Genomic DNA, 57,671 nt, shown 5'->3' with positions numbered 1-57,671 from the left:
GGCTCGTCCTCGCCCTGCTCGACCGGGGCCGCGGCGTACGGCGGCACCTGGTTGTCCCACTCGGTCTCGATCCAGCGGGTGTGCACCGTGAACGGCTCGGTGGTGAACGCCTCGTCGCGCACCACGGCCCGGTGGAACGGGATCACCGTCGGCATGCCCTCGACCACGAGCTCGTCGAGCGCGCGGCGGGCCCGCTGCAGGGCCTCGGTGCGGCTGGCGCCGGTGACGATGAGCTTGGCCAGCATCGAGTCGAACGCGCCGGCCACCTCGCCGCCGGTCTCGACGCCGGAGTCCCACCGCACGCCGGGGCCCTGCGGGATCTCCAGGCGGGTCACCGGGCCGGGGGCGGGCATGAAGTTGCGGCCGGCGTCCTCGGCGTTGATGCGGAACTCGATGCTGTGCCCGCGCGGGGTCGGGTCCTCGGTGACCTCCAGCGGCAGGCCGTCGGCGATGCGGAACTGCTGGCGGACCAGGTCCAGGCCGCTGGTCTCCTCGCTGACCGGGTGCTCGACCTGCAGGCGGGTGTTGACCTCGAGGAAGGAGATCGACCCGTCGGTGCCGACGAGGTACTCGACGGTGCCGGCGCCGTGGTAGCCGGCCTCCCGGCAGATGGCCTTGGCCGACTCGTGGATCCGCGCCCGCTGCTCGTCGGTGAGGAAGGGTGCGGGGGCCTCCTCGACGAGCTTCTGGTTGCGCCGCTGCAGCGAGCAGTCGCGGGTGCCGACGACGATGACGTTGCCGTGGGTGTCGGCCAGGACCTGCGCCTCGACGTGGCGCGGCTTGTCGAGGAACCGCTCGACGAAGCACTCGCCGCGGCCGAAGGCGGACACCGCCTCGCGGACGGCGGAGTCGAACAGCTCGGGGATCTCCTCGATGGTGCGGGCCACCTTCAGGCCGCGCCCGCCACCGCCGAACGCGGCCTTGATGGCCACCGGCAGACCGTGCTCCTCGGCGAAGGCGACCACCTCGTCGGCGCCGCCCACCGGGTCCCTGGTGCCGGGCACGAGGGGAGCGCCGGCGCGGGTGGCGATGTGCCGCGCGGCCACCTTGTCGCCGAGGTCGACGATCGCCTGCGGCGAGGGGCCGATCCAAGTGAGCCCGGCGTCGATGACGGCCTGGGCGAAGCCGGCGTTCTCCGAGAGGAACCCGTAGCCGGGATGGACCGCGTCGGCGCCGGAACGCCGCGCGGCGTCGATGACCTTGTCGATCACCAGATAGGAGTCCCCCGGCGTCGTCCCGCCGAGGGCGAAGGCCTCGTCGGCCACCCGCACGTGCAGGGCGTCGCGGTCGGGCTCGGCGTAGACCGCGACGCTGGCGAGCCCGGCGTCCTTGCACGCGCGCGCCACGCGGACCGCGATCTCCCCGCGGTTGGCGATCAGGACCTTCTGCACCGACGACTCCCTCGCTCGTGGACCGGTCGGACTGTAGCCAGCCGACGGCGCCAGGCCCGCGGCAGGGCCGGACGCGCGCCGGCGCCCGCCTCCGGGGAGGGGCGAGCGCCGGTCAGACGGGGACGGTCTCGCCGTCCGGGGCGGGGCGCGGCGGCAGGGCGCGGGGGGCGACGACCCGCCGCCACAGCCGGCCACCGCGGCCGCGGCCGGCCGCAGCGGCCAGGTGCACCGCTGGCACTCGCGGCCCGGGCAGGACGGGCGGCTCGGCGGCCGGCTCGGCCACGGGCTCCTCGACCGGCGCGGGCTCCGGCGCGAGCTCGGAGGCGGGCGGCGGCCCCACAGGGAGCAGCGCGGCCATCGCGTCGAGGGCGGCGTCGAACAGCTCCTCCACGGTGGGGGTCCGGTCGTCGTCGTCGGCGGGCGCGGCCGGGACGCGGAGGTCCTCGAGGTCGCCGGTGACGGTGCACCCGAGCGCGGCCAGGGCCTCGATGCCGGCGTCGGCGACGGCCGACACCCACGCGTGGTCGGCGGCCGGGAGCGTCAGCCGCGCGGACGCCGGCCGCCCGGCGAGGGCCCCGGCGGCGAGGCCGTGGGTGATCCGCGAGGCGTACAGCGGCCACTCGACGCCGTAGTCGAGCCGCTCGTTGAGCCGCCGCAGCAGCTCGCTCTCGGCGCGGCCCAGGGACTGGTTGCGCCGCCCGTCGGGCAGGCTGGCCACGGCCGGGTCGACACCGACGACGGACGCGAAGCGTTCCCACAGCAGGGTCGGGTCGGCGCCCTGCGGGGGCACGGTCACCACGTGCACGCGGTCGGCGGGCAGGCCGGCGGCCCAGCGGCGCAGCACCGCCGGGACGTCGTGGCGCAGCCAGAAGGCCTCCGCGTGGCCCTCGGTGCTGTCGGCGGCCGGGCGCTGCTCGTCGGGGCGGCCCGAACCGGGGCGCACCATCTCGAGGAAGTCGCCGAAGGGTAGGGAGTGCCGGTTCTTCACGTCCTCCTGCCACACGGCGGGCAGCTGCCGGGCCAGGTCCCGGACGGTGACGACGACGTGCACCTCGGCGAAGTCGAGGTCGGCCACGGCGCGGGCGGCCTCCTCTGCGCTGAGGTCGCCGAAGAGCTCGTGGGAGACGACCGTCGTCCCCTGGTGGTCGCGGGCGGCCGCGACGAGGCGCTCCCACGCGCCGGCGACGCCGGGGTCGACGTGGCCGTGGAAGCTGCGCTGCCGTACGTCGAGCACGGCGTGGAAGTGCGCCCCCGGGTGCTCACCGGGGTAGAGGACGCCAGCCGCGGCGAGCGCGGGGCGCGACTCCCACAGCAGCTCCTGCAGGAAGGTCGTCCCAGACTTTGGTGTCCCGATGTGCACGACGACTCGCTGCGCGTTCATGAACACGGATCGTGACGGGTCGGTCCGTACTACTGAGCGCACCACGGCCCCGCCCGGCCGTGTCGCACCCCGCGCGTCCCGGTCGTCACATCCGTCCCACCGGTGGCCGAGGGGGTGCGGGGTCAGCGCCGCCAGAGGTCGGTGACCGCGAGGCCGCGCCGGCCCAGCTGCTCGCGCAGTGCCGCCAGGGACAGCCCGACGACGGCCGCCGGGTCGCCCTCGACCCGGCGCACGAAGGGGGCGCCGAGGCCGTCGAGGGTGAAGGCGCCGGCCACCGCCAGCGGCTCGCCGGTGGAGACGTAGGCCTCGACCTCGGCGGCGCTCGGGCTGGCGAAGTGCACGACGGTCGAGGTGACGACGACGTCGCGCGCCTGGACGGCGCCGTCGCGCACGTCGAACAGCGCCTGACCGGTGTGCAGCACCCCGGAGCGGCCCGACATCCGCCGCCAGCGCTCGCGCGCCTCGGCGGCGTCGGCCGGCTTGCCCATGGCCTGCCCGCGGAACTCCAGCAGCGAGTCAGCGCCGACGACCAGGGCGTCGGTCTCGCGGCCGGCCACGGCGCTGGCCTTGGCCGCGGCCAGCAGCGCCACCCGCTCGGCCACCCGCGGTGCCCGCACCGCCGACTCGTCCACGTCGCTCACCACGACCTCGGGGGCCAGGCCGGCCTGGCGCAGCAGCGCCAGCCGGGCCGGCGAGGCCGACGCCAGCACGAGCCTGCGGTCGACGCTCACACCGGCCTCCCGGAGGCGCGCCAGCCGCCGGGCCCGGGCTGCAGCGGCCGGCGGTGGGCGTCGGCGTACGAGGCCCACGCGCCGACCGGCACCGGACGGCGGCGCGGCCGGCGCCGGGACAGTGCGGCCACGACGACGGTCAGCGCGGCCAGCTCCTCCGCCGTCGGCTCACCCTTGACGACCCGCAGCAGCGGTCGCTCCTGTCCGGTCACAGCGGGATGTTCCCGTGCTTCTTGGACGGCAGCGTCTGGCGCTTGTTGGCCAGCAGGCGCAGCGCCTTGGTGATCTCGACGCGGGTCTCCGACGGGCGGATCACCTGGTCGACGTACCCGCGGTCGGCGGCGATGTAGGGCGACAGGAGCGCGTCCTCGTACTCGGTGATGAGCTCCGCGCGGCGGGCATCGGCGTCGTCGGCGTCGGCGAGCTCGCGCCGGTAGAGGATGTTCACCGCGCCCTGGGCGCCCATGACGGCGATCTGCGCCGTCGGCCACGCCAGGTTGAGGTCGGCGCCGAGGTGCTTGGACCCCATGACGTCGTAGGCGCCGCCGTAGGCCTTGCGGGTGATCACGGTGATCTTCGGGACGGTCGCCTCGGCGTAGGCGTAGATCAGCTTCGCGCCGCGGCGGATGATCCCCTCCCACTCCTGCGAGGTGCCGGGCAGGAACCCGGGGACGTCGACGAAGGTCAGCACCGGGACGTTGAAGGCGTCGCAGGTGCGCACGAAGCGGGCCGCCTTCTCGCTGGCGTCGATGTTCAGCGTGCCGGCGAACTGGGTGGGCTGGTTGGCCACGACGCCGACCGGCCGCCCCTCGACCCGGCCGAAGCCGACGACGATGTTGGGCGCGAACAGCGACTGCACCTCGAGGAACTCGCCGTCGTCGAGCACGTGCTCGACGACGGTGTGCATGTCGTAGGGGGTGTTGGCCGAGTCCGGGACGAACACGTCGAGCTCGCGGTCGTCGTCGGTGACGCCGTCCCGCGTGGTGTCGGCCGGGGCGACCTCGATCGCCGGCAGCGGGTCGAGGTTGTTGCTCGGCAGGTAGGACAGCAGCGCCTTGACGTAGTCGAGCGCGTCGGCCTCGTCCTCGGCCAGGTAGTGCGCGACGCCGGACTTGGTGTTGTGCGTGCGGGCGCCGCCGAGCTCCTCGAGGCTGACGTCCTCGCCGGTCACGGTCTTCACGACGTCGGGACCGGTGATGAACATCTGGCTGGTCTGGTCGACCATCACGACGAAGTCGGTGAGCGCGGGGGAGTAGACGTGGCCGCCGGCCGCGGCGCCCATGACCAGCGAGATCTGCGGGATCACGCCCGAGGCGTGCACGTTGCGGCGGAAGATCTCGCCGTAGAGGCCGAGGGAGACCACGCCCTCCTGGATCCGCGCGCCGCCGCCCTCGTTGATGCCGATGATCGGGCAGCCGTTGCGCACGGCCAGGTCCAGGACCTTGACGATCTTCTCGCCGTAGACCTCGCCGAGGCTGCCGCCGAACACCGTGACGTCCTGGGAGAAGACGCAGACCGGGCGGCCGTCGACGGTGCCGTACCCGGTGACGACGCCGTCGCCGAAGGGCCGCTTGGACTCCATGCCGAAGTTGCTGGAGCGGTGGCGGGCGAACTCGTCGAGCTCGGTGAACGAGCCCGGGTCCAGCAGCGCCTCGATGCGCTCCCGGGCGGTCATCTTGCCGGCGGCGTGCTGCTTGTCCACCGCCCGCTCGGAGCCCGCGTGCGTGGCCTCCTGGACCCGCCGCTCGAAGTCCGCCAGCTTGCCGGCGGTCGTGTGGACGTCGACGTCGCCGGACGGGGTCTCCCCGGCGCTCTCCAGTTCAGCCGCACTCACGGGTTCTCCTCGCTGGCGCTCGTCGGCCCGGCTCGTGCGGGCACTGCTCTGCTCGCCGTGCCCTCGCGGGCCCGGTCACCGGCCGTAGCGTAGGGGAGTGACCGACGCGCCCTCCGCCCGCTGGTCGGAGCTCGACCGCCCGCCCCTCGACGGCCCCGCGCTGCAGGCGGCGCTCACCCGCGACAGCCGGCTGTGGCGCGCGCTCGAGGTCGTCGAGGAGGTCGGCTCGACCAACGCCGTCCTCGCCGAGCGGGCCGCCGACGAGGACGGGACCGAGGGCCTCGTCCTCGTCGCCGAGCACCAGGCCGCCGGGCGCGGCCGGCTGACCCGCACCTGGACCTCCCCGCCGCGGGCGGGGCTGACCGTGTCGGTGCTGCTGCGCCCGGACGTCCCCGCCGCCCGCCGCGGCTGGCTGCCCCTGCTCGCCGGCATCGCGCTGGGCGAGGCCGTGGGGGAGGTCACGGGCGTGCGCACCTCGCTCAAGTGGCCCAACGACCTGCTGGCCGCCGACGGCGCCAAGCTCGCCGGCATCCTGGCCGAGGTGAGCGGCACCGCGGTCGTCGTCGGCACCGGGCTCAACGTGTCCACCCGCGCCGGGGAGCTCCCGCCCACCGGGACCTCGCTGGCGCAGGTGACCGGCGCGGAGGTCGACCGGACGCCGGTGCTGCTGGCCTACCTGCGGGCGCTCGAGCGGCGCTACCTCGCCTGGACCGCCGCGCTCGGCGACCCCGTGGTCACGGGCCTGGCCGGCGACTACCTCGCCTGGTGCTCCACCGTCGGCGCGGAGGTCGCCGTCAGCCTGCCCGACGGCTCGACGCTGTCGGGCACGGCCACCTCCGTCGACTGGGACGGCCGGCTGGTCGTCCGCACCGGCGCCGGCACCGTCGAGCTCGCCAGCGGCGACGTCCAGCACGTGCGGACACGCCCGCGCGGAGCCTGACCGGCGGGCCCGCGCTCGGTCATCCTGGCGGGGTGCCCTACCCCGACAAGCTCCTCGTCGACGACGAGGAGGTCGTCGTCCACCTGCACCCGCACTGGACGACGCTGTTCTGGCCGGTCGTCCGGTCCCTCGTCGTCGTCGGCGCCGGCTCCCACCTCGCCGCGCTGGTCCCGCCCGGACCTCAGCAGGGTGCACTGCGCCTCACGCTGCTCGCCGTCGCGCTGGGCGCCCTGGCGGTCCTCCTCGCCGGGCCGCTGCTGCGCTGGCGCACGACCCACCACGTGCTCACCACGCGCCGACTGCTCTCCCGCGAGGGGGTCCGCTCCCGGCGCGGGCGCGACGTCGCGCTGTCCCGCGTCACCGACGTCTCGTTCCGGCAGACGCTGCGGCAGCGGCTCACCCGCTCCGGGACGCTGACCGTCGAGTCGGTGGGCGACGGCGGTGCCCTCGTCCTCGAGCGGGTGCCCGACGTCGAGGGGACCGCGGCGCTGCTGCACCACCTGATCGAGGAGGACGACGAGCGGCGGGCGCACGAGGCCGGCCGGTCCGCCGATCCCCACGACGACCCGTACGGCGGGTGGGCCTCCGGCTGGCACCGGGCGTCGGGTCACTCCACCGCCCCGTTCTGACCCGGGCCGGCGGGGCGGGGTGTGACCGACCGGTCACGGCGAGCCTGGCCGGTTCTGTCGGCCCCCCGACCTACCTTGCGCACCCATGCGGCTGCTGCACACATCCGACTGGCACATCGGGCGGTCGCTGCACGGTGCCGACCTGCTCGCCGAGCAGGAGGCGGTGCTGTCGGGGCTGGCCGGGGTCGTCACCGCCGAGGGTGTGGACGCCGTCGTCGTCGCCGGCGACGTCTACGACCGGGCGGTCCCGTCGGCCGACGCCCAGGCCGTCCTCGACCGCGTCGTCGAGCGGCTGCTCGGCGCCGGGGCCACCGTCGTCCTCACCCCGGGCAACCACGACTCCGCCCGCCGGCTGGGCACTTTCTCCGGGCTGCTGACCAAGGCCGGCCTGCACGTGCGCGCCGCCACCTCCCGGCTCGACGAGCCCGTGCTGCTCGCCGACGCGCACGGCGAGGTCGCCGTCTACGGGCTGCCCTACCTGGAGCCGGAGATCGCCCGCCATGAGCTGGGCCTCGGAGGGCGGGGTGACGACGCGGCGCGCAGCCACGAGGCGGTGCTGCGGGCGGCGATGGACCGGGTGCGGGCCGACCTCTTCCTGCGCTCCGGCGCGCGCTCGGTGGTGCTCGCGCACGCCTTCGTCGGCGGGGGCGTGGCCAGCGACAGCGAGCGTGACATCTGCGTCGGCGGGGTCGAGGTGGTGCCGGCGGCGGTGTTCGACGGCGTCGACTACGTGGCACTGGGCCACCTGCACCGGCCGCAGTCGCTCACCGACCGGCTGCGCTACAGCGGCTCGCCGATGGCCTACTCCTTCGGCGAGGCCGGGCAGGGCAAGCAGGTGTGGCTGGTCGACCTCGACACCGCCGGGCTGGCCGGCGTCCGCCCGGTGCACCTGCCTGCGCCCCGGCCGCTCGCCGTCCTCACCGGCACCCTCGACGACCTGCTCGCCGACCCCGCGCACGCCTCCGCCGAGGACGCCTTCGTGTCCGTGCGGCTCACCGACGACGTCCGCCCGGCCGACCCGATGCGCAAGCTGCGCGCCCGCTTCGCGCACTGCGTCCACCTGGAGTGGACCGGTGGCGGAGGCGCCGGCGACGGCCGCAGCTACCAGGAGCGCCTGCGCGGCCGCGACGACCTCGACGTGGTCGGGGAGTTCGTCGCGCACGTGCGCGGCGGGGTGGGCGCCACCGAGGCCGAGCGCGACCTGCTGGCCCGGGCGCTGGGCGCGGCGGCCCGCGAGGAGCTGACGCGGTGAGGCTGCACTCCCTGTCCCTCACCGCGTTCGGCCCGTTCGCCGGCACCGAGACCGTCGACGTCGACGAGGTCGCCCGCGACGGGCTGTTCCTGCTGTGGGGCCCCACCGGGGCGGGCAAGACGACGCTGCTCGACGCCGTGGTCTTCGCCCTCTACGGCACCGTGCCCGGCGCTCGCGGCGAGGCCCGGCGGCTGCGCAGCGACCACGCCGACGCCGGCACCCGCACCGAGGTCTCCTGCGAGCTCACCCTCGCCGGCGAGCGGCTGCTGGTCGCCCGCCGGCCCGAGCAGACCCGCCCCAAGAAGCGCGGCGCCGGCGAGACCACCGAGCAGGCGCGGCTGGTCGTGCAGCGGTGGCGCGAGGGCACCTGGGAGCCGGTCAGCACCCGCATCGACGAGGGCTCGGAGTACCTGCGCGTGCGGCTGGGCCTGTCGGCCGAGCAGTTCTGCCAGGTGGTGCTGCTGCCCCAGGGCGACTTCGCCCGGTTCCTCCGCGCCGAGCCCGAGGACCGCGGGAGGCTGCTGCGCACGCTGTTCGACGTCGACCGGTTCGCCCGCGCGGAGGACTGGCTGGCCGGCGAGCGCCGGGCCGCCGAGGAGGCGCTGCGGGCCGACCGGCACCGGGTGAGCACGCTGCTGCACCGGGTCGCCCAGATCGCCGACGTCGAGGTGCCCGAGGAGCTCGCGCCGGAGCTGGTGGGTGCCCACCCCGGCGCCTCGGTGCAGGCCTGGGTGCGCGGCGTGCGCGCCCGGGCGGCCGAGCGGCAGGCCGACGCCGCGGCCCGGGCCGACGACGCCGCCGCCGCGAGCGCCCGCGTCGACGTCGAGCTGGCCGCCGCGCGGGCGCTGGCCGACCGGCACACCCGCCGCGATCGCGCCCGCGCCGAGCGGGAGCGGCTCACCGCCCGCGAGCCCGAGCTGGCGCCGCTGCGGGCCCGCGCCGACGCCGGCCGCCGCGCCGAGGCGCTGCGCGACGTGCTGGAGGCGGCCGGCCGCACCGCCCTGGCCGCGGAGCGGGCCACCGCCCGCCGGGGAGCCGCCGCGGCCGCCTGGGCGGCGGTCTCCGGCGGCCGCGACGCCGACGCGGCGCTCGCCCGGGAGCTGCGCGACGCCGCCGCGGCGGCCCGGGTCCTGCTGCCCGAGGCCGGCCGGGCCGCGGCGCTCACCACCGAGGTCGCCCGGCTGGCCGGTGCCGCCGAACGGCTCGCCGCCCGCTGCGCCGACGGCGCCCGGGCCGTGGAGGAGCAGCCGGCCCGCGTGGCCGCCGCGCAGGCCGCGCTGGACACCGCGCAGGCCGCCACGGCGCGGCTGCCCGGCCTGGCCGCGGCCGAGGAGGCCGCCCGCGCCGCGCTGGACGCCGCGACCCGCGCCGCCACGGTCGCCGGCCGGCTCGAGCGGGCCCGCGCCGACGCCGACGCCACGCGGCTGACCTGGCTGGCGGCACGCGAGCGGCTGGTCGAGGTCCGCACCGCCCGGCTCGAGGGGATGGCCGCCGAGCTGGCCGCCGGGCTCCGCGCGGGCGCCGACTGTCCGGTCTGCGGCTCGACCGAGCACCCGCGCCCCGCCGTGCCCGCCGCCGCGTCGGTCACCGCCGAGCACGAGGAGCGCGCCCGTACCGCCGTCGACACCGCCGACGAGCGGCGCACCGCGGCCGGTCGTGCCGTCGAGGAGCTCGAGCGGGAGCTCGCCGTCCTGCGGGAGCGCTCCGGGCACCGGCCGGCCGCGGAGCTCGCCGAGCACGCGGCCCGTGCCCGCGCGGAGCGGGCGGCGGTCGCCGGGCTGGCCGGGGGTGCCGAGGAGGCGCGCCGGGCGCTGGCCGCCGCCGAGGGCCGGCGCGACGCCGCCGTCGCCGCGCTGGCCGCCGACCGCGAGGCGCTGCAGCGGTGCACCGCCGAGCGCGCCGCCCGCGCCGACGCGCTGTCGGAGCTCTCCGCCCGGCTCGACGCCGCCCGCGGGGAGGACGCCGACCTGCGCGCACGGGTCGACCGGCTGGCCGGGGAGGCCGAGCGGTGCGAGGCCGCCGTCGCCGCGGCCGACGAGGAGCAGCGTGCGCTGGCCGCCGCCGGCGAGGCCCGGACCGCCGCGCGGGCGCGCGCCGCGGCGGCCGGGTTCGACGACGTCCCGGACGCGGCCGGTGCCCTGCTGGCCGATGGCGAGCTGGCCGGGCTCGACCGGCGTCTGCGCGAGCACGATGAGGCCCGCTCGGTGCTGGCCGCCACCCTCGCCGATCCCGACCTCGCCGACCTGGGCGAGCGGCCCGACGTCGCGGCGCTGCAGGCGCGCTGCGCCGAGCTGACCGCCCGCCGCGAGGAGGCGGTGACCGCCCTGGACCAGGCCCGCCGCTGCGCCGGCGCCCTCGACGGGCTCGCCGGCGACGTGGTCGCCGCCGAGGTCGAGCTCGCCGAGCGCCGCGCCCGCGCCGAGCAGGTGGGCGGGCTCGCCGACCTCGTGGGCGGCCGCGGCGCCAACACGCTGCGCATGCGGCTGCAGTCCTTCGTCCTCGCCGCCCGCCTCGAGCAGGTGGCCGAGGTGGCCAGCCGGCGGCTGCAGGAGATGTCGCGCGGGCGCTACACGTTCCTGCACAGCGACGCGATGGGCCGCCACGGCGCCCGGGGCGGCCTCGGGCTCGACGTCCTCGACGAGTACACCGGCACCCGGCGGCCCACCAAGACCCTCTCCGGCGGGGAGAGCTTCATGGCCTCCCTCGCGCTGGCCCTCGGGCTCGCCGACGTCGTCACCGCCGAGGCCGGCGGGGTGCAGATGGACACGCTCTTCGTCGACGAGGGCTTCGGCACGCTCGACGCCCAGGCGCTCGACGCGGTGATGACCGTGCTCGACGAGCTGCGCCGCGGCGGCCGGACGGTCGGCGTCATCAGCCACCTCGAGGAGCTGCGCACCCGCGTCCCGACCCGCCTGGAGGTGGTCGCCGGGCGGTCGGGCTCACGCCTGGCCGGCTGAGGAGGCGGCGGCTCAGAGCCCGGGCAGCGCCCGACCGGGGACGCCGGCCTGGTGCCCGCCCCGCCGTTCGCCGGCCCGCTCGGCCGGCCCGGCTCCGGCGTCCGCCGGAGCGGGGGACGGGGTGGCGGACAGGGCCGCCGGGTGGTCCGCGGCGACGAAGACCCACCGCCGGTAGGACAGGAAGCGGATCAGCGTCCCGAGCGCCGTCGAGGCGACGTTGGTGACCTGCAGGACCAGCGCGCTCTCCTGGCCCAGCGGGTAGCGCACCAGGGCCACCAGGGCCAGCCCGAGCGCCAGCGTCAGGCCGTTGACCACGACGAAGAGGGAGTACTCCCGGCGCAGGCCGGTCCGCGCCCGGTGGGAGAACGACCAGTGCCGGTGCGCGAAGTAGGCGACGGTCATCGACACGACCGTCGAGGAGAACTTGGCGGTGACCGCGCCGACGCCGAGGTGGGCGTAGAGCAGCTGGAACAGCCCGAGGTCGAGGACGAAGCACGCGCTCCCGACGACCCCGAAGGCGGAGAGCTCCTTGAGCAGCAGTCGCCAGGTGGTCCCGGCGCGACGGCGGACGGCCGGCAGGAGGGGCACGCCCGACGACTGTACGGACCCGCGGCCGGTCCTCCCGCGAGACGCGGCGGGCGGTCCCCGGGTCGGCCGTGGTCCGGGGACGGCGGCGGGAATACTGGGCGCATGGGGGGAGCGGGCCGTCGGGGGAGGGCGGCCCTGATGGCGGCGGTGGTCCTCGCGGTGGCCCTGTCGGCCGGCTGCACCCGGTCCCACGCCGACGAGGGCACCGGCCCGGCCGGCAGCGCGTCCTCCTCGGCGACCCCGAGCCCGTCCACCGGCGCGACGGCCGACCCCGGCCCGGCGGAGGCTCCCGCCACCGTCGACACGCCCCTCACCTTCACGGTCGTCGGCGACTCGATCACCGCCGGCTCGCTGCCGATCGAGGGGACGGCGGTCCCGGGGACCCGCTCGTGGCTGCCCGCCGCGCTCGGTCCGCCGCTGGAGTTCCAGGGCGGCTGGGCGGTCCCGGGCGCCACGACGCAGGACATGCGCGCCGGCGTCGTCCCCTCGTCCGCGGACGTCGTGGTGGTCCTGGCCGGCACCAACGACCTCTTCCGCCTGCCCTGGGAGGTCACCGCCGACGACCTGCGGGCGATCGTGGCCACGGTGGGCGTCCCGCGGGTCCTGCTCTCGGCGATCCCGCCCTTCGACGTGGACCCGGCCCAGGCGCTGGAGCTCAACCGCCGGCTCGAGGACCTGGCCGCGGCGCAGGGGTGGCGTTTCATCGACCCGTGGCAGGGGATCTCGGTCGACGGCGCCTACGCGCCCGGCACCTCGGCGGACGGGGTCCACCCGACCCAGGAGGTCGCCGACGTCGTCGGCCGGCGCCTGCGCGCGGAGCTGGTCGGCCTGCGCTGAGCGCGGGGGTCGGACCTGGTCGGCGCGGAACGCCGCCGGAGCCGGTGCCGAACACGGACGCCGACCGCCGGAGGCGGACCGAGCAACCAGCCGCAGGGCACCGGCGAGATCGCTCGGCGCTGCGGTGCGCACCGGTCCGGACACGCGAGTGACCGGGGCCCTCCTGATGACGCCCGTCCTCGGGTCGGCGTGACCTGTGCGGCGACCACGACGACGCGCTCCGCCGGCTCACCCCGTCGGGGGCCATCGACTCCGAACGGCGGGTCACCCGGCGCGATCGAGTCGTCGTGCACGACGAGATACAGGACCGGTGCCGGCACTCGGAGTCCCCGATGGTGCTGCACGACGGCCCGGATAACCTCTCGGTGTGTTGGCGCCCGCACCGACTGACCCCCGGACCGGCCTGCCCGTGGTCGCCATGGTCGGGGGTGGGCAGCTCGCCCGGATGACCCACCAGGCCGCCATCGCGCTCGGCCAGTCGCTGCGGGTGCTGGCCACCGACCCCGCCGAGTCCGCCGCGCTGGTCGCCGCCGACGTCCGCCTCGGTGACCACCGCGACCTCGACGCGCTGCGCGCCCTGGCCGAGGGCGCCACCGTGGTCACCTTCGACCACGAGCACGTGCTGACCGAGCACCTGCGGGCGCTGGCCGCCGACGGCGTGCGGATGGCCCCGGGCCCCGACGCCCTCGTGCACGCCCAGGACAAGCTCGTCCTGCGCCGGGCGCTGGCCGCGGCCGGCGAGCCGCAGCCGGTCTGGGCCGAGGTGCGGTCGCAGGAGGAGCTGGCGCGGTTCGCCGCGACCACCGGCTGGCCGGTCGTCGTCAAGACCCCGCGGGGCGGCTACGACGGCCGGGGCGTGTTCGTCCTCGACGCCGCCGAGGAGGCCGCCGACCTGCTCGCCGCGCACGGCAGCCTGCTCGCCGAGCAGCGGGTGGAGCTGGTGCGCGAGCTGGCCGTGCTGGTGGCCCGCTCCCCGTTCGGCCAGGTCGCCGTCTGGCCGGTGGTGGAGACGGTGCAGCGCGACGGCATCAACACCGAGGTGCTCGCGCCCGCCCCGGGGCTGGACGAGGACGGCGCGCTGGCCGCCCAGGAGCTGGCCGTGCGGATCGCCGACCGCGTCGGCGTCGTGGGCGTCATGGCCGTCGAGCTGTTCCAGGTCGGCGACGGCGTCCTGGTCAACGAACTGGCCATGCGCCCGCACAACTCCGGGCACTGGACCATCGAGGGCGCGCGCACCAGCCAGTTCGAGCAGCACCTGCGCGCCGTCCTGGACTACCCGCTGGGGTCGACGGCGATGGCCGCTCCGGTCGTGGTCATGGCCAACGTGCTCGGGGGCCGGGCCGCGGCCGCCGGCTGGGACGGCCCGGGCATCGACGAGCGGGTGCACCACCTCATGGCGCACTGGCCCGACGTCAAGCTGCACTGGTACGGCAAGGGCCAGCGCCCCGGCCGCAAGCTCGGGCACGTCACCGCGCTGGGGGAGGACCTCGAGGAGGTCCGCGCCCGGGCGGTCGCCGCGGCCCGCTACCTGGCCGACGGCGAGGTCGACCCCGCCTTCGCGTTCGCCGAGGAGCACTGAGGTGACCGAGCCCCTGGTCGGGATCGCCATGGGCAGCGACTCCGACTGGCCCACGATGGAGCCGGTCGCGCAGGCACTGGGGGAGTTCGGCGTCCCGTACGAGGTGCACGTCCTCTCCGCGCACCGCACCCCGCACCGGATGCTCGACTACGCCGCGGGCGCGGCCGGGCGCGGCCTGCGCGTCCTCGTGGCCGGCGCCGGCGGGGCGGCCCACCTGCCCGGCATGCTGGCCGCGGCGACACCGCTGCCGGTCATCGGCGTCCCGCGGTCGCTGGACCGGCTCGACGGCCTGGACAGCCTGCTGTCGATCGTGCAGATGCCCGCCGGCGTGCCGGTGGCGACCGTGTCGATCGGCGGCGGGCGCAACGCCGGCCTGCTGGCGGTGCGCATCCTGGCCGCGGCCGACCGGGAGCTGCGGGCGGCCGTCGAGCGGTTCCAGGCCGACCTCGCCGACTCCGTCGTCGCCCGCGACGCCGCGCTGCGCGCCCGGCTCGCCGGTGGCCCCGGCACTGTTGGGACGTCCTAGCATCCCCTCGTGAGTACGACGAGTGGGCTCTACCAGCTGACCGAGGAGCACGACGCGATCCGGGCCGCGGTCCGGGACATCGCCGAGCGCGAGATCGCGCCGTACGCCGCCGAGGTCGACGCCGACTCCCGCTACCCGATCGAGGCGCAGAAGGCGCTGACGGCGGCCGGGTTCCACGCCACGCACATCCCGGAGGCCTACGGCGGCGAGGGTGCCGACGCGATCGCGACCTGCATCGTCATCGAGGAGGTCGCCCGGGTCGACGCGTCGGCGTCGCTCATCCCGGCGGTCAACAAGCTCGGGTCGATGCCGATCATCCTGTCGGCGTCGGAGGAGCTCAAGCAGCGGGTCCTGCCCTCCATCGCCGCGGGCGACGCGATGATCAGCTACGGCCTGTCCGAGCGGGAGGCCGGCTCCGACGCCGCGGCGATGCGGACCCGCGCCCGCCGCGACGGCGACACCTGGGTGCTCAACGGCACCAAGGCCTGGATCACCAACTCCGGGGTGTCGGAGTGGTACACGGTCATGGCCGTCACCGACCCGGAGAAGCGGGCCAACGGCATCTCCGCCTTCGTCGTCCACCGCGACGACCCGGGCTTCGCCGTGGGCCCCAAGGAACGGAAGATGGGCATCAAGGGCTCGCCCACCTGCGAGCTCTACTTCACCGACTGCACCGTCCCGGCCGACCGGATGATCGGCGCCGAGGGCACCGGTTTCAAGACCGCGCTGCGGACGCTGGACTTCACCCGCCCGACCATCGGCGCGCAGGCCGTCGGCATCGCGCAGGGCGCGCTGGACGCCGCCGTCGAGTACACCCGCGAGCGCAAGCAGTTCGGCAAGGCCGTGAGCGACTTCCAGGGCGTGCAGTTCATGCTCGCCGACATGGCCGTGCAGATCGAGGCCGCCCGGCACCTGGTGTACGTCGCCGCCGCCCGAGGGGAGTCGGGCCACTCCGGCGGCAAAGTGGACCCCGACCTCGGCCGGCTGTGCGCCGCGGCCAAGGCCTTCGCCTCCGACGTCGCCATGAAGGTCACCACCGACGCCGTCCAGCTCTTCGGAGGCGCCGGCTACACGCAGGACTTCCCGGTCGAGCGCATGATGCGCGACGCCAAGATCACCCAGATCTACGAGGGCACCAACCAGATCCAGCGCATGGTGATTGCACGGAGCCTCCTGCGGTAGGGCTCCCCGGTGTGCGGGCCGCGGCGGTCATCCTGATCGGGTGACCGCCCCCATGCTCCGCCCCGCCGTGCTGCTCGTGACCTGCCTGGCCTCCTGCCTCGCGCTGGCCGCCTGCGGCGGGGCGGCCGGCGAGGCCGCGTCGACTGGCACGGCCCAGACGACCTCGGCGGCCGTCCCGGACGACGGCGGGGTTCGCGCGGTGTTCCTCGGGGACTCCTACACCGTCGGCGTCGGCGTCGGCGTCGGCGTCGGCGTCGGCGCTCGGCCGGCCCGACCTACGCGGCCCGTGCTGCCGACCGGCTCGGCTGGAGCCGGGTCGACGCCGGGCAGTCGCGCACTGGCTACGTCGCGGACGGCGGGGGTGGCAACCGGGCGCCCTTCAGTGCCCGCGTGGCCGACGTCGCCACGGTCGCCCCCGACGTCATCGTGGTGCAGGGCAGCACCAACGACGCCGGTGTCCCCCCGGCCGAGGTCGGGGCCGCGGCCGCCGCCCTCTACGCCGACCTCGCTGCCGCGGTGCCCGGTGCGCGGGTGGTCATCCTGGGGCCGCTGGCGGCACCCGGCGTGCCGCGCCGGGAGATCGAGGCGATCCGCGACGCCCTCAAGGCGGCTGCGACGCAGGCGGGGCTGCTGTTCGTCGACCCGATCGCCGGCGACTGGCTCACGCCTCCAGACGGCCTCTACGCCGACAGCACCCACCCCGACGACGAGGGCTACGCGGTGCTCGCCGACGAGCTCGTCGAGGCACTGCGGGCCGCCGGCCTCTGAGTAGCCCTGTGTCAAGCCGCGGTCGCAGTGCCCTGGCTGAGATATCGGTTGAGGGCGCCGTGGCGGGCGGGATCGTAGGGCTGGCGGTCTTGCCAGCTGCGCCAGATGACGCCGGTCCAGGCGCGGGCCAGGACCCGAACAGGGTGTGGATGGCGCATGCCGCGAGCCAGGGTGAACGGCTCGCCGCGCCGCACGACGAACTCGATGGCCATGCCGATCCGCTCCTCGGCGACGGCCAGCTCCGCGGCCAGCTCCGCGGCCAGCTCGGCGGCCAGCTCGCGCTGGGTCACCAGCTCGGAGGCGCCAGCGTCGGTCAGGTGGGCGGCGAAGGTGGACGGCGCGCCCTCGACGTAGACGGCGACCAGCCGGGCGCCCTGGCGGCGCGCCAGCCCGGCGGCGTAGGCGGCGGCCCGCATCGACCTGGGGGAGCCGTCCACGCCGACGAGCAGGACGCGCGGCCCGTCGACCGACGGGACCGGCTCGACGGACGGAGGGCGGTCACGCCCCCAGTCCAGCACGGCGGCTCAGCCGAGCAGCCGGGAGACCGCCGACAGGCGGGCGTCCCCGGCCATGGCGGCGAGCCACGCCGACCAGCCGGGACGGGCCCGCACGGCTTCGAGGGCCGCGCGCGCGGCCGCCCGGTCACCACGGCGGGACGCGGCCAGCGCGGCGTAGAGGTCACGCGCGCCCTCCGGCGCGAACAGCGCGAGGGTCTCGTAGTCGCGCTCGTCGTAGGCGCGCTGCAGGGTGCGCAGCACCCGCAGCTGGGCGACCGGGTCGCCGGAGTCGTCGACGCGCAGGTCCACCCGCACGCCGTCGTCCTCCTCGGAGGCCGGCTCGCCGCTGACCACCAGCAGCGCGGCCGACTGCCGCCCCCGCAGGTCGCCGCCGGCGTCCTGGCCGGCGGCGAGCGCGGTCAGCAGCCGGTCGGGCAGCGGGCCGCACGCGGCCTCGGCCGCCCGCGCCATCGCCGGGAGCACGTCGGGGGAGGCGAGCATGTTGCCCTGCACGCTCCAATCGGCGCCCACGAGGTGGCCGCTGACCGGGAACGAGCCCGGCCCGGTGTCGGCGGCCACCTCGCCGGAGGCGCCGAGGACGGCGAGCTGCCGGTCGGCGTCCTCGGCCGCGTGCGCGGCCCGCCGCACCAGGACCGCCGGCGCGGTGCCCTCGGCCAGCCCGCCCAGCAGCACGTTGCCGAGGCCGCGCGGGCTGCGCGCCTGCACCGCCACGACGCCCACCCCGGGCCGGGCGCTGGGCACCGCCCGGCCGACGGCCAGGATGCAGGAGGAGACCGCGATGCCCATCTCGCCGGTCAGCGGGTCGCGGGCGACGACCGAGAACGTCACCGGGGGAGCGGTGCCGTGGCCGGTGCCGCGGTCAGACGGTGGCCGGCAGCGCCATCGTCGGGACGTCGCCGGGCACGGACAGCGGGGCGCCGGTCTTCTCGACCACCTCGTCGGGCGTGACGCCGGGTGCCACCTCGCGCAGCACGAACCCCTCGCCGGTGACGTCGACGACGGCCAGGTCGGTGACCACCCTGTTCACGCAGGTCTTGCCGGTCAGCGGCAGGGTGCACTCCTCGACCAGCTTGGGCGACCCGTCGCGGGCCACGTGCTCCATCATGATGATCACCGTGCGGGCGCCGTGGACGAGGTCCATCGCGCCGCCCATGCCGTTGACCATCTTGCCGGGGATGAGCCAGTTGGCCAGGTCGCCGCGGGGGTTGACCTGCATCGCGCCGAGCACGGCCACGTCGAGGTGCTGGCCGCGGATCATGCCGAAGCTCAGCGAGGAGTCGAAGAAGCTGGCCCCGGGCAGGACCGTCACGGTCTCCTTGCCGGCGTTGATCAGGTCGGGGTCCTCCTCGCCCTCGAAGGGGTAGGGGCCCACGCCGAGGATGCCGTTCTCCGAGTGCAGCACCACGTGCACGTCGTCGGGCACGAAGTTGGGCACCAGGGTCGGCATCCCGATGCCGAGGTTGACGTACTGGCCGTCCTGGAGCTCCAGCGCCACGCGGGCGGCGAGCTGGTCGCGGGTCAGGCTCATCGGGCGTTCCCCTCGGTGGCCTCGTCGCCGGCGGCGGCCGGCGCGGCGGAGCGGTCGGTGCGCGGGCGGGTGGTGCGGCTCTCGATCCCCTTGCCCTCGGTGCCGACGACGACCACCCGGTCGACGAAGACCCCGGGCAGGTGCACGTCCTCGGGGGTGATCTCGCCGGGCTCGACGAGCTCCTCGACCTCGGCGACGGTGATCCGCGCGGCCATGCCGGCCAGCGGGTTGAAGTTCCGCGCGGACTCGTGGAACACCAGGTTGCCGTGCCGGTCACCCCTCGCGGCGCGGACCAGGCCGAAGTCGGCGGTCAGCGCGGTCTCCAGCACGTACTGCCGGCCGTCGAACTCGCGGATCTCCTTGGGCCGGGAGGTCTCCACGACGTTCCCGTCGGCGTCGTAGTGCACCGGGATGCCACCGTCGGCGACCATGGTGCCCACCCCGGTGGGGGTGTAGAAGGCCGGGATGCCGGTGCCGCCGGCGCGCAGCCGCTCCGCCAGCGTGCCCTGCGGGGTCAGCTCGACCGACAGCTGGCCGGACAGGTACAGGCGGGCCAGCTCCTTGTTGCCGCCGACGAACGAGCTGATCGTCCGCGTGATGCGCCCGGCGTAGAGGAGCACGCCCAGGGCCCGGTCGTCGACGCCGCAGTTGTTGCTGATCGTGGTCAGCCCCGAGGCGCCCTGCTCAAGCAGCGCGTCGATCAGCTTGATCGGCACACCGCACAACCCGAACCCCCCGACGGCGAGGGTCGCGCCGTCCCCGACGTCGGCCACCGCCTCCCGCGCGCTCGCGACGACCTTGTCCATCAGCTGACCACCGTCCGTCCCTGAGGCGGCCCGGCCGGTCCCTCAGGCGGGACGGCCGAGCTCGCGGAAGCCCTCGATCCGGAGGCCGAGCGTAGCGGTGACCCGCTCCGACGCCGCCCGGCTCCCCAGCGCGGTCGGATCGGCATTGCGGCACAGCACCAGGGAGGCGCCGGCCGCCAGCGGTGCCAGCAGCCAGGCGACCGGACCGGCCTCGGCCGCGGTCCGCTCGTCGACCAGCAGCCGGTCGCCGGCGGCGATGCCCAGCCGCCCGGCCAGCTCGGCGGCCGCGGCGGCCAGCCCGCCGAGGGTGAGCTCGAGCCCGCCGGCGAGCAGACCGGGCGCGGCCGGGTCCGGGGGGACGTGGGGCGTGAAGACGTCGCCGTGCGCGCGGACCTCGAGGGCGAAGTCGCGGGCCGGGCCGGAGTAGCCGGTCATGCCGAGCCCCAGGGGGTGCAGCGACAGGCCCAGCAGCTCGGGCACGTCCTGGTCGTCGAGCGGGGCGAGGCGGTCCTGCGCGGCGAGGACGACGTCGGCTGAGTCCAGGCTGCCGTCGTCCTCGGCCGCGGTGTCGAGGACGGCGGCCCCGCAGCTCCACACCCCGAGCAGCACCGCGGCGGTCTGCCAGTGCACCGGCAGCGCGACGGCGACGGTGCTGCCGGTGCCGACGTCGAACTCGTCCTGCAGCAGGTTGGCGGTCTTCGCCACCCAGTTGGCCAGCGTCGTGCCCGACAGCTCGACCCGCTCACCGGTCGCGTCGTCGTAGGAGGTGATCAGGGGCGCGGCCGGTTCGCGGCGCAGCGCCGCGGCCAGCAGGTCCGCGGGCGTCCGCGGGGAGGCAGGCATGCCCCCAGCCTCCCAGCAGGTGAGCGCCGTGCAGGGACCGCCGCAGCCGTCGACCGGCCTCCCTGCGGGGTCCCGCCGCGAGCCTGCGAGCGGCGGGGGTGGTGACGTGCTGGAACGGCCCCCTCGCAGGGGCCCGCGCGGAGCGGAGCGAGGTGTGGGGGGCGAGGGGGTCCTTCCTCAGTTGATGCAGGAGGTGTCGGCCGCCGTCCGCGGGGTCTCCTCGGCCGCGCCGCTGGGGGCCGGGGCCTGCTGGGTGGTCTGCTGGCCGACGCCGTTGAAGTCCTCGCCCAGCACCAGCTGCACGGTCCCCGAGCTCGCGTCGCTGCTCTCCTCGGTGGCCGCGCCGGGGATGGCGGCGGCCACGGCGGCGGCCAGCGCGTCGTCACCGGAGGCGTGACGGACCGTCGTCCGCGCGTAGTCGTTGCTGTCGGCGTTGCCGGTGCTGGTCACGGTGAAGCCGGCGTCCTCCAGGGACGCCGCGGCCTCGGCGGCCAGGCCGGAGACCCCCGAGCCGTTGTAGACCTCGACCGACACGTCCGAGGGCGCCACGGCCGCGGGTGCCTCCGTCGTGCTGGGCGCGGCCTCCTCGGGCTCGGCCGACAGCTCGGCGAAGAAGGCCTGCAGGGTGTCCTCGTCGGCCAGCCGGAGGATGGAGCGGCCCTGGTCGTCGCGGTCGTCGCCGACGATCGGCACGGTCTGGAACTTGATGCTGCCCGCCGTCACCGCCTGCATCTGCTGGGCCAGGTCGAGCAGCACGAGGTCGCGGTCGATGGTCAGCGACTGCGAGGCGGCCTCGACCAGCTCCCGCTGCGTGCCCAGGTCGAGCAGCACGTCGTCGGAGAGCATCTTGCGCAGCACGCCGGCGAGGAACACCTGCTGGCGGACGATCCGGTCGAGGTCGCCGCGGGGCAGGCCGTGGCGCTGCCGCACGAAGCGCAGCGCGTCGGCGCCCTCGATGACCTGCTGGCCGGCGGGGAAGACCGCGCCGGAGTAGGCGGAGTCGTCGACGGCCTCGCAGAGGTTGACCTCCACGCCGCCGACGACGCTGCTGAGCTCGAAGAAGCCGAGCAGGTCGACCTCGGCGTAGTGGTCGATCTGCAGGCCGGTGAGCTGGCTGATCGTCTGCACCAGCAGCTGGGCACCGCCGGCCTGGCGCTGGTCCTCGGTCGCCGAGTCGTCGACCTCGGAGTAGCCGTAGGCGTAGGCGGCGTTGAGCTTGTCCCTGCCGTGGCCGGGGATCTCCACGTAGGAGTCGCGCGGGAACGAGACGAAGGAGGCGCGCGACCCGTCGGCCGGGACGTGCACCAGGATCATCGTGTCGGTGTTGATCCCGGAGTCCTCGCCGGCGTCGAGCTCGGCGAGCTGCTCGGGGGTGAGCTCGGCGCGGCTGTCGTTGCCGACCAGCAGCATGTTGATCGCCTCGGGGGCGTCCCCGGCGTCGGAGTTGCCCGCCGTCGGGATGGCGTCGGTGCGGTTGACCGTGGCCTCGGCGACCCGCCCGAGGTACCAGCCCCAGCCGCTGCCGGCCAGCAGCACGACCGACAGGACGGCGGCCGCGGCCCGCGCGACGACGACGGGGCGGCGGCCCGGCGCACGGTCGGCGCGCTCCCGGGGGGCACGGCGCCCGGCACCGTCGGCCGGGGCGTCCTGGCTGCGGTCGGAGCGGGGGGCACGGCCGGCGCGCGGGTCGAGCCGGGCCGGGAGCGGCCGGCCCGGGGCGCCGCCGTGCTCGTTGCGGTCTCGGCTCACGGGACCGAGGTTAGGGGCGAGCGGCGGGCGCGCCGGGCCCGCGACACGGCGGAACGCTCCGTCTCGCCGGCGGCGGTGCCCGTCTGGCACCGGCCGCCCGCCCAGTCGCGCCCGACCCCACCCGGCACAGACGTCACACCGGCGGAGGATGCCCGGCGTGCCGGCCGGCGGCAGGATGCGGCCATGCGCGTGCTCGTGACCGGAGGAGCGGGTTTCATCGGCTCCCACTACGTCCGGACGATGCTCACCGGGGGCTACGCCGGTTACGAGGACGCCGAGGTGACCGTCTTCGACAAGCTCACCTACGCCGGCAACCCCGCCAACCTCGCGCCCGTGGCCGACAGCCCGCGCTACCGCTTCGTCCGGGGCGACATCTGCAGCCCGGCCGATCTCGACGCCGCCCTGCCGGGCCACGACGTCGTCGTCAACTTCGCCGCCGAGTCCCACGTCGACCGGTCGATCACCGGCGCCTCGGCGTTCGTCCTCACCAACGTGCTCGGCGCCCAGCAGGTGTTCGAGGCCGCGGTGCGCCACGGCGTGCGCCGAGTGCTGCACGTGTCCACCGACGAGGTCTACGGCTCGATCGACGAGGGCTCCTGGACCGAGGACACCCTGCTCGAGCCGAACTCGCCCTACTCGGCGGCCAAGGCCGGCGGCGACCTGCTCGCCCGCGCGTACGCGCGGACCTACGGCCTGGACGTCTCGGTGACCAGGTGCAGCAACAACTACGGGCCCTACCACTTCCCCGAGAAGGTCATCCCGCTGTTCGTCACCAACCTGCTCGACGGGCTCCCCGTCCCGCTCTACGGCGAGGGGGTCAACGTCCGCGACTGGCTCTACGTCGACGACCACTGCCGCGGCATCCAGCTCGTGCTCGAGCGGGGGGAGGCCGGCGGGTTCTACAACATCGGCGGCGGCCGGGAGCTGTCCAACCGCGAGCTCACCGCGAAGCTGCTGGAGGCGACCGGCCGGGACTGGAGCTACGTCGAGCCGATCGTCGACCCGCGCGGCGGCGGGCACGACCTGCGCTACTCGGTCGACTACTCCAGGACCGCCGCGCTCGGCTACGCGCCCCGGATGCCCTTCGAGGAGGGGCTGGCCCTGACCGTGCAGTGGTACCGCGACAACCGCGCCTGGTGGGAGCCGCTCAAGGCCGCCGCGGCCACGGCCCGCGCGTGAGCGTCCCCACCGCGTGGCTGGTCACCGGCGCGCACGGCCAGCTCGGCCGGGAGCTGACGGCGCTGCTGGCCGGCCGGCCGGACGACGCGCTCACCGCGCTGGGCCGCGACCGGCTCGACCTCACCGACGAGGCCGGCGTCCGCCGGGTCGTCCGCGACTGGCTGGGCGGTGCGCGGGCGGCGGGGCGGCGGGCGGTCCTGGTCAACGCCGCCGCCTACACCGCCGTCGACGCCGCCGAGACCGACGAGGACACCGCCACCGTGGTCAACGGGCACGCGCCCGGCTGGCTGGCCCAGGAGCTGGCCGGCGCCGGGCGGCTGGTGCACGTCTCCACCGACTACGTCTTCGACGGCTCCGCCACCGAGCCCTACCCCGTCGACGCCCCGCTGGCGCCGCGCTCGGCGTACGGACGCAGCAAGGCGGCCGGCGAGCGCGCGGTCGCCGCGGCCGGCGGGGAGGCCACCGTCGTCCGCACCGCCTGGGTCTACGGCCGGCACGGGGCCAACTTCGTGCGCACGATGGCCGGCCGCGCCGCCGCCGGCGCCCCGGTGTCGGTCGTCGACGACCAGGTCGGCTCGCCCACGTGGGCGGCCGGCCTCGCCGCCGGGCTGGTCGCGGTGGGGGAGCGGGACGAGCCGGCCCCGGCGGTGCTGCACCGGACCGACGCCGGCGCGGTCAGCTGGTTCGGCCTGGCCTGCGCCGTCTACGAGGAGCTCGGCGCGGATCCCGCGCTGGTGTCCCCGACGACGACCGAGCACTTCCCGCGGCCGGCGCCGCGGCCGGCGTACTCCGTCCTCGACGGCGGCGCCTGGCTGGCCGCCGGCCTCCCGGCGCCCCGGCCGTGGCGCGCCGCCCTGTCCCTGGCGGTGCCCGGCCTCGGCTGAGCCCCGTCCGGTCCCCCCCGGCCGTCGCGGCGGCGCCCGCCCGGCCGTGACCGACCGGTCCGCCTCCGCCGGGGTGGCTGCGGTGGGTGTGACGGGTGGGACGTGCTCACAGGCGCGCACCCGTGTCGGAGCACCGGGCCCCGCCGCCGGGACGTCGATCCTCCGGGGGAAAGCCGGTCGTCCCCGCGGGGCGGCCGGGCGCCGGTACCCCGGAGGACTCACCCCTTGCGCCGCCTGATCACGGGATCCACCGCCTTCGTCGCGTTCACCGGGACCTTCCTGGTGCTGCCCGTCTACGCCGAGCCGGCACCCGAGCCCGTCCCGGTGGAGGTCACCGCGGAGGAGGTCACGCTCGGCTCGGTCGACGCACCGGCGCCCGAGGCCGACGTCCAGCAGGGGACGACCGACCCCGTCGCGGGCGTCGGCGCCACCGCGCCGACGCTGACGGTCCGGCAGACCGACCTCGACGAGTTCTCGATGGTCAGCGTCAACTGGGCCTACGACCCCGCGGTGACGGACACGGTGGTCAACGTCCGCGTCCAGGACGAGGACGGCGACTGGGGGGAGTGGACCGAGACCGGGACGGAGGACGCCACGCCCGATCCCGGCAGCGACCGGTCCGGGTGGCGCGGCGGCACCTCCCCGCTGTGGACCGGCCCGAGCCGTGGTGTGGAGGCCGAGCTGGTGACCCGCTCGGGAGCCCAGCCCACCGACGTCCAGCTCAGCCTGGTGGACCCGGGGGAGAGCGAGGCCGACTCGGGCCCGCAGGTCCCGGAGATCACCGACACGGCCGAGGCCGCGCTGGCCATGCCGCCGGTGTACTCACGCGCCCAGTGGGGCGCCGACGAGGACCTGATGACGTGGGCGCCGCAGTACGCGTCGACGATCAAGGCCGCGACCCTGCACCACACGGCCTCGGGCAACGGTTACAGCGCCGACGAGGTGCCGGCCATCCTGCGCGGCATCTACTACACGCACGCCGTCACCAACGACTGGGGCGACATCGGCTACAACGTCCTGGTCGACCGGTTCGGCCGGTTGTGGGAGGGCCGCAAGGGCGGCCTGGCGAGCACGGTCGTGGGCGCGCACGCCGGCGGGTGGAACACCGGCACCTTCGGCGTCTCCATGATCGGCAACTACGACGTCGTCGACACCCCCCAGGCGATGGTCGACTCGGTCGCCGCCGTCATCGCGTGGAAGTTCTCGCTGTACGGCGTGAACCCGACCGGCACGACGCAGCTGACCGGTGGCGGGTCCGGGACCTCCCGGTATCCCGCCGGGACGACGATCACGCTCCCGACCGTCTTCGGTCACCGCGACGTCGGCAACACCGCCTGCCCGGGGCGGTACGGCTACTCCCGGCTGCCCGAGATCCGCACCAAGGTCGCCGCGGCGCTGACCGCGACCACACCGCAGATCACCGAGCGCTACGACTCCGACCCCGCACTGCGCGCGCTGCTGGGCGCCAAGACCGGCCCGGAGCAGCAGTCGGCCGGTGTCATCTGGCAGACCTACCAGGGCGGCAACCTCTACTACACCCCGGACACCGGCGTGAAGCTGGTCCGCGGCGGCATCCTGGGCGGCTACCTCCGCGCCGGCGGGCCGGCCTCGCTGGGCGCGCCCACGGTCGAGGAGCGGGGGGTCGGTGACGGCCGCGGCGCCGTCGCCGAGTTCCAGCGCGGCGCCGTCTACTGGACGGCGAGCACGGACGCGCACGTCGTCCGCGGGGCCATCCGGGCGTACTGGCTGTCGACCGGCGGGCCCACCGGGAGCCTCGGCTACCAGGTCGAGGACGAGCGCGGCGCCGCCGACGGGTCGGGGGCCTGGTCGGCGTTCGAGCGCGGCACCGTCTACTGGTCGGCCGCGAGCGGCCCGGTCGTGGCCGGCGGCGGCATCCGCGCCGTTTACGAGGGCTCCGGCGGGCCGACCGGCCCGCTGGGCTACCCGACGGCGGCGGAGGACGACGTCTCCGGGGGCCGCGGCCGCATGCAGGCCTTCCAGCGCGGCGCCCTCTACTGGACGCCGGCCGCCTACGGCGCGCTGGTCTACGGCGCCATCAGGTCGGCCTGGGGTGCCACCGACGGCCCCGACGGGCCGCTGGGCCTGCCCACCGGCAGCGAGCGCGCCGCCGCCGACGGTTTCGGCCGCGTGCAGACCTTCCAGGGCGGCTCGGTGTACTGGTCGCCGGCCTCGGGTGCCCATCCTGTCCGCGGCGGGGTCCTCGCCACCTGGCTAGGCAGCGGAGGCGAGACCGGCCCCACCGGCTACCCGACCAGCGCCGAGGCCGCCGCCGGTGACGGCCGCGGCCAAGTGCAGCGCTTCCAGAGCGGCTCGATCTACTGGACGGCGACTACCGGCGCGCACATCGTGCGCGGCGCGGTCGGCGCCATCTGGCTGGCCTCCGGCGGCCCCGGCGGACCACTGGGCTACCCGGCGGGCGGCGAGCGGGACACCGCGGACGGCCGCGGGCGGGTGCAGTCCTTCGAGCGCGGCGAGGTCTACTGGTCGGCCACGACCGGCGCGCGGATCGTGCGCGGGGACATCGCCGACGCGTACGCGGCCGCCGGTGGGGTGACCGGGGTGCTGGGCCTGCCCACGGCCGAGGCCACCGCCACCGGTCCCGGGGGGACCGGGCGGGTGCAGACCTTTCAGGGCGGCGGCATCTGGTGGACCGCCGACCACGGCGCGCACGTCGTCCGCGGCGGCATCGGCGCCACCTGGGCGGCCTCCGGCGGCGTCACCGGGCGACTGGGCTTCCCGGTCGGCGACGAGACGGCCACCGCCGCCGGCGCGCAGCAGCGCTTCCAGGGCGGCACCGTCACGTGGACCACCGCCACCGGCCGGGCCACGGTGAGCTACGCGTGAGCGCGCGCACCCGACCGCGGCGCACGGCCGCCACCCGCGCGGCGTGGGCGGTCGCCGCCGCGGTCGTCCTGGCCGGCTGCTCCTCGTCCTCGGACGCTCCGGACCCGGCCGCGGTTACCACTACCGTCACGACCACCCCGGGTGTCAGCCCGGAGGCATCCCCGTCGGCCGGGGACCCGACCGGCGTGTCCACCGGGGCGGGGGACACCGCGGCGGGGGACACCGCCGAGCCCACCGACGTCGCTACCGACCCGCCGCTCACCACCGGCGGGCCGCGGTCCGACGACCTCGAGGTCGTCGTCTCCTACGCCGGCGTCGCACCGGACGGCGGCAGTGTCGAGGTGGCCGGCTTTGTGCCGGGCGTCGTCGAGGACGGCGGCCGCTGCAAGTTGGTGCTCGCCCGCTCCAGAAAGGACGACGTCAGCGTGGACGGCGAGGCGTTCGCCGACGCCCAGTCAACCTCGTGCGCACTGCTGTCCGTGCCGGTCGGCCGGCTCGCCCCGGGCGACTGGACCGCCCGACTGGAGTACCGCTCCGGCCGCTCCTCCGGGACCAGTTCCCCCATGACCATCGCCGTCCCGTGAGGCCTCCCCGCATGTGTAGCCGACTGCTTCCCCTGACCGGCGTGCTGGCGCTGCTCGCCGTCCTGCTCGTGGGCACCCTGTCCGGGGACCAGGACCGCTTGGAGGAGGCGGCTGACCTCTCCCAGTTCCAGCCCGGCGACATCATCAGCGACGGGATCTTCTTCGACGGCTGGTCGATGGCGGCCGCCGACGTCCAGCGCTTCCTCGACCTGAAGGGCGCCAACTGCCGTACCGGCGCGGACGGCAGCCCGTGCCTGCGGGTCTACGCGCAGGACACCCCCGACCGCGCCGCCGACGCGTCCTGCGCGTTCTACGACGGGCTCCCGGGGGAGACGGCGGCGGAGATCATCGCCAAGGTCGGCCAGGCCTGCGGCATCAACCCCCGCGTGCTGCTGGTGCTGCTGCAGAAGGAGCAGTCGCTGGTGACCGTCTCGGCACCGAAGGCGAGCCAGTACCAGAAGGCGACGGGCTACGCTTGCCCCGACACCGCGCCGTGCGACAGCCTGTACTTCGGTTTCTTCAACCAGGTCTACAGCGCCGCCCACCGGTTCAAGGAGTACGCGGCCCGGCCGCGCAACTACTTCCCCGGCCGGTGGAACACCATCTTGTACCACCCGAACAGCGCCTGCGGCAGCTCGTCGGTGTTCGTCCTCAACCAGGCCACGGCGGGGCTCTACACCTACACGCCCTACCAGCCCAACGCCGCCGCTCTGCGGGCCGGCTACGGCAGCGGCGACGGCTGCTCGGCCTACGGCAACCGGAACTTCTTCAATTACTACACCGACTGGTTCGGCTCCACCCACGAGCCCGGGGCGGCGGCGATCTCGTCCCTCTATAACGCCTCGGCCATCTCCTGGATCGGCGCGCCCACCGAGGCGGTCCGCTGCGGCCTGCCCCGCGGGGGCTGCCACCAGTTCTTCGCCAACGGGGCCATCTACTGGTCCCCGGGCACCGGGGCGCACGCCCTCGGCGGCGCGATCCTGAACGCCTGGAGCTCCCGGCGCTACGAGAACGGGTTCCTGGGCTACCCGGTCGGCGAGGAGCTGCCCACCGCCGACGGCGCCGGCCGGATGCAGAACTTCGAGGGCGGCGCGGTCTTCTGGTCGGCCTCCACCGGGGCCTGGCCGGTGGCCGGCGGCGTCCGCGCAGCCTGGGCGGGTGCCGGGGCCGACGCCGGCCCGCTGGGCTACCCGATCGGCGCTGAGGTGCCCACCGCCGACGGGGTCGGCGTCCTGCAGCTGTTCCGGGGCGGCGCGGTGTTCTACTCGCCGTCCACCGGCGCGCAGCCGGTCCGAGGTGCGGTGCGGGCGGTTTGGGGCGGTCTCGGAGCCGAGACCGGCGTCCTGGGCTACCCGACCAGCCCCGAGCTGCCGACCGCCGACCGCAGCGGCGTCCTGCAGCTGTTCCAGTATGGCGCCGTCTTCTACTCCGACGCCACCGGCGCGCAGCCGGTGTGGGGTGCGATCCGCGTGGCCTGGGGCCGCAGCGGTGCCGAGACCGGCCCGCTGGGCTACCCGCTAGCCGCTGAGCACCCCGGTCCCGACGGCATGGGGACCGCGCAGGACTTCCAGCACGGCTCGGTGTGGTACACCGCCGCCACCGGCGCGCACGCCGTGTCGGGCACGCTCGCCGACGCGTGGGCCGTCCGGGGCGGGGTCACCGGCAGTCTCGGCTGGCCGGTCACCGACGCCCGCCGGGTGAGCGGGGGCGGCGGCACGACGCAGACCTTCCAGAGCGGCGCGCTGTATTCCCTGACCGGCGCCGAGACCGTGCTGGTCCGCGGCGCGGTCCTGGCCGAGTACCTCTCCGAGGACGCCGACGCGGGCGTGCTCGGCCTGCCGCTGGGCGAGGAGACCACCGAGCCAACGGGTCAGGTCCAGCGCTTCCAGCGCGGCATCGTGCACTGGACCGCGTCCACCGGCGCTATCGCGGTGCGCGGCGGCGTCTTGGACGCCTGGACGGCGTCCGGTGGCCTGGCCGGCCCGCTGGGCGCGCCGGTCGCCCGCGAGGCCGACGCCGGCAGCGGCCGCGTGCAGCGCTTCGCCGGCGGCAACGTCTACTGGTCGGGCGCGACCGGCGCCCACACGGTGCGCAGCGCCCTCGTCGCGGGCCTTGAGGAGGCCGGCGGCGTGCTAAGCGCGCTCGGCTTCCCGGTGGCCGAGGAGCGCAGCAGCGGCGCGGCCCGCGTGCAGGACTTCCAGAGCGGCAGCGTCTACGCCACCACCGCCGGCGGTGCCCACGCGGTGCGCGGCGCGGTCGCCACCACCTGGGCGAACGCCGGCGGACTGACGGGCACGCTGGGGGCGCCGACGACAGGGGAGCAGGCCGCCGGCACCGGCGTCGTGCAGCGGTTCACCGGCGGGTCGGTGCACTGGTCGGCCGCTACCGGCGGCCAGGTGGTCAGCGGCCCGGTGGCGACGGCCTACCAGGCCGCTGGCGGCCCGGCCGGCCCCCTCGGGCTGCCGACCGGCCCGCAGGCGGCCTCCGGCGACGCGACGGTGCAGTCCTTCCAGAGCGGCAGCATCTGGTGGACCGCGGCCGGCGGCGCCCACGCAGTTCGCGGCGCGGTCGCGGCGGCCTGGCAGGCCGGCGGCGGCCTCACCGGCCCGCTCGCTGCCCCGACCGGGGACGAGACCGCCGTCGCTGGCGGCGTGGGCCAGGCCTTCGCGGGCGGGACGATCTACTGGTCGACCGCCACGCGGGTGCAGGTCGTCCGCGGCGCGATCGCCGCCGCCTACACCGCGGCGGGCGGGCCCACCGGCCCGCTAGGCTTTCCGACCGCCGGCGAGACGGCGTCCGGGTCCGGCCGGGCCCAGCCGTTCCAGAGCGGCGGCATCTACTGGACGTCGGCCGGCGGCGCCCACCCGGTCCGCGGTGCCATCGGCAGCGTGTGGCTCGCCGGCGGGGGCATCGACGGGCCGCTGGGGGCGCCCACCGGCAACGAGATCGCCGCCGGCCCGGACAGCGCCCAGGCGTTCCGCAACGGCGTCCTGCACTGGTCGGCGGCGTCCTCCGTGCACCGCATGACCCAGCAGGTCCTCGACGCCTACGTCGCCACCGGCGCGTCCGCCGGCTCGCTGGGCGTCCCGGTGAGCGACCTGTACGTCCGCGACGGCCGGCAGCGGGTGGACTTCGCCCACGGGGCCATCGTCGTGCGCAACGGCGTCGCCGAGGTGCAGCAGGGCTGAGCGGGGCTGCTGGGCCGGGCGTGACGGCCGGGTCCGGCAGCACCGGCGGGGGAGGGGAGCGCCCGTTAGAGTCGGGGCGCTCCCCGGGGGTGCGCGACCGTGCCCCGGCTCCCGTGCGGGAGCCGACAGGTCCCGGGGCAGACCCCCGCGCCGCGTGGCCGACGAGCCCGGGCGGGGTCCGGGAACCGGCCCGCAGCCGGGGAGGGGGAAGGTGCGAGATGGGGTGCTCCACGCGGTGAGCGACTCCCGCGGCGGCGCCCCGGTGCGCTCCCGCCCCCGGCTGCCCGCCGTGCTGACGTCGGCGGGCGCGCGCTCGGGGCTGGTCCTGCTGGTCTGCTCGCTGGCCGGGCACGTCGGCAACTACCTCTACTACGTCCTGGCCGCCCGCCTGCTGACGCCGGCGGAGTTCGCCGAGGTCAGTGCCATCACCGGGCTGGCCACCATCGCCTTCATGCCCGCGACCGGGGTGCAGGCCGCGCTGGCCCGCGACACCGCCGCCCTCGAGGCGCGGGGGCTCGACGACCAGGCACGGGCCCTCGGCCGCGCCGTCGCCCGCCGGATGGCCGTCGTGCAGGCCGCCGTCCTGGCGGTGCTGGTGCTCGCCACCCCGGCCGCGGTCGCCGTCCTCGACCTCGGCTCCGCGTGGGTGTGGCTGGTCGGCGCCGCGTGGCTGGTCCTCGGCATGGGCCTCTACGTCGGGCTGGGCAGCCGCCAGGGCCGTGAGCAGTTCGGCCGGGTCGCCGCCGTCCTCGGTGGGCCCATGGGCGTGTTCCGGCCGCTGTTCCTCGTCCCGCTGGCGCTGGTCGCCGGGGTGGTGGGCGCGCTCGGCGCCATGGTCGCGGCCACCGTCGTCGGCCTCGCCGTCCTCGCCGAGCGCCGGCGTGACCGCCCGGTGGACACCGTCGTCCCGCCGCTGCCCGACGTGCGGACGGCGCTGGTGGCCCTGGGAGCCTTCGCCTCGCTGACCAACATCGACCTGCTCGTGGGCAAGGTGACCCTGGGCCCCACCGAGGCCGGCCTCTACGCCTCGGCCGCGCTGCTGGGCAAGGTCGCGCTCTACGGCCCCTCGGCGCTGGCCCTGCTGCTCCTGCCCAAGGTCACCGCGCGGCTGGAGTCCGGGCTCAGCGTCCGCCGCCCAGCGCTGCTGGTCATGGCGGCCACCGTGCTCACCGGCGGCGTCGTCGCCGCGGCGATCGCGCTGGCCCCGGCGTCGCTGGTCACCGGCGTCTTCGGCGCGGCCTACGCCGGCGCCTACTCACTGGCCGCGCCGCTGGCCGTGGCGATGACGCTGCTGGCGCTGGTGCACGTCCACATCATGGTGAGCCTGGCCCGGCGTGACCGGGTGCTCATCGGCGTGGTCGCCCTCGCCGCCGCGGCGCAGGCCGCCGGCCTGCTGCTCCTGGGCAGCTCACCGGGCCGCATCGTGCTCGTCACCACCGTGGTGGCCGCCACGACGCTGGCCGTCCACGAGCTGACCTCGCCCTACGGCCTCGTGCGCCTGGCGCTGCGCGAGCCGGCCGCCCGGCGCCCCACCCCCGTCCCCGACCGCGTCCCGTCCGAGGAGACCCGTTGACGCTCGACATCATGATCCCGTTCTACGGAGACCCGGACATGCTCCGGGCGACCGTCCGGAGCGTCCAGGCGCAGACCGACCCGGACTGGCGGCTGACCGTCGTCGACGACGGCTACCCCGACCCCACCGTGGCCGAGTGGTTCGGCGCGCTGGGCGACCAACGGGTGAGCTACCTGCGCAACGAGGTCAACCTGGGGGCGAACAAGAACTACGAGAAGTGCATCGCCATCGCCCAGCAGCGCGACGTGGTGATCCTCGGCGCCGACGACCTGATGCTGCCCGAGTACGTGGCGGTCGTCTCGGCCGCGCGGGCGGCGCACCCGGAGGCGGCGGTCATCCAGCCGGGCGTGAAGGTCATCGACGAGCACGGCACCGAGGTGCGCACGCTGGTCGACGAGACCAAGAAGCGGCTCTACCAGCCCCGCCTCAGCGGGCGCACGGCGATGGGCGGCGAGGACCTCGCCCGCAGCCTGCTGCGCGGCAACTGGCTGTACTTCCCGGCGCTGTGCTTCGACGTCGCCAAGATCCGCGAGATCGGCTTCCGGCCGGGGCTGCACGTGGTGCAGGACCTGCAGCTGGTGCTCGACCTGCTGATGCGCGGCGAGACGCTGGTGTACGACCCCACCGTCTGCTTCGCCTACCGCCGGCACTCCGGCAGCGACTCGTCCTGGCGGGCCCTCGACGGCACCCGCTTCGACGAGGAGCGCCGGTTCTTCCTCACCGCCGCCGACGAGCTCGAGGCGCTCGGCTGGTCGCGCGCCGCCCGGGCGGCGCGGGTGCACGCCTCCTCGCGGCTGCACGCGCTCACCTACCTGCCGGCGGCGGTGAGGCGGCGCCGTCCCGACGCCGTCCGCACGCTACTGCGGCACGGCCTTGGTGGGCTGCCCGGCTCCCTGGTGCCGCGCCACCGCGCCTCCTGACGCTCGCCGCACGGCGAAGGGCCGGCGCCTCACCCGCGGGGAGGCGCCGGCCCTTCGTCGTCGTGCGGTCAGCCCTCAGCGTCGTCGGTGCCGTTGTCGTCCCCGGGCGGGAGGCAGGCCGGCACAGGCGCGCTCGGGCTGTCGGTGAGGTGCACGGCGAACACCCGGACACCGGGCTCCCGGTGGACCAGCTCGAGCGACGGCGAGCCGTCGATCCCGCGCAGGCCCGGCAGGCGGGTGTAGTCCGGCCGGATGTACCCGCTGCCGAGGAACACGTAGCGGATGTCGAGGTCCTCGATGGCCCGGCGCACGGCGGGGTCGGAGTCCAGGCAGTTGAAGTGTTCGACGAGCAGCTGCTGGGTCGGGCCCATCCGCGGGATCAGCCGCGGCTCGACGATGTGCCCGAACAGCGGGTGCAGCCCGGTGACCGCCGATAGGTAGGCCGACCCGTCGTTGGCGTCGTTCATCACCGAGCCGCCCGTGGAGTGGTCGGCCAACCACCGCATCGCCGTGATCTCGTCGTGGTCGAGCATGTCGTCGCGCTGGTAGTTCCCGGCGACCCGCGTGCTGTTGAGCGGCGCGTACAGCCCCTCGGTGAGCACCACCAGCAGCAGCAGGCCAGCGAGGACCAGGACACAGGCCGGCGCCGGGCCGCGGACCGCCGCCACCCGTCCGCCCAGCCGGCGACGCACCGCGAGCGCGAGCGTGCGCGCCACCGTCCACAGCGCGTGCGCCGCCAGCGGGGCCAGCCCCAGCACGACCAGCGCAGCGAACCGCCACCGGTCGTTCCACCAGGGCCGGGTGAGGTCGGCGACCAGCTGGTCGTCCGAGGACGCCGCCATGACGAACAGCACGAACGGGACGACGGCGCCGGCCAGCCAGGCCCACATGTAGCCGGCGCGGTGGACAGTCAGCAGCCCGACGAGCACCAGCACGCCGAGCCATAGCTGCGGCGCGGGCAGCTCGTGGTTGACCAGCAGCAGGTCACCCACGGCCTGGCCCGGTGACTCGATGGCCGGCCAGTCGACGTCCGCACCGGCCGAGGAGGTGGCGACGGCGCCGAGGACGGCGGGGGCGGCGATCACCAGCGCGGACACCCCGCCGGCCGCCAGGATGACGAGGTCGCCGCCGATTGACGACGGCGACCGCCACCAGCGCACGACCAGCCAGACCAGCACGAACAGCGCCGCCGAGAGCGCGGTGCTCGGGTGCAGGCCCAGCAGCCCGGCCGCGCCGAGGGCGAACAGCAGGGTGGGCGCGGTCCGGTGCAGGTCGAGGACGACATCGAGCAGCAGCACGAACGCCGGCACGACGGCCACGCCGGCGGCGTAGGGCAGCAGCGGACCGCGCCAGAGCACGTCGTAGGGGAAGGCGGCGAACCCGGCCAGCAGGACCGGCGTCACCGCGGCGACCGGCAGCGGGGCGCGCAGCCGGTGCAGCAGCCCGGCCAGGCCGAGACCGGCGACCAGGCAGACGATCATCGACTGGCTGTTGAGGACCTCGAACACCGTCCCGCCAGTGAGGTCGCGGACGACGGCGGCCACGCCGTGAAAGGTGTTCGGGTAGTAGAAGGAGGTCGACTCCCAATCGTTGATCCGCGCCATCGCCGCAGGGGCGAGGTCGCCGGAGTCGGCGATCAGCCGCACGGCGCTGGAGTGGAAGACGTAGTCCCAGTCCTGGTTCGGGGTGTCCAGCCGGCCGAAGCCGTCGCGCAGCACGGCCGCGGCGAGCACGCCCCCGGTTAGCACCCCGGCGATCACGACGAGCTCGCGCCAGCCCGGGTGGGACAGGCGCTCGACCTCGACCCGCCGGTGCCACGGCAGCCGTCGTCCGGTGAGCAGCCGCAGCCCGACGACGCCGGCGCCGACCAGCAGCGTGGCCAGTACCAGTGTCCACGGCTGCCACGGGAAGGCGACGGCGGAGGCGACCGTCGCGGCGAGGGTCACCACGCCGTAGGTGAGCACCGGGGCCACCGCCACCGCGGTGCCGGGACGCAGCTCGGCCAGCAGGGCGAGGACCAGTCCGGGGAGGACGAGGACGAGTGCGCTCACCACCGGGACGAGGACGTCGTGCAAGGTCACGGAGGAGGTCCAGACTGTGCGGTCGGCCCGCGCGGGCCGGGGGAGCGGTCGCTCGCCACCGTACGACAGCAGCGACCCGGGACCGGTCCGTCCGCCACCCCACGCGGTGCTCCCGGAACGGGTGTCCCACCGGTCCCGCCGACCCCAGCGCGGACGGCTCGGGGCAGGGGCCGCAGGTAGCGTGGACCAGCGTGGCACTCGCACAACCGGCCGGACGCACGTTCACCGCGGCCGTCGTCGACCTCCGGCGCGGCTGGGAGCAGCGGTCGCTGTGGGGACACCTGGGCTGGCAGGACATCCGCCAGCGCTACCGGCGCTCGGTCCTCGGGCCGGTGTGGATCACCATCAGCATGGCGGTCACGGCCGTCGCGCTGGGCATCCTCTACTCGGGCCTGTTCGACATCGAGCTGGCGCGGCTCCTGCCGCACGTCCTCGTCGGGTTCATCGTCTGGGCCTTCATCAGCGGCTGCATCGCCGAGGGCTCCGAGGTGTTCATCGCCAACGAGGGGCTGATCAAGCACCTGCCCTCGCCGCTGTCGGTGCACGTGTACCGGCTGGTCTGGCGGCAGACGCTGTTCTTCGCGCACAACCTGATCGTCTACCTGGTCATGCTGCTGGTCTTCCCGCAGCCGTTGAAGTGGACTGTCGTCTACGCCATCCCCGCATTCGCCCTGCTCGCTGTCAACGGCGCGTGGGTGGCCCTGGCTGTCGGCATCATCACCGCCCGTTTCCGCGACATCCTGCCGATCACCCAGAGCGTCGTGCAGCTGGCGTTCTTCCTGACGCCGATCGTCTGGATCTACGACGAGCTCATCAACAGCCCCAACCCCGCGATCGCCGAACGGGCCCGGCTGGCCGAGTTCAACCCCTTCCTGCACTTCCTGGAGATCATCCGCCGTCCGCTGCTGGGCCAGGACCAGCAGCTGCGGTACTGGGTGGTCGTCCTCGCCATCACCGTGGCCGGCTGGGCGCTGACGATGCTCGTCCTGCGCCGCTACCGGTCCCGCGTCTCCTACTGGGTGTGAGCGTGTCGAACAACTCCACGGTGAGCGCCGGTCCGGTCAGCATCACGACCAAGGACGCCTGCGTCGACTTCCCGATCTTCGACGCCAAGAGCCGCTCGCTGAAGAAGACCGTCATGGGTCTGGTCGGCGGCAACATCGACAGCGGCAGCAAGGTGCCGGTCATCGAGGCGCTGCGGAATGTCACCCTCAGCCTCGAGCACGGCGCCCGGGTCGGCCTCGTCGGCCACAACGGCGCCGGCAAGTCCACGCTGCTGCGTCTGCTGTCGGGCATCTACGAGCCCACCCGCGGGGTGGCCGAGATCCGCGGTCGGGTGGCCCCGGTGTTCGACCTCGGCGTCGGCATGGACCCCGAGATCTCCGGCCTCGAGAACATCATGATCCGCGGCCTGTTTCTCGGGATGACCCGCAGGCAGATGGAGGCGCGGGTCGATGACATCGCCGACTTCACCGAGCTCGGCGACTTCCTGCGCATGCCGCTGCGCACTTACTCCACCGGCATGCGGGTGCGCCTCGCCCTCGGTGTGGTCACCAGCATCGACCCGGAGATCCTGCTCCTCGACGAGGGCATCGGGGCGGTCGACGCCGCCTTCCTCGAGAAGAGCAAGCAGCGGCTGGTCGAGCTCGTCGAGCGCTCCGGCCTGCTGGTCTTCGCCTCGCACTCCGACGAGTTCCTCCGCGAGCTGTGCGACACCGCCATCTGGATGGAGCACGGCCAGGTCAAGCAGCAGGGCGAGCTGAACGAGGTGCTGCACGCCTACAAGGGCCTGCCCGCGTGACCTCCGCGACCGAGTCGGCGGCGGAGGAGCGCATCGTCGCCGTCGTCGTCACCCGGCACCGGCGCGAGCTGCTGACCGGGAGCCTGGCTGCGATCGCCGCGCAGACCCGTCCGGTCGACCACGTGATCGTCGTCGACAACGGCCCCGATGAGTCAGCCGCCGATGTCGTGGCGGCCAGTGGCCTGCCGACCACGCATCTGCCTAGTCAGCGCAACCTCGGCGGTGCCGGGGGGTTCGCCTACGGCATGCTGCACGCGCTGGCTACCGGCGCGGACTGGGTGTGGTGCGCCGACGACGACGGCCGACCCGCCGACGACACCGTGCTCGCGACCCTGCTCGCCGCCGCCCGCCGACACGGGCTGGCCGAGGTCAGCCCCTTGGTCACCGACATGGCCGACCCCGAGCGGCTGGCCTTTCCGCTCCGCCGCGGCCTGACCTGGCGCCGCCGCCGCAGTGACTTCGCCGGCCTGGACCTGTTACCGAACTATGCCTCGCTGTTCAACGGGGCGCTGTTCCGCGCCGACACGCTCGACGTCGTCGGGGTCCCCGACTACCGGCTGTTCTTCCGCGGCGATGAGACCGAGGTCCACCGCCGGATGCTGCGCGCCGGCCTACGCTTCGGCACTTGTCCGCAGGCGGCCTACCTCCATCCCGAGGGGACGACGGAGTTCGCGCCGATCCTCGGCGGCCGGCTGTCGGCGCAGTACCCGGCCGACGAGGTCAAGCGGTACTTCACCTATCGCAACCGCGGCTACTTGATGGCCCAGCCGGGGATGCGCTGGCTGCGGCCGCTGGAGACCGTCCGGTTCGGCTGGTTCTTCCTCGTCTCCCGCCGCGATCCCACCGGCTGGCGAGAGTGGCGACGGCTCACCCGCGCCGGCCGTCGAGAACGCCTCACCCGCCCCTGACACAGACGACGGCGACCCCACACCCGAGAGGGTGCGGGGCCGCCGTCGACCGCGGTCTCAGCGACGGGCGTCCCCGCCGGTGAAGGCGCGCTCCCAGTTCTCGGGAGAGGTGAGCTCGCCGAGGTGTGCGCGGTAGCGCTCGGCCAGCTCCGGGAACTCGCGGTAGAGCCGCGCGTGCACGCGGATCGAGTGCCGCAGCATCCGCCAGAACGTCTGCGGCTCCCGGCGCCGGAAGGTCACGCCGCGGCCGTCGGCGGTACCAACGGTGGCGCTGTCCAGACGCGACAGCAGGAACCACCGGGCGTCCTGAGCGCTGATGTTGAGCTCCGGGCGCTCCTGTGTCTCCGGCTTGGGTGGCCGCACGTTGTGCAGCAGCGCCGCGAGGAGGGTCCGGCCGATCGTCGCCGGGGTCGTCGGCGGCTTCATGAACCGCTCGGCCTTGACCGCGCCCATCGAGGGCATGGGCAGGTCAGACGACGAGGGCAGCACGCGGCCGTCGGGGTAGTCCCCCTGGTGCTCCAGCGCCGTGGGCAGCGCGGTGGGCAGCAGCGGGAACAGCCGCTCGGGGCCGGCGAGGAAGTCGTCGTACGCCCGGTGGTGCAGCGCCGCGGTCGCGTACTGCAGCATGATCAGGAACTTAAGGTCGAACTTGAAGGTGTCCCGCAGCAACGTCCCGCCCCGCTTGTACTGCGTGTGCAGTGCGGCGGCCACCAGGCGGTTGCGGGTGTGGAAGTAGGCCTGCCAACCGGCGGTGTCGTCCTTGTCGCTCCAGGACAGGTGCCAGACGGCCACGCCCGGCAGCGTCGCCACGGGGAAGCCGTTCTCTCGGGCGCGGATGCCGTACTCGGCGTCGTCCCACTTGATGAACACCGGCAGGGCCAAGCCCTGGTGCTCCATCGTCTCGCGAGGGATGAGGCACATCCACCAGCCGGTGTAGTCGACGTCGATGCGGCGGTGCAAGGCGCCGGAGTTGCGCAGGCTCTGCTTGGCGAAGTCGTGCGCGTACTCGGTGTTGGGCGCGGCCCGCCAGAAGAACTTGTCCGGGGCCACGACCTCGCCCATGGTGTGCAGCACCGAGCGGTCCTGCAGTGCCAGCATCTGGCCGCCCACGACCATCGGCTTCTTGGCGAATCGCGCGAAGGCGAAGACTCGGGCGATGCTGTCCGGCTCGATCTGCACGTCATCGTCGAGCAGCAGGTGGTGGGTGGCGTCGGTCGCTGTCAGCGACTCGTACATCGTCCGGGAGAATCCACCGCTGCCGCCGAGGTTGCCCTGCTCGACCAGCCGCAGTCGGCCGGCGAGGCCGGCCTCGGCTGCGGTGAAGCCCGCCGCGTCACGGACCTTCTTGGTGCCCTGATCGGCGACGATGACCGTGGAGATCTGGTCCCGAACGATCTCGTCGTCGGCCAGTGCCTGCAGCGCGGCCACGCAGTCGTCGGGCCGGTTGAACGTGCAGATGCCGATCGACAGGCGCGCGTCGCGCTCAGGTGCCTGCGGCGCCCACCAGGCGGCGTCCCGGACCGTCAGAGCGGCGTCGTCGGCGGTGAGGTCGAACCAGTACCAGCCGCCGTCCTCGAACGGTCTCAGGTCGAGCTCGAGCTCCAGCCGGCGGTCCTCCCCGGTGGTGGTCGCACCCGTGACGTGGATGATGCTGCCGTCGGCCTTGGACCGGTAGACGTCGATGCGGCCGGGGCCGGACAGGGTCATCCCGAGCACCACCTGGCTCAGCACCGTCCACCGCCGCCAGTAGCTGGCCGGGAAGGCGTTGAAGTAGGTGGCGAAGGAGACCTCGGCCCCAGCCGCCACGGTGGCGTCGGCGCGCGACCTCGACTTGACCCGCTTGGTGCGGTCCTCGTCGACATAGAGCGAGCGGACCTTCAGCGGGTCACCGGGGCGAGGGAGGATCACCCGCTGTAGCAGGGTGACGCCCTTGCCCGACGCCAAGTCCTCGGTCGAGAGCTCGCTGACCCGCTCCGGGGAGACGGGGGACTGCATCGTCGTCATAGTTCAGTCCTCCAGGCGGCCGTCGAGGGAACCACCCTCGTCGAAGAACGGGCGGATGCGGTTGTCGAACATGGACAGGGCCGAGCCGATGGCCATGTGCATGTCCAGGTACTTGTAGGTGCCCAGGCGGCCGCCGAAGAGCACGCGCCGCTCCGCGGCCTCCTTCTTGGCCAGCTCGCGGTAGCGCTCGAGCTTCGCGCGGTCCTCGGGCGTGTTGATCGGGTAGTACGGCTCGTCGCCGGTCTCGGCGAAGCGCGAGTACTCGCGGACCACGACCGTCTTGTCGGCCGGGTAGTCCCGCTCCGGGTGGAAGTGCCGGAACTCGTGGATGCGGGTGAAGGGCACGTCCTCGTCGGCGTAGTTCATGACCGAGGTGCCCTGGAAGTCGCCGATCGGCAGGACCTCGGTCTCGAAGTCCAGCGTGCGCCAGCCGAGCTCGCCGGCCTCGTAGTCGAAGTACTTGTCGATCGGGCCGGTGAAGACCGTCGGCACGTCGGCGGGCAGCTCGTCGCGCACGTCGAACCAGTCCGTCGACAGCCGCACCTCGATGTTGGGGTGGTCGGCCATCCTCTGCAGCCACGTGGTGTAGCCGCCGACCGGCAGGCCCTCGTAGGTGTCGTTGAAGTACCGGTTGTCGAACGTGTAGCGCACGGGCAGGCGGGCGATGACGGCGGCGGGCAGCTCGGTGGGGTCAGTCTGCCACTGCTTCTTGGTGTAGCCGCGGATGAACGCCTCGTAGAGCGGGCGGCCGATCAGCGAGATCGCCTTCTCCTCGAGGTTCTGCGCCTCGGCGGTGTCGATCTCGCCGGCCTGCTCGGCCACCAGCGTCCGCGCCTCGGAGGGCGAGAAGCTCTTGTCGAAGTACTGGCAGATGGTGGCCAGGTTGATCGGCAGCGAGTACGTCTTGCCCGCGTAGATCGAGTACACCTTGTGCTGGTACTTCGTGAACTCGGTGAACTGGTTGACGTACTGCCAGACCCGCTCGTTGGACGTGTGGAACAGGTGGGCGCCGTACCGGTGGATCTCGATCCCGGTCTCGGGCTCCGGCTCGGAGTAGGCGTTGCCCCCGATGTGGTCGCGACGGTCGAGGACGAGCACGCGCTTGTCCAGCTGGCTGGCCACCCGTTCGGCGACGGTCAGGCCGAAGAAGCCGGAACCGACGACGACGAGGTCAGGACGGGCTGAGGTCACGCCTGGCGACTGTACCGGCGCGGCTCCTCCCGCTCCGGCCCGAGCGGGGGTGTCCGGCGGCTTTCGTGACGGGCCCGTCCCCCTCGTCCCACCGGTCACACCAGCCGGTCCCGTCCCGGGCCTGCGGGGGCGGGGAGGGCGGCGCCTTCTACAGTCGCCCCGTGCCCCCCTCCGCTGCTGGCCGACCACTGCGCGTGGTGGCGGTGACCTACTCGCCCGGGGAGGCGCTCGAGGGGTTCGTGACCTCCCTGGCGCACGCGACGACGTCACCGGTCGAGGTCGTGCTCGCCGACAACGGCTCCACCGACGGCGTCCCGGAGGACGTCGCGGCCCGGTACGAGCAGGTGCGGCTGCTGCGCACCGGCGGCAACGTCGGGTACGGCGCGGCGGTCAACGCGGGCCTCGCCGGGGCGGCGGAGGGGTACGCCCTGGTGGCCAACCCCGACGTCCGCTTCGAGCCCGGCGCCGTCGACGAGCTGCTCGCCGTCGCCGCCCGCTGGCCCCGCGCGGCGACCGTCGGCCCGGCCATCCGCACCCCCGAGGGCGAGCTGTACCCGTCGGCGCGCGACCTGCCGCGGCTGTCGACCGGCGCGGGGCACGCGCTGTTGGGCTGGGCGTGGCCGGCCAACCCCTGGACGGCGCGCTACCGCCGCGAGCGGGAGGCGCCGCGCGAGCGCACCGCCGGCTGGCTGTCGGGCTCCTGCTTCCTCGTCGACCTCGCGGCGTTCTGGTCCGTCGGTGGCTTCGACCCCGGCTACTTCATGTACTTCGAGGACGTCGACCTCGCCGAGCGGCTGGGTCGGGCCGGCTACCTGCACGTCTACGCGCCGTCGGCGGTCGTCGTGCACGAGGGCGGCCACGCCACCCGGCGCGAGCCGCACCGCATGCAGCGGGTGCACCACACCAGCGCCCTGCGCTACCTGGCCGGCCAGTACCCCGGCCGGCGGCACGCGCCGCTGCGCGGCGCGCTCCGGGCCGGGCTCGGTGCCCGGATGCTGGTCTCCTACGTCAGCGGCCGCGTGGCCGCCGGCGCCCGCTTCCAGCGCCGTGCCGACGACGTCGGCCGCGGCCGACGAGGTGCCGACGACGTCGGCCGCGGCCGACGAGGTGCCGGCGACCTGGCCCGCGCCGCCCAGGTGCGCCGGAGGGCCGGCGCATGAGGCACGCCGTGATCATGGCCGGCGGCTCGGGCACCCGGCTGTGGCCGCTGTCGCGCGCCGCGCGGCCCAAGCAGCTCCTGGACGTCGTCGGGGACGCCGACGGCGGCGGAGCGCACAGCCTGCTGGCCGAGGCCTTCGCCCGGCTGGAGACCGTGCTGCCCGCCGAGCGGATCTGGGTGTGCACCGCCGCCCGGTACGGCGCGCAGGTGCAGGCCGCCCTCCCGCGGCTGCGGCCGGACCGGCTGGTGCTCGAGCCGGTGGCCCGGGACACCGCCAACGCCGTCGGGCTGGCCGCCGCGCTCGTGGCCGAGGCCGACCCCGACGCCGAGCTCGCCGTCGTCAGCGCCGACCACGTCATCCGCCCCGTCGAGCGCTTCGCCGCCGCGCTGGGCGCGGCCTACGACGCGCTGGCCGGGCGCCCGCGGGCGCTGGTCACCCTCGGCATGCGGCCCACCGCGCCGGCCACCGGCTTCGGCTACGTGCGCCGCGGCGCCCCGGCCGGCGTGCCCGGCGTCGCCGAGGCTGCCGCCTTCAAGGAGAAGCCCGACCGCGCCACCGCCGAGGCCTACCTCGCGTCGGGGGAGTACCTGTGGAACTCCGGCATGTTCGTGTGGCGGGCCCGCACCGTCCTCGAGGCGCTGGCCGAGCACCTGCCGGCCACCGCCGGGGGGCTGGCGCAGGTCCTCGCCGCCCCCGCCGGGCCGGCGCGCGACGCCGTCCTCGCCGAGGTGTTCCCGACCCTGCCGAAGACCAGCGTCGACTACGCCGTCCTCGAGCCGGCCGCCACCGAGCCCGGCCGGGTGCTCGTCGCCGACCTCGACGCCGAGTGGCTCGACGTGGGCTCGTGGCCGGCGCTCGCGCAGACCCTGGCCGGGCAGGACGGCAACGCCGTCGCCGGGCTCGCGGTGACGCTCGACAGTGCGGGCAACATCGTCTTCAGCGACGACCCGGGGCACGTGGTGGCCCTGGTCGGGGTCCGCGACAGCGTCGTCGTCGCCACCGCCGACGTGACGATGGTCTGCCCGGTGGGCGACGCCGAGCGCGTCAAGCAGCTGCTGGCCGCCGTCGAGGAGCGGTTCGGCGCCCGCTACAGCTGAGGGCGCCCGCCGTCCGTCCGGGTGCACCCGGCGCGGGTGACCCTTCCGTCACACCCACCCCGCGCACGTCCCCGCGCGCGCCGGTCGGGCCGTTACCGTGGCCGCAGCCGCGTCGCCGCGTCCACCCGACGGCGGGGCGCACCCGGACGGAGACCCCTCGTGCCCGTGAGCCACACGTGCCCGTCGCCGCCCCCGTCCGGCCACACGCTCGCGCCGCTCCTCGCCGGGGACCCGGCGCCGAGCGCCACCCGTTCCGAGGAGCAGCAGTTGGCAGCCACCCGGTCACTCCCGTCCCGCGGACCCGCGACGGCGGGGGAGCTAGCATCCCGGGCGATGGCGCACGGGCACGGTGAGCGAGGGCACGGGGACCAGGCGCAGCCCCTGGGCACCGCGCCCCAGCTGCACCTCGCTCAGGCCGGCCGGCCCGACGGGCAGCCCGCAGGCCCGTGGGACGACACGGTCGTGGTGGTCCGCGTCTACAACGAGGCGCCCGTCGTCCGCGGCGTCATCGAGCAGCTCGTGCAGGCCGGCCTGGCGGTCATCGCCGTCGACGACGCGAGCACCGACACCTCCGCCCAGGAGATCGACGCCGCCGGGGCGCTGCGGATCAGCCACCCGGTCAACCTGGGCGCCGGCGGTGCGCTGCAGACCGGTTACGAGGCGGCGCTGCGCTTCACCGACGCGCGCTACATCGCCTGCTTCGACGCCGACGGTCAGCACCAGCTCGAGGACCTGCTGTCGATGATCGAGCGGATCCGCGAGGGCTACGACGTCGTCATGGGGTCGCGGTTCCTGGACTCCAAGACCACCATGAGCCCGCTGCGCAAGCTCATCCTGCGGCTGGCCACCAAGGTCATGAACCGCCGCTCCGGCACCCAGCTCACCGACGCCCACAACGGCCTGCGGCTGATCACCCGGGACGTCGCCGCGCGGATCCGGCTCTCGCACACCGGGATGGCCTACGCCTCGGAGCTCGAGGAGCAGCTGACCGGCCCCGGCCTGCGCGTCGTCGAGCACCCGGTGCACATCCTCTACACCGACTACTCGCGGGCGAAGGGCCAGCCGCTGCTCAACAGCGTCAACATCCTGGCCGACACGATCGCCCACCGGATCAGCCACGGAGGCCGGTCGTGATCATCAAGTGGCTGCTCGTGCCGGCCCTCGTGCTGGCCGTGTACCTGTCGCTGCGCTCGCGGGCGTCGCTGCGCGGGCAGGCGCGGCGCAAGCTCTTCGCCGGCGCGACCGTCGTCGCCGGCGTGCTGGCGGTCATCTTCCCGGACGCCACCCAGTGGGCGGCCGACGCCGTGGGGGTCACCCGCGGCACCGACCTGCTCCTCTACGTCCTGGCGCTGGTGCTCATCTACCTGGTCGGCAGCACCGGCGTCCGGTTCCGCGAGCAGGAGGCCCGGCTGGTCCGGCTCGCCCGGCAGGTCGCGCTCGCCGAGGCCGAGGCGCGCATCGGGCTGGGCGTGGCGCCGGGGTTCCGCGGGCCCGCGCAGCACCGGCACGCCGCCGGGGCGACCGCGGCCGCCGCCGTCCCCGCGGTCGCCGACGTCGTCGTCCCCTCGGGTGAGGCCGGTCACCGGGTGTCCTGAGACCGTGCCGTAGAAAGACCGCCATGCAGAGCTTCGACGTCGCAGCTGTCGTGTCCGGCGGGGCCTCGGGCCTCGGGGAGGCCACCACCCGCGCGCTGGCCGCGCGCGGCGCCGCGGTGACCATCGTCGACCTCAACGAGGAGCGCGGGAAGGCGCTGGCCGCCGAGCTGGGCGGGCACACCACGTTCGTCCGCACCGACGTCACCGACGAGGGCCAGGTCGCCGCCGCGGTCGCCGACGCGACGACGAAGGACCGGCCGCTGCGCGTCGCGGTCAACTGCGCGGGCATCGGCTGGGCGCAGCGCACGGTGGGCAAGGGCAACACGCCCCACGACCTCGACCCGTTCCTGCGCACCGTCATGGTCAACCTGGTCGGCACCTTCAACGTGCTGCGCCTGGCCGCCGCCGCCATGGCCGCCACCGAGCCGGAGGAGGACGGCGAGCGCGGCGTCGTCGTCAACACCGCCTCGATCGCCGCCTACGACGGGCAGATCGGCCAGGTCGCCTACTCCGCGTCCAAGGGCGGCATCGTCGGCATGACGCTGCCGGCGGCGCGCGACCTGTCCAGCGTCGGCGTGCGGGTCTGCACCATCGCCCCGGGCCTGGTCGACACCCCGCTGCTGGGCAGCCTGCCCGAGGAGGCCCGCCAGGCCCTGGCCGCCGGCATCCCGTTCCCGAAGCGGCTGGGCCGCCCCGACGACTTCGCCCGGCTCGCGCTCGCCATCGTCGAGCACGGCTACCTCAACGGCGAGGTCATCCGGATGGACGGTGCCCTGCGCATGGCCGCCCGCTGACCCCGGCTCGTCCCCGGAGACCCGCGTGACCGCTGCACCGCCGGCCCCGACCCCGCCGGCACCCGCGCCTCCCCTCGACGGCGCGGACTTCACCGACTGCTGGCGGCCGGACTGGCGCTTCGACCTGAGGGCGGTCCTGCGTCCGCACCAGCGCAGCGCCGGCGACCCGGCGATGCAGTGGGACGGCGACGCCGTGTGGCGCACGACCACCACGCCGTGCGGGCCGGCCACGGTGCGCATCACCTGCCGCGGCGGGGAGGTGCACGTGCAGGCGTGGGGGCCGGGCGCGGAGTGGGCCGGGACGGCGGTGCCCGGCTGGCTCGGCGCGGACGACTGCCCGGACGGCTTCGACCCCGACTGCCACCGGCTGGTCCGCGAGATCGCCCGCCGCACGCCCGACCTGCGGCTGGGCCGCACCGGGCGCACCTGGGACGCCCTGGTGCCCGCGGTGCTCGAGCAGAAGGTGACCGTCGTCGAGGCGCACCGGGTGTGGCGGGCGCTGCTGCGGCTGGCCGGCGACCCCGCGCCCGGCCCCGCGCCCGAGGGCATGCGGGTGCTGCCCTCGCCGCGCCGGCTGCGTGAGATCCCCGACTGGGAGTGGCACCGCTGCGGCCTCGACGGCGCCCGGCGGCGGGCGCTGCTGCACGTCGCCTCGGTGGCGCACGCGCTCGAGCCGGACGGCGGCTGCGACTCGCCGACGCTGCAGCGCAGGCTGCGCACGGTGCCCGGCATCGGGGTGTGGACGGCGGCCGAGGTCGTCCAGCGCACCCACGGCTGCCCCGACACCGTCAGCTACGGCGACTACCACCTCAAGAACCTGGTGGGCTGGTCGCTGGCCGGCCGCAGGACCGACGACGACGGGATGATGGAGCTGCTTGAGCCCTGGCGCGGGCACCGGCAGCGGGTGGTCCGGCTGCTGCACGTCGGCGGGAGCATGCCGCCGCGGCGCGGCCCGCGGACGGCGCCCACCGACTACCGCCGCTGCTGAGGGGCCCCGGACCCCGTCCTCCCGCACCGCAGCGCGTCCTCCCTCACGGTGCACGGTGAGGGAGGACGCGCCACGATCAGGTCACCTGATCGTCGCCGCCCCTCAGCGGCCGTCGAGCAGGCCCAGCAGGTAGTCGCCGTAGCCGCTCTTGGCCAGCGGCTCGGCGGCGCGGCGCAGACCGGCGTCGTCGAGCCAGCCCTGCCGCCAGGCGACCTCCTCGATGCAGCCGATCTTGAGGCCCTGCCGCTCCTCGACCACCGAGACGAACTCCGTGGCCTGGCGCAGCGAGGCGAAGGTCCCCGTGTCCAGCCACGCGGTGCCGCGGTCGAGGACGGTGACGGTGAGCCGGCCCCGGTGCAGGTAGTGCTCGTTGACCGCGGTGATCTCCAGCTCGCCGCGCGCGCTGGGCGTGATCGCGCGGGCCACCTCGACCACCGAGGACTCGTAGAAGTACAGCCCCGGGACGGCGTAGGAGCTCTTGGGCCTCGCCGGCTTCTCCTCGATGGAGAGCACCCGGCCGTCGCGGTCGAACTCGACGACGCCGTAGTCGGCCGGGTTGGCCACGTGGTAGGCGAAGACGTGCCCGCCGTCGGGCTCGGGCAGCCGGCCCAGCGCCGTCCCGAGGCCGGCGCCGTAGAAGATGTTGTCGCCGAGCACCAGGGCCACCGCCTGGTCCCCGACGAAGTCCGCGCCGATGAGGAACGCCTGCGCCAGACCCTCGGGCCGCTCCTGCACCGCGTACTCGATGCGCATGCCGAGCCGGCCTCCGTCGCCCAGCAGCGCGCGGAAGGCGGCCTGGTCGGCGGGCGTGGTGATCACCAGCACCTCGCGGACGCCGGCCATCATCAGCGTCGAGAGCGGGTAGTACACCATCGGCTTGTCGTAGACCGGCATCAGCTGCTTGCTGACCGCCTGGGTGATCGGGAACAGCCGACTGCCCGTCCCCCCGGCCAGGATGATCCCCCGCATGCCGGCGGACGCTACCCAGTCGCGGGTGTCAGGCCCGGGGCGAGCCGAGCCACAACCTCCCGACGAGTGAGGAGCCACCGGGCGTGCCCACCGGCTCCCAGCGCGTCGCCCAGCCCTCCGCGTGCAGCTGGACGACGACCGCGCCGAGCAGCGCGCCGAGGTTGAGTGCCGCGGTCGTGGTGGCCCGCTCGGGCAGGTGCACGTCGACGGCGCCGTCGCCCTCCCCGCCGTGCCGCAGCACGACGGGGAACTCCGGCAGCGCGGCGCTGGCCACCCGGAAGGCCTCGGCCACCGCCTCGCGGTCCCCGGGCCGCGGCACCAGGTCGGCGGCCGGGGCGCGGCTGGGCAGCAGGTCGCGGCTGCCGTAGGGGAACAGGTCGCCGGCGCCCAGGCGCACCAGCGGACGGGTGCCGGTGTCGTCGTCCGGCGGGGGCAGGACCAGCCCGCGGACGACGGCCACCGGCACGCCGTCGAGCTTGCCCTTCACCAGGTCGGCGGCCGAGGCGAGCTCGTCGACGACGGCGACCTGCGTGGTCTCCAGCCGGTTGCCGTGCGCGTCGACGGCGCCGCGGTGGTCGACCAGCGCGGGGATGCCGGCCGAGCCGACCGCGACGTCGGTGAGCCCCTCGCGCCAGGTCCGGCCGAAGGTGTCGCTGACGACGACGGCCACCTCGACACCCAGGAGGGCGCGCAGCCGCTCGCGCAGGGCGCGGGCCGAGGCGTCGGCGTCCTCGGGCAGCAGCACCAGCGCGTCGCCGGACACGTTGGAGGCGTCGATCCCGGCGGCGGCCACGACCCACCCATGCCGCGTCTCGACGATCTTCAGCGGGCCGCGGCGGGCCACCACCCGCACCGTCTCCTCGTCGATGGCCCGCTGCCGCACGGCCTCCCGGTCGGCGCCCGGCGGCACCGGCACCAGCCGGCCCTCGACCTTGGAGACCACCTTGGACGTCACCACGACGACGTCGCCGTCGGCCAGCCAGGGGGCGGCGCCGGCGATCGCGGCGGCGAGGTCGTCGCCGGGGGAGAACTCCGGCAGCCCGCGGACGGGCCACACCCGCAGCCCGCCCTCGGGGTCAGCGGACACGAGCGGCGTCCAGCGCGGCGCGGGCCATCTCCGCGGTGGCCTCGGGTGAGCTCATGAGCAGCGGCACGGCGCGGACGTCGACCCCGGGCAGCTGCGCGCGGTCGCCGGTGTGCACGAGCCAGGCGTCGAGCAGCCCGCCGTCGGACCGGGCGCCGTAGTGGCGGCCGACGCCCTCGGCGCTGACCTCGACGCCGAGCACCGGCAGGCAGCGGTCGGCCATGCCGCGCACGACCTCGCCGCCGACGATCGGGGAGACGCCCACGACCCGTCCGGGGGTGGCGCGCAGCGCGTCGCGCAGGCCGGGCACGCCGAGGATCGTGCCGATCGACACGACCGGGTTCGACGGCGCGAGCACGACGGCGTCGGCGCGGGCCAGCGCCTCCGCCACGCCGGGCGCCGGGCGGGCGCGCTCGGCGCCCACCTGCACGAAGGCGTGCGGCTGCGGCTCGGCCCGGTGGCGCACCCACCACTCCTGGAAGTGGATGGCGCCGCGGCGGCCGGTGTCGGGGTCGTCGACCACGACGTGGGTCTCCACCCGCTGGTCGCTCATCGGCAGCACGGTCACCCCGGGCTGCCAGCGGTCGGCCAGCGCGGCGGTGACGTCGGAGAGCGGGTAGCCGGCGTCGAGCATCCGCGTGCGGATCAGGTGGGTGGCCAGGTCGCGGTCGCCCAGGCCGAACCAGGCCGGGTCGGCGCCGTAGGCGGCCAGCTCCTCCTTGACCGTCCAGGACTCCCCGGCCCGCCCCCACCCGCGGACGGGGTCGATGCCGCCGCCGAGGGTGTAGACGACCGTGTCCAGGTCGGGGCAGATGCGCAGGCCGTGCAGGGTCACGTCGTCGCCGGTGTTGACCACCGCGGTGATCGACGACGGCGGGGCGACGGCCCGCAGGCCGGTGAGGAAACGGGCGCCCCCGACACCTCCGGCGAGGACGACGATCTCCACGAAAGTCATCGTGCCCGATGGGCAGTTGTCCACTGTTCGCCGGGCGTGTCGGGTGGGGGCACGAGATGTGACGAAGGAGCCGTGACGGGTGGGGCTGCTGTGGCCCGGCGCTTACACCGGGCTGAGTTGACGCTCGGGCAACGACACGCGTGTAATTCCGACCGGTGTGAGGCGCGGGAGCGCCCGGGGTGGACCCGGGGACCCGCGCCGGGGACGACAGCGAGAGGGGACGCATCGTCATGGCAGAGGTCTCGTGGCTGAGCGACTACGTCAGCGCGACGGATCGGGCTCCCCGGAGTGCCGGGATGCCCGACCAGGGGCTGACGGGGATGCTCGGTGCGGTCCTGGCCGACGACGCGCAGGCGTGGCAGGAGCAGGCGCTGTGCGCCGAGACCGACCCCGAGGCGTTCTTCCCCGAGAAGGGCGGCTCGACCCGCGAGGCGAAGAAGATCTGCACCGGCTGCGAGGTCAAGGCCGAGTGCCTCGAGTACGCGCTGGCCAACGACGAGCGGTTCGGCATCTGGGGCGGGCTCTCCGAGCGGGAGCGCCGCCGCCTGCGCCGCCGCGCCATCTGAAGAAGGACCCCCTGCCCCCCACCCTCGGCAGGCTCAGGGTGGGCCCCTGCAGGGGGGCCGCCCGGCCTCCCCTGCAGGGAGGCGACGGGCGAGGTCCGACACACCGACGTGCGACCGCCCCCACGAGTCCACTCCCCGCAGCCCCCGACGGCCCCGCCGTCGGGGGCTGCGGCGTCCTCCGGCCTCGGCCGGACGACGGGGAGCGTGTGGTCGGATGACCCGGTGACCGACGGGGGCAGGCGCACGCGGGTCGCGGTGGGCCGGGCGCGCGCCGCCGCCGAGGTCCGGGCCGCCGTGCCGCTCGCGCGCACCCTCGCCGCCCCGGTCACCGCCACCGCCCCGTGGCTGACCACCGTGCTGTCGGTGCAGTCGGCGCACCGCCGGCCGCGCCTGCTGCCGGTGGCGGTGGTCGTGGAGCCGCGCGGGTCCGGGCGGCCCGACGCGCTCGCCCTGCTGGCGCTGGCCACGGCCGGCCCGGTGGTGACCGCCACCCTGCCCGGCGACGGCCTGCCCGTGCCCGGTGGGCGGCCCCCCGCGCGGCTGCTGGCCCGCGACGAGGACGCCGCCCAGCGGCTCGCCGCCGGGGTCCTCGGCGTGCTCACCGCGCTGCGCCGGCCCTGGCGACTGCGGCTGGCCGGCCTGCCCATGGGCGACCCGACCGTGCGGGCGCTGGTCCGGCTGCGGCCCGACGCGCGGCTGGCGACCGCCCGCAGCACCCGCCTGGTCGACGGCCTGGACGACGGCCTGGACGACGCCAGGGACGACGGCGCGCCGGACGGCGGGCGGGTCGTGCGCAGCCGCGACGCCCGCGACGTCGACCGGGTGCTGCCCGCGCTGCTGGCCGGCGAGCGCGACCGCCGGGCACGGGACCTCGTCCGCGCCGCCGCCCGCCTGCACGCCGCGCTGGGCCGGGTCGAGGTGGCCGCCGTCCACGAGGACGGCCGGCTGCGCGCGGGGCTGCTGACGCTGCTCGACGGGGACGACCGGCTGCCGTGGTGGGGCTGGTCGGCGGTCGGCGGGCTGGGGACCGAGCCGGGCGCGCCGTCGGTCGGGCTGGCGGTCGACGGCCGCGGCCGGGTCCTGCGCGGGGTCCTCGACCGCGTGGCCGGTCTCCTGCCGGAGCCGCCGCTCAGCCGGCGTCGCGGATCCGGCTGAGGGTGCGGTCGGGCAGGGCCTGCGCCCGCTCGGTCCCCAGGAACAGCGCGCCCTCGGCCGGCGCCTCGCCGTGCTCCGGTGCCGTCGCGGGGGCCACGGTCACGGTCAGCGGGTAGACCCGCCCGGTGTAGGCCGCCGGCGTCCCGGCCGGGCGCGTGTAGGTGGGGAAGCGCCCGGTCAGCTGCAGCGCGTCGCCGTCCCGGGTCACGCCCAGCGCCGGCGTGGGCAGGTCGGCGTACTCCACACCGGTCGGGGTGCAGCCGGCCGCCGGCGGGTCGGGCGGCGCGGTCGTGCCCAGGCAGTTCCAGGTGGGCAGCCGCACGTGCGCCAGCGCCGTCCCGTCCGGGCCCACGGTGACGCTCACCGACGGGTGGGTGACGGTCACGCCGACCGACCGGTGCTCGAGCACCAGACCGCCCAGGGCCAGCCGGGCGGTGACGCCGTCGTCGCCCAGCGGCACTGAGCGCGCCGCGAGCGCTCCGGCGCCCTGCTCGCCGGGCAGCGGGTCGGCCGGGACGGCGGGCAGGTCGGGGGGCGCGGGCGCCGGTGGGGGTGGGCGCGGGGCCGGTGCGGACGCCGTCGCAGCCGGTGCGGGCCGCCCCGCCGGGTCGTCCCCGGCGGCGAGGGTGAGCCCGGCCAGCCCGGCCACCAGCGCCAGCGCCGCGGCGGCCAGGCCGGCCACCGCCCGGCCCGCGGGGTCCGGCGTCGCCGGCCCGGCCGCGACCGGCGGCTCCGGCGGGCCGGGCGCCTCCGCCTCCGGGACGGCCGGGGTGCCCGGTGGTGCCGCGGCGAACGACGGCAGGTCGTCGTGCGCCCAGCGCGCGCGGGCGGGGGGCCCGGGCGGCCCGGGCGGCTCCGGGCGGTCGCCGACCACTTCGCCCACCGGCCGCCGCGGGCGGGTCAGCAGCAGTCCCGCGGCCACGGCGGCCAGCGCCAGCAACGCCGCGCCGAGCACGACCCAGGCGGCGACCGGCGCGGGGGAGTCCATCCCCGCCAGCATCCCAGGGCCGGCGTCCCGGCCCTGCCGGAGGCGGGAGGTGCGTGCGGGCGCCCGGGGCTCCTGCCACCATCCCGGGGTGGCCGGGAGCGCAGCGGGAGGAGCACCGGGGCCGTCGGGCCCGGCGGCGGGGATGCGCGAGCGGGTGACCTCGCTACTGGCCGAGCTCGGCGTCGACCAGCCGGTGGTGGCCGTCGCCGACCACACCGCGCGGCTCGGCGTCGTCCACGGGGTGCTCGCCGACCGGGTCCTCGACCTCGCCGTCACCGAGAGCGGCCGCCGGCGGCTGCGCGCGGAGCTACGCGGCCGGCGCTGGGCCGAGGAGCGGCAGGTCGGCGTCCCCGAGGTGCTGGCCGCCGCCGACGACGGCCGCTGGCTGCTGTCCCGGCGGGTGCACCCGGGTCCCTCGGGCGGGCCGCGGTGGACGGCCGCCGCGGTCGAGGCGGCGGTGCGGATCGCGCCGCTGCCGGTCCCGCCCGGGCAGCCGTGGGCGCCGCCCGCCGGCCCGGCGCTGCGCCGGGCGCGGGCCACGGTGGGCGACACCGGCCGGCTGCTGCGCGGCGGCGTGCGCCTGGGCGAGCTGCGGGCGGTGCGCGCCGCCGCGGCGCAGCTGCCGCTGTCGGAGGCCGGCCACGGCGACCTCCGGGCGGCCAACGCCGTGATCGACGTCCCGGCGCCCGACCCGGCCGGTGCCGAGGGGGAGGACCGGCTGGTGGTCCTCGAGTGGTCCGGCGTGCGCCCCGCGCCCCGGCACCGCGACCTGCTGACCCTGTGGGCCACCACCCCCGACGCGCAGGACCGCGCCCAGGTCGGCGAGGTCGTGCTCGCCCGCACCGCCGGGTGGGAGGAGCCCGACGTCGGGCTGCTCTGGCACGCCGTGGCCCTCGAGCAGCTCGTCGCCCGGCTGACCCGGTCCGACCGCGGCGACGGCCTCGACGCCGCCTTCGCCCGCGCGCGCCTCGAGGAGGCTCGCGCGATGGCCGCCGAGCTCGGCAGCCCGGTGGCGAGGTGAGGGAACGGCCCGCTCGCAGGGGCCCGCCGCGAGCGGAGCGAGCGGTGGGGCGCGAGGGGGTCCTTCGTCACGCGGTGGGGTCGATCTCCTCCGGGTCACGGCCCAGCAGCACCGCGACCTGGTCGACGACGACGTCGCGGACCAGGTCGGCGAGGTCGTCGCGGTCGTGCGCCCGGATCTCCAGCGGCCGCCGGTAGACCACGATCCGCGCCGGCACGTCCCGGCCGTCCTCGCGGTGCGCCGGCAGCACCCGGGCCAGCGGCACCGTGCCGTCGTCGAGGACGTCGGGGTCGAGCACCACCTCGTCGGGGTCGGTGTGGTCGACCCACGGCACGTCCTCGACGGCGAACTCGACGCCGGCCAGCTCCCGCTCCCAGCGGCGCTCGAGGTCCTCGACGGCGTCGAGCACGAGGTCGTCGAACTGCTCGGCGCGGCTGCGCGAGAGCGGCACGTCACCGGGCACGAGGCGCCCGCGCAGGCCCCGGCCGTGCCGGTCGCGGCGGAAGCGGGAGGAGCGGCGGTCGGGTCGGCTCATGGCGGGGCGAGCGTACGGCCCACCGGCGGCGAGGGCAGCCGGTCCGCCGCCCGGCCGGCCGCGCCCCCGGTGCCGGAGTGCCCGGGGGCGTCGGGTTGGATGGGTGGTGAGGATGGGGTCGGAGGGACGACCGGCCGGTGCGCCTGTCGCCGACACCCGGGGGACGCGGCTACTGTGCCCTGCGTGAGGAACCGGTGGTGAGGCAGTCACGTCGCTGCTCGCGCAGCGGCTGCGCGCAACCGGCGGCGGCGACCCTGACCTACGTCTACGCCGAGTCGACCGCCGTCGTCGGCCCGCTCGCGACGTTCTCGGAGCCGCACAGCTACGACCTCTGCGAGTTCCACGCCGGGCGGCTGACCGTGCCGCGCGGCTGGGAGGTCGTCCGGCACGAGATCGACGTCGAGGACTCCGGCCCGACCGGGGACGACCTGCTCGCGCTGGCCGACGCCGTCCGCGAGGCCGCCCGTCCCGAGCCCCCGCGGCCGCCGGCCGACGACGGCCGCGGCACCCGCCGCGGCCACCTGCGGGTCCTGCCCGACATCACCTGACGAAGGACCCCGCTGCCCCCCTCGGGGGAGCCGCTGTCCGCGCCGCCGTGTCACCTCCGCGCCTCCGCCGTTAGGGTCGTCCGGCACCGGGCGCCGTGGAGCGGCCGGGCAGTCCAGGCGAGGGTGAGCAGTGACGGACCTGTCGGCGATCATCAAGGCCTACGACGTGCGGGGCGTCGTCCCCGACCAGTGGGACGAGGACGACGCACGGCGCATCGGCGCCGCGTTCGCCGAGCTGGTGGCCACCGAGAGCGGCGCCACCGCCGTCGTCACCGCCCACGACATGCGCCCCTCGTCCGTCCCGCTGTCGCGCGCCTTCGCCGAGGGCGTCCTCTCCCGCGGGGTCGACGTCGTCGAGGCGGGGCTGGGGTCCACCGACCTGCTCTACTTCGCCGCGGGCCGCCTCGACGTGCCCGGCGCGATGTTCACCGCCAGCCACAACCCGGCGCAGTACAACGGCATCAAGCTCTGCCGCGCCGGCGCCGCCCCTGTCGGCCAGGAGTCGGGCCTGGGCACCGTCCGCGAGTGGGCCGAGCGCGACTCCTACGACCGGGTGCCCGCGCGCACCGCCGAGATCACCCAGCGCGACCTGCTGCCGGCCTACGCCGAGCACCTGCGCTCCCTGGTGGACCTCTCGCGCAGCCGGCCGCTGCGGGTCGTCGTCGACGCGGGCAACGGCATGGGCGGGCACACCGTGCCGGTGGTGCTGGCCGGCCTGCCGCTCGACGTCGTCCCGCTGTACTTCGAGCTGGACGGCACCTTCCCCAACCACGAGGCCAACCCGCTCGACCCGGCCAACCTGGTCGACCTGCAGGAGGCCGTCGTCCGCGAGCGCGCCGACATCGGCCTGGCCTTCGACGGCGACGCCGACCGGGTGTTCGTCGTCGACGAGCGCGGCGAGCCGGTGAGCCCCTCGGCGATCACCGCGCTGGTCGCCGTCCGCGAGCTGGCCAAGGGCCGCGGGACGACGGTCATCCACAACCTGATCACCTCCCGCGCGGTGCCCGAGATCGTCCGCGAGCACGGCGGCACGCCGGTGCGCACGCGGGTCGGTCACTCCTTCATCAAGGCGGAGATGGCCCGCACCGACGCCGTCTTCGGCGGCGAGCACTCGGCGCACTACTACTTCCGCGACTTCTGGCGCGCCGACACCGGCATGCTCGCCGCGATGCACGTGCTCGCCGCGCTCGGCGAGCAGAGCGCCCCGCTGTCGGAGCTGACCGCCGCCTACGGCCGCTACGCCGCCTCCGGCGAGATCAACTCGACCGTCGACGACGCCGCCGGTCGCACCGCCGCCGTCCGGGAGGCGTTCGAGGCCGAGGACGCGACCGTCGACGAGCTGGACGGGCTGACCGTCGACCTGCCCGACGGCTCGTGGTTCAACCTGCGGGCCAGCAACACCGAGCCGCTGCTGCGGCTCAACGTGGAGGCGCCCGACCGGGCGCGGATGGAACGGCTGAGGGACCGGGTGCTGGAGATGGTGCGCGCATGAGCACGCCGCAGGAGCCGACGACCCGGGGGCCGCTGGGCCTGGACCCGGCGCTGCTGGAGATCCTCGCCTGCCCCGACACCCACCACAGCCCGCTGACCGTCGACGAGGCGGCGGGCGAGCTGCTGTGCACGACGTGCGACCGGGCCTTCCCGGTCCGCGACGGCATCCCGGTGCTGCTGCTGGACGAGGCGCGGCACCGCGACGGCGGGGGGACGGCGGCGCCGTGACCTCGCCCGAGCTGGCCGAGGAGGTCCTCGACGACCTCGACGCGCTGCGCACCCGCGACCCGCGCGGCCTGCTGCCGGCCGTCGCCGGGGCGGGCGCCCAGGTGCGCGAGACCGCGCGGCTCACCGACGAGGCCGGTCTGGACCGGATCACCTCCGCGGGGCGTCCGCGCGGGCTGGTCATCGTGGCCCGGCGCGAGGGCGCGGTGGCCGCCTCGGTGCTGCGCGCGCTGCTCGGCCCGTCCAGCCCGGTCACCGTCGACGTCGTCCCCGGCCCGGACCTGCCCGTGTGGACCGGCCCGACCGACATCGCCGTCGTCGCCACCCGGACCGGCGCGGGCCGGTACGCGGTGACACCCGCCTACGAGGCGGCCCGCCGCGGCGTGTCGCTGCTGGGCATCGGCGCCGACGACGCCCCCCTGCGGGCGGCCTGCTCGACGGCGCGGATGCCCTACGTCCCGCTGCCGCGCTCGCGGGTCCGGCAGACCACGCTGTGGTCGCTGCTGACCCCGCTGCTGCGCCTGGCCACCGACCTCGGCCTGGTCGGACACAGCGCCGCCGACTGCGAGGCGGTCGCTGCGGCGCTCGACGAGGTGGCCGCCGAGTGCGGGCCCGCGCGGGAGTCGTTCGTCAACCCCGCCAAGACCCTGGCGCTGGAGCTGCTCGACGCCCTCCCCGTCATCGTGGCGGAGGGGCCGCTGGCCGACACCGCGGCCACCCGGTTCGCCGACCAGCTGGCCACCCTGGCGGGCCTGCCCACCAGCTGCTTCCGGCTCCCCGACCAGCGGGTGGCCGCCCGCGCCGTGCTCGGCGGACCGCTGGCCCCGCACGGCGAGGACGACTTCTTCCGTGACCGCACCGACGACGCGGGGCGCCGGCTGCGGCTGATCACCATCCGCGACACCGACGCCGCGCACCACGACGGCGGGGGTGAGCGCGAGCCCCGGTCGGCCGCCGAGGCGATGGCCGAGGTCCTGCGCACCGCCGCGGCGGGCAACGTCCCGGTCAGCGGGCTGGCCGAGCACGGGGACCCCGAGCGCCACGGACGGCTGCCGCGCCTGGCGCGCCAGCTGGCCGTGGCCGACTTCGGCGCCGTCTACCTGGCGCTGGCACTCGACCAGGAGAGGGCCCTGAACAGATGAGCGCCGACCGAGCGGACGCGGGACCCGCCACGACGTCCCCGGCCGCCCTCGGCGGGCACGGGGCGGACCACGGCGGAGGACACAGCGGGGGACACGACGGGGGACACGGCGGGGGACACGGCGGCAAGGCGATCATCGCCG

The 57,671-nt window shown here is 75.7% G+C and carries 53 protein-coding genes (2 of these 53 only partly in view); 33 read left to right on the top strand and 20 right to left on the bottom strand.

The window, feature by feature from the left end:
- The 5 genes from ACU616_RS04345 to ACU616_RS04325 all read right to left on the bottom strand — a co-directional run.
- Positions 1-1,391 carry the 5' portion of an acetyl/propionyl/methylcrotonyl-CoA carboxylase subunit alpha gene (locus ACU616_RS04345; protein ID WP_446757265.1) on the bottom strand. 370 nt of this gene lie to the left of the window's left edge, so only the first 1,391 of its 1,761 coding nucleotides appear in the window; its start codon is at positions 1,389-1,391; the stop codon falls past the left edge of the window.
- A 112-nt stretch (positions 1,392-1,503) separates the two neighbouring features.
- A complete protein-coding gene (locus ACU616_RS04340) occupies positions 1,504-2,772 on the bottom strand; it encodes a hypothetical protein (RefSeq protein WP_446757264.1) in 1,269 nt (422 codons plus the stop codon).
- Between the two features lie 122 nt (positions 2,773-2,894).
- A complete protein-coding gene (locus ACU616_RS04335; RefSeq protein WP_446757263.1) occupies positions 2,895-3,503 on the bottom strand; it encodes a Maf family protein in 609 nt (202 codons plus the stop codon).
- The gene (locus ACU616_RS04330; protein WP_446757262.1) at positions 3,500-3,715 is read right to left on the bottom strand and encodes an acyl-CoA carboxylase subunit epsilon; all 216 of its coding nucleotides are present in this window, start codon (positions 3,713-3,715) and stop codon (positions 3,500-3,502) included. Before ACU616_RS04330 ends, ACU616_RS04335 begins: the two co-directional genes overlap by 4 nt.
- Positions 3,712-5,337 (bottom strand): acyl-CoA carboxylase subunit beta, encoded by a 1,626-nt coding sequence (locus tag ACU616_RS04325; protein ID WP_446757261.1) that lies wholly within the window; start codon positions 5,335-5,337, stop codon positions 3,712-3,714. Before ACU616_RS04325 ends, ACU616_RS04330 begins: the two co-directional genes overlap by 4 nt.
- Positions 5,338-5,434: 97 nt before the next feature.
- Here ACU616_RS04325 and ACU616_RS04320 point away from each other — a divergent pair, with 97 nt between their 5' ends.
- The 4 genes from ACU616_RS04320 to ACU616_RS04305 all read left to right on the top strand — a co-directional run bounded on the left by ACU616_RS04320 (position 5,435) and on the right by ACU616_RS04305 (position 11,115).
- Positions 5,435-6,277 (top strand): biotin--[acetyl-CoA-carboxylase] ligase, encoded by an 843-nt coding sequence (locus ACU616_RS04320; RefSeq protein WP_446757260.1) that lies wholly within the window; start codon positions 5,435-5,437, stop codon positions 6,275-6,277.
- Positions 6,278-6,309: 32 nt separating this feature from the next.
- Positions 6,310-6,906 (top strand): PH domain-containing protein, encoded by a 597-nt coding sequence (locus ACU616_RS04315; RefSeq protein WP_446757259.1) that lies wholly within the window; start codon positions 6,310-6,312, stop codon positions 6,904-6,906.
- An 85-nt stretch (positions 6,907-6,991) separates the two neighbouring features.
- Positions 6,992-8,158: an exonuclease SbcCD subunit D gene (locus ACU616_RS04310; protein ID WP_446757258.1), complete on the top strand. Its 1,167-nt coding sequence runs from the start codon at positions 6,992-6,994 to the stop codon at positions 8,156-8,158.
- The gene (locus ACU616_RS04305) at positions 8,155-11,115 is read left to right on the top strand and encodes an AAA family ATPase (protein ID WP_446757257.1); all 2,961 of its coding nucleotides are present in this window, start codon (positions 8,155-8,157) and stop codon (positions 11,113-11,115) included. The genes ACU616_RS04310 and ACU616_RS04305 overlap by 4 nt, the downstream gene beginning before the upstream one ends.
- 12 nt (positions 11,116-11,127) lie before the next feature.
- Here ACU616_RS04305 and ACU616_RS04300 read toward each other — a convergent pair whose 3' ends face one another.
- On the bottom strand, positions 11,128-11,703 hold the full coding sequence (locus ACU616_RS04300; RefSeq protein WP_446757256.1) for a GtrA family protein: 576 nt from the start codon (positions 11,701-11,703) through the stop codon (positions 11,128-11,130).
- Positions 11,704-11,841: 138 nt separating this feature from the next.
- Here ACU616_RS04300 and ACU616_RS04295 point away from each other — a divergent pair, with 138 nt between their 5' ends.
- The 5 genes from ACU616_RS04295 to ACU616_RS04275 all read left to right on the top strand — a co-directional run bounded on the left by ACU616_RS04295 (position 11,842) and on the right by ACU616_RS04275 (position 16,595).
- Positions 11,842-12,540 (top strand): SGNH/GDSL hydrolase family protein, encoded by a 699-nt coding sequence (locus ACU616_RS04295; RefSeq protein WP_446757255.1) that lies wholly within the window; start codon positions 11,842-11,844, stop codon positions 12,538-12,540.
- Between the two features lie 367 nt (positions 12,541-12,907).
- A complete protein-coding gene (locus tag ACU616_RS04290; RefSeq protein ID WP_446757254.1) occupies positions 12,908-14,119 on the top strand; it encodes a 5-(carboxyamino)imidazole ribonucleotide synthase in 1,212 nt (403 codons plus the stop codon).
- A gap of 1 nt (position 14,120) precedes the next feature.
- Positions 14,121-14,645: a 5-(carboxyamino)imidazole ribonucleotide mutase gene (gene purE, locus ACU616_RS04285; protein WP_446757253.1), complete on the top strand. Its 525-nt coding sequence runs from the start codon at positions 14,121-14,123 to the stop codon at positions 14,643-14,645.
- A 9-nt stretch (positions 14,646-14,654) separates the two neighbouring features.
- Positions 14,655-15,827, top strand: a complete 1,173-nt coding sequence (locus tag ACU616_RS04280) for an acyl-CoA dehydrogenase family protein (RefSeq protein ID WP_446757252.1) — start codon at positions 14,655-14,657, stop codon at positions 15,825-15,827.
- A gap of 81 nt (positions 15,828-15,908) precedes the next feature.
- Positions 15,909-16,595 carry an SGNH/GDSL hydrolase family protein gene (locus ACU616_RS04275; RefSeq protein WP_446761449.1) on the top strand — a complete coding sequence of 229 codons (687 nt, stop codon included), beginning with the start codon at positions 15,909-15,911 and terminating at the stop codon, positions 16,593-16,595.
- Positions 16,596-16,606: 11 nt separating this feature from the next.
- Here the strand turns inward: ACU616_RS04275 and ACU616_RS04270 are convergent, their stop codons facing one another.
- The 6 genes from ACU616_RS04270 to ACU616_RS04245 form a co-directional block, all read right to left on the bottom strand.
- Positions 16,607-17,113 carry a universal stress protein gene (locus tag ACU616_RS04270; protein WP_446757251.1) on the bottom strand — a complete coding sequence of 169 codons (507 nt, stop codon included), beginning with the start codon at positions 17,111-17,113 and terminating at the stop codon, positions 16,607-16,609.
- Positions 17,114-17,119: 6 nt separating this feature from the next.
- Positions 17,120-17,941: a DUF1028 domain-containing protein gene (locus tag ACU616_RS04265; protein ID WP_446757250.1), complete on the bottom strand. Its 822-nt coding sequence runs from the start codon at positions 17,939-17,941 to the stop codon at positions 17,120-17,122.
- 31 nt (positions 17,942-17,972) lie between these two features.
- Positions 17,973-18,641, bottom strand: coding sequence for a CoA transferase subunit B (locus tag ACU616_RS04260; protein ID WP_446757249.1), 669 nt, complete (start codon positions 18,639-18,641; stop codon positions 17,973-17,975).
- Positions 18,638-19,447, bottom strand: a complete 810-nt coding sequence (locus tag ACU616_RS04255) for a CoA transferase subunit A (protein WP_446757248.1) — start codon at positions 19,445-19,447, stop codon at positions 18,638-18,640. Before ACU616_RS04255 ends, ACU616_RS04260 begins: the two co-directional genes overlap by 4 nt.
- Before the next feature lie 42 nt (positions 19,448-19,489).
- Entirely contained in the window at positions 19,490-20,290 is an 801-nt protein-coding gene (locus tag ACU616_RS04250; protein WP_446757247.1) for a TIGR03089 family protein, read from the bottom strand.
- Between the two features lie 177 nt (positions 20,291-20,467).
- Entirely contained in the window at positions 20,468-22,039 is a 1,572-nt protein-coding gene (locus ACU616_RS04245) for an LCP family protein (RefSeq protein ID WP_446757246.1), read from the bottom strand.
- Positions 22,040-22,222: 183 nt separating this feature from the next.
- Between ACU616_RS04245 and rfbB the strand changes: the two genes are divergently transcribed.
- From rfbB to ACU616_RS04210, 7 genes are all read left to right on the top strand, one after another.
- Positions 22,223-23,218: a dTDP-glucose 4,6-dehydratase gene (rfbB, locus tag ACU616_RS04240; RefSeq protein WP_446757245.1), complete on the top strand. Its 996-nt coding sequence runs from the start codon at positions 22,223-22,225 to the stop codon at positions 23,216-23,218.
- On the top strand, positions 23,215-24,102 hold the full coding sequence (gene rfbD / locus ACU616_RS04235; protein ID WP_446757244.1) for a dTDP-4-dehydrorhamnose reductase: 888 nt from the start codon (positions 23,215-23,217) through the stop codon (positions 24,100-24,102). Before rfbB ends, rfbD begins: the two co-directional genes overlap by 4 nt.
- 225 nt (positions 24,103-24,327) lie before the next feature.
- Positions 24,328-26,967: an N-acetylmuramoyl-L-alanine amidase gene (locus tag ACU616_RS04230; protein WP_446757243.1), complete on the top strand. Its 2,640-nt coding sequence runs from the start codon at positions 24,328-24,330 to the stop codon at positions 26,965-26,967.
- Positions 26,964-27,551, top strand: coding sequence for a hypothetical protein (locus ACU616_RS04225; protein WP_446757242.1), 588 nt, complete (start codon positions 26,964-26,966; stop codon positions 27,549-27,551). The genes ACU616_RS04230 and ACU616_RS04225 overlap by 4 nt, the downstream gene beginning before the upstream one ends.
- 11 nt (positions 27,552-27,562) lie before the next feature.
- Positions 27,563-30,739 (top strand): hypothetical protein, encoded by a 3,177-nt coding sequence (locus ACU616_RS04220; RefSeq protein ID WP_446757241.1) that lies wholly within the window; start codon positions 27,563-27,565, stop codon positions 30,737-30,739.
- Positions 30,740-30,974: 235 nt separating this feature from the next.
- Positions 30,975-32,312, top strand: a complete 1,338-nt coding sequence (locus ACU616_RS04215; protein WP_446757240.1) for a lipopolysaccharide biosynthesis protein — start codon at positions 30,975-30,977, stop codon at positions 32,310-32,312.
- Entirely contained in the window at positions 32,309-33,232 is a 924-nt protein-coding gene (locus tag ACU616_RS04210) for a glycosyltransferase family 2 protein (RefSeq protein WP_446757239.1), read from the top strand. The genes ACU616_RS04215 and ACU616_RS04210 overlap by 4 nt, the downstream gene beginning before the upstream one ends.
- A 68-nt stretch (positions 33,233-33,300) precedes the next feature.
- Here the strand turns inward: ACU616_RS04210 and ACU616_RS04205 are convergent, their stop codons facing one another.
- The gene (locus ACU616_RS04205; protein WP_446757238.1) at positions 33,301-35,313 is read right to left on the bottom strand and encodes a DUF6541 family protein; all 2,013 of its coding nucleotides are present in this window, start codon (positions 35,311-35,313) and stop codon (positions 33,301-33,303) included.
- A 191-nt stretch (positions 35,314-35,504) separates the two neighbouring features.
- Here ACU616_RS04205 and wzm point away from each other — a divergent pair, with 191 nt between their 5' ends.
- From wzm to glfT1, 3 genes are read left to right on the top strand one after another with little or no spacing between them, the layout of a single operon-like run.
- Entirely contained in the window at positions 35,505-36,338 is an 834-nt protein-coding gene (gene wzm / locus ACU616_RS04200; protein WP_446757237.1) for a galactan export ABC transporter permease subunit Wzm/RfbD, read from the top strand.
- Complete coding sequence (gene wzt / locus ACU616_RS04195; RefSeq protein WP_446757236.1) at positions 36,335-37,114, top strand: galactan export ABC transporter ATP-binding subunit Wzt/RfbE; 780 nt, start codon at positions 36,335-36,337, stop codon at positions 37,112-37,114. Before wzm ends, wzt begins: the two co-directional genes overlap by 4 nt.
- Positions 37,111-38,022, top strand: coding sequence for a galactofuranosyltransferase GlfT1 (gene glfT1, locus ACU616_RS04190; protein WP_446757235.1), 912 nt, complete (start codon positions 37,111-37,113; stop codon positions 38,020-38,022). The genes wzt and glfT1 overlap by 4 nt, the downstream gene beginning before the upstream one ends.
- Positions 38,023-38,079: 57 nt before the next feature.
- On the opposite strand, the gene ACU616_RS04185 is transcribed toward glfT1, so the two are convergent.
- Both ACU616_RS04185 and glf read right to left on the bottom strand, forming a co-directional pair.
- Positions 38,080-40,026, bottom strand: coding sequence for a glycosyltransferase (locus ACU616_RS04185; RefSeq protein ID WP_446757234.1), 1,947 nt, complete (start codon positions 40,024-40,026; stop codon positions 38,080-38,082).
- A 3-nt stretch (positions 40,027-40,029) separates the two neighbouring features.
- Positions 40,030-41,217 (bottom strand): UDP-galactopyranose mutase, encoded by a 1,188-nt coding sequence (glf, locus tag ACU616_RS04180; protein WP_446757233.1) that lies wholly within the window; start codon positions 41,215-41,217, stop codon positions 40,030-40,032.
- A gap of 161 nt (positions 41,218-41,378) precedes the next feature.
- Here glf and ACU616_RS04175 point away from each other — a divergent pair, with 161 nt between their 5' ends.
- From ACU616_RS04175 to ACU616_RS04150, 6 genes are all read left to right on the top strand, one after another.
- On the top strand, positions 41,379-42,377 hold the full coding sequence (locus tag ACU616_RS04175) for a glycosyltransferase family 2 protein (RefSeq protein WP_446757232.1): 999 nt from the start codon (positions 41,379-41,381) through the stop codon (positions 42,375-42,377).
- Positions 42,374-43,474, top strand: coding sequence for a mannose-1-phosphate guanylyltransferase (locus tag ACU616_RS04170; protein ID WP_446757231.1), 1,101 nt, complete (start codon positions 42,374-42,376; stop codon positions 43,472-43,474). Before ACU616_RS04175 ends, ACU616_RS04170 begins: the two co-directional genes overlap by 4 nt.
- A gap of 333 nt (positions 43,475-43,807) precedes the next feature.
- Complete coding sequence (locus tag ACU616_RS04165) at positions 43,808-44,608, top strand: glycosyltransferase family 2 protein (RefSeq protein ID WP_446757230.1); 801 nt, start codon at positions 43,808-43,810, stop codon at positions 44,606-44,608.
- Complete coding sequence (locus ACU616_RS04160; protein WP_446757229.1) at positions 44,605-45,069, top strand: DUF2304 family protein; 465 nt, start codon at positions 44,605-44,607, stop codon at positions 45,067-45,069. The genes ACU616_RS04165 and ACU616_RS04160 overlap by 4 nt, the downstream gene beginning before the upstream one ends.
- Positions 45,070-45,092: 23 nt before the next feature.
- The gene (locus tag ACU616_RS04155; protein ID WP_446757228.1) at positions 45,093-45,863 is read left to right on the top strand and encodes an SDR family NAD(P)-dependent oxidoreductase; all 771 of its coding nucleotides are present in this window, start codon (positions 45,093-45,095) and stop codon (positions 45,861-45,863) included.
- Positions 45,864-45,888: 25 nt separating this feature from the next.
- Positions 45,889-46,851, top strand: coding sequence for a DNA-3-methyladenine glycosylase family protein (locus tag ACU616_RS04150; RefSeq protein WP_446757227.1), 963 nt, complete (start codon positions 45,889-45,891; stop codon positions 46,849-46,851).
- A gap of 102 nt (positions 46,852-46,953) precedes the next feature.
- Here ACU616_RS04150 and rfbA read toward each other — a convergent pair whose 3' ends face one another.
- Genes rfbA through cofD form a run of 3 tightly spaced genes read right to left on the bottom strand, consistent with a single transcriptional unit; the run spans position 46,954 to position 49,850 of the window.
- The gene (gene rfbA, locus ACU616_RS04145; protein ID WP_446757226.1) at positions 46,954-47,820 is read right to left on the bottom strand and encodes a glucose-1-phosphate thymidylyltransferase RfbA; all 867 of its coding nucleotides are present in this window, start codon (positions 47,818-47,820) and stop codon (positions 46,954-46,956) included.
- 28 nt (positions 47,821-47,848) lie between these two features.
- The gene (locus ACU616_RS04140) at positions 47,849-48,907 is read right to left on the bottom strand and encodes a coenzyme F420-0:L-glutamate ligase (RefSeq protein WP_446757225.1); all 1,059 of its coding nucleotides are present in this window, start codon (positions 48,905-48,907) and stop codon (positions 47,849-47,851) included.
- Positions 48,897-49,850 carry a 2-phospho-L-lactate transferase gene (gene cofD / locus ACU616_RS04135; RefSeq protein ID WP_446757224.1) on the bottom strand — a complete coding sequence of 318 codons (954 nt, stop codon included), beginning with the start codon at positions 49,848-49,850 and terminating at the stop codon, positions 48,897-48,899. Before cofD ends, ACU616_RS04140 begins: the two co-directional genes overlap by 11 nt.
- Before the next feature lie 305 nt (positions 49,851-50,155).
- Here cofD and ACU616_RS04130 point away from each other — a divergent pair, with 305 nt between their 5' ends.
- Positions 50,156-50,425: a WhiB family transcriptional regulator gene (locus tag ACU616_RS04130; protein ID WP_446761448.1), complete on the top strand. Its 270-nt coding sequence runs from the start codon at positions 50,156-50,158 to the stop codon at positions 50,423-50,425.
- Between the two features lie 222 nt (positions 50,426-50,647).
- Positions 50,648-51,580, top strand: a complete 933-nt coding sequence (locus ACU616_RS04125; protein ID WP_446757223.1) for a hypothetical protein — start codon at positions 50,648-50,650, stop codon at positions 51,578-51,580.
- Here the strand turns inward: ACU616_RS04125 and ACU616_RS04120 are convergent.
- The gene (locus tag ACU616_RS04120) at positions 51,555-52,568 is read right to left on the bottom strand and encodes a hypothetical protein (protein WP_446757222.1); all 1,014 of its coding nucleotides are present in this window, start codon (positions 52,566-52,568) and stop codon (positions 51,555-51,557) included. The two genes, ACU616_RS04125 and ACU616_RS04120, sit on opposite strands and share 26 nt — an antisense overlap.
- Before the next feature lie 88 nt (positions 52,569-52,656).
- On the opposite strand from ACU616_RS04120, the gene ACU616_RS04115 reads away from it, so the two are divergent.
- Entirely contained in the window at positions 52,657-53,589 is a 933-nt protein-coding gene (locus ACU616_RS04115) for a hypothetical protein (protein WP_446757221.1), read from the top strand.
- Between the two features lie 67 nt (positions 53,590-53,656).
- Here ACU616_RS04115 and ACU616_RS04110 read toward each other — a convergent pair whose 3' ends face one another.
- Positions 53,657-54,124: a metallopeptidase family protein gene (locus ACU616_RS04110; protein ID WP_446757220.1), complete on the bottom strand. Its 468-nt coding sequence runs from the start codon at positions 54,122-54,124 to the stop codon at positions 53,657-53,659.
- A gap of 197 nt (positions 54,125-54,321) precedes the next feature.
- Here ACU616_RS04110 and ACU616_RS04105 point away from each other — a divergent pair, with 197 nt between their 5' ends.
- From ACU616_RS04105 to ACU616_RS04085, 5 genes are all read left to right on the top strand, one after another.
- Positions 54,322-54,672, top strand: coding sequence for a DUF3499 domain-containing protein (locus ACU616_RS04105; protein WP_446757219.1), 351 nt, complete (start codon positions 54,322-54,324; stop codon positions 54,670-54,672).
- Between the two features lie 130 nt (positions 54,673-54,802).
- A complete protein-coding gene (locus tag ACU616_RS04100; protein ID WP_446757218.1) occupies positions 54,803-56,164 on the top strand; it encodes a phosphomannomutase/phosphoglucomutase in 1,362 nt (453 codons plus the stop codon).
- Positions 56,161-56,391: a Trm112 family protein gene (locus ACU616_RS04095; RefSeq protein WP_446757217.1), complete on the top strand. Its 231-nt coding sequence runs from the start codon at positions 56,161-56,163 to the stop codon at positions 56,389-56,391. Before ACU616_RS04100 ends, ACU616_RS04095 begins: the two co-directional genes overlap by 4 nt.
- Positions 56,388-57,530, top strand: coding sequence for an SIS domain-containing protein (locus ACU616_RS04090; RefSeq protein ID WP_446757216.1), 1,143 nt, complete (start codon positions 56,388-56,390; stop codon positions 57,528-57,530). The genes ACU616_RS04095 and ACU616_RS04090 overlap by 4 nt, the downstream gene beginning before the upstream one ends.
- Positions 57,527-57,671: the beginning of a cation diffusion facilitator family transporter gene (locus tag ACU616_RS04085; RefSeq protein ID WP_446757215.1), read on the top strand. 917 nt of this gene lie beyond the right edge of the window; the window shows 145 of its 1,062 coding nt (coding positions 1-145); its start codon is at positions 57,527-57,529; its stop codon lies off the right edge, out of view. Before ACU616_RS04090 ends, ACU616_RS04085 begins: the two co-directional genes overlap by 4 nt.

This window comes from Geodermatophilus sp. URMC 62 (assembly GCF_052931475.1).
This window is presented reverse-complemented; position numbering and strand designations above follow the sequence as displayed.

Coding starts and splice junctions, on each gene's coding strand:
- ACU616_RS04130 (WP_446761448.1), top strand. CDS start 50,156: ATGCCCGACCAGGGGCTGACGGGGATGCTCGGTGCGGTCCTGGCCGAC.
- ACU616_RS04310 (WP_446757258.1), top strand. CDS start 6,992: ATGCGGCTGCTGCACACATCCGACTGGCACATCGGGCGGTCGCTGCAC.
- ACU616_RS04220 (WP_446757241.1), top strand. CDS start 27,563: ATGTGTAGCCGACTGCTTCCCCTGACCGGCGTGCTGGCGCTGCTCGCC.
- ACU616_RS04260 (WP_446757249.1), bottom strand. CDS start 18,641: ATGAGCCTGACCCGCGACCAGCTCGCCGCCCGCGTGGCGCTGGAGCTC.
- ACU616_RS04095 (WP_446757217.1), top strand. CDS start 56,161: ATGAGCACGCCGCAGGAGCCGACGACCCGGGGGCCGCTGGGCCTGGAC.
- ACU616_RS04110 (WP_446757220.1), bottom strand. CDS start 54,124: ATGAGCCGACCCGACCGCCGCTCCTCCCGCTTCCGCCGCGACCGGCAC.
- ACU616_RS04120 (WP_446757222.1), bottom strand. CDS start 52,568: ATGGACTCCCCCGCGCCGGTCGCCGCCTGGGTCGTGCTCGGCGCGGCG.
- ACU616_RS04155 (WP_446757228.1), top strand. CDS start 45,093: ATGCAGAGCTTCGACGTCGCAGCTGTCGTGTCCGGCGGGGCCTCGGGC.
- ACU616_RS04185 (WP_446757234.1), bottom strand. CDS start 40,026: ATGACGACGATGCAGTCCCCCGTCTCCCCGGAGCGGGTCAGCGAGCTC.
- ACU616_RS04295 (WP_446757255.1), top strand. CDS start 11,842: ATGGCGGCGGTGGTCCTCGCGGTGGCCCTGTCGGCCGGCTGCACCCGG.
- rfbA (WP_446757226.1), bottom strand. CDS start 47,820: ATGCGGGGGATCATCCTGGCCGGGGGGACGGGCAGTCGGCTGTTCCCG.
- ACU616_RS04250 (WP_446757247.1), bottom strand. CDS start 20,290: ATGCCTGCCTCCCCGCGGACGCCCGCGGACCTGCTGGCCGCGGCGCTG.
- ACU616_RS04165 (WP_446757230.1), top strand. CDS start 43,808: ATGGCGCACGGGCACGGTGAGCGAGGGCACGGGGACCAGGCGCAGCCC.
- ACU616_RS04255 (WP_446757248.1), bottom strand. CDS start 19,447: ATGGACAAGGTCGTCGCGAGCGCGCGGGAGGCGGTGGCCGACGTCGGG.
- ACU616_RS04170 (WP_446757231.1), top strand. CDS start 42,374: ATGAGGCACGCCGTGATCATGGCCGGCGGCTCGGGCACCCGGCTGTGG.
- ACU616_RS04340 (WP_446757264.1), bottom strand. CDS start 2,772: ATGAACGCGCAGCGAGTCGTCGTGCACATCGGGACACCAAAGTCTGGG.
- rfbB (WP_446757245.1), top strand. CDS start 22,223: ATGCGCGTGCTCGTGACCGGAGGAGCGGGTTTCATCGGCTCCCACTAC.